Annotated in this window: 53 protein-coding genes, 1 pseudogene and 1 riboswitch (1 of these 55 only partly in view); of the genes and pseudogenes, 32 read left to right on the top strand and 22 right to left on the bottom strand. The window is 35.2% G+C overall.

What is annotated here, in order from left to right:
- The 10 genes from dnaB to manA all read left to right on the top strand — a co-directional run.
- A protein-coding gene (dnaB, locus tag D2K60_RS00300; RefSeq protein ID WP_117168008.1) for a replicative DNA helicase crosses the window boundary here: on the top strand, positions 1 to 1,037 show its 3' portion. Its footprint begins 331 nt before the window's first position; the window shows 1,037 of its 1,368 coding nt (coding positions 332-1,368); its start codon lies beyond the left edge, outside the window; it ends in the stop codon at positions 1,035 to 1,037.
- 246 nt (positions 1,038 to 1,283) lie between these two features.
- The gene (locus D2K60_RS00305; protein ID WP_117168009.1) at positions 1,284 to 2,570 is read left to right on the top strand and encodes an adenylosuccinate synthase; all 1,287 of its coding nucleotides are present in this window, start codon (positions 1,284 to 1,286) and stop codon (positions 2,568 to 2,570) included.
- Positions 2,571 to 2,896: 326 nt separating this feature from the next.
- Positions 2,897 to 4,330, top strand: a complete 1,434-nt coding sequence (locus D2K60_RS00310) for a peptidoglycan DD-metalloendopeptidase family protein (protein ID WP_240335199.1) — start codon at positions 2,897 to 2,899, stop codon at positions 4,328 to 4,330.
- A 156-nt stretch (positions 4,331 to 4,486) separates the two neighbouring features.
- On the top strand, positions 4,487 to 5,188 hold the full coding sequence (yycF, locus tag D2K60_RS00315) for a response regulator YycF (protein WP_117168010.1): 702 nt from the start codon (positions 4,487 to 4,489) through the stop codon (positions 5,186 to 5,188).
- Positions 5,189 to 5,193: 5 nt separating this feature from the next.
- Positions 5,194 to 7,020 (top strand): cell wall metabolism sensor histidine kinase WalK, encoded by a 1,827-nt coding sequence (gene walK / locus D2K60_RS00320; protein ID WP_117168011.1) that lies wholly within the window; start codon positions 5,194 to 5,196, stop codon positions 7,018 to 7,020.
- Positions 7,017 to 8,360: a YycH family regulatory protein gene (locus D2K60_RS00325; RefSeq protein ID WP_117168012.1), complete on the top strand. Its 1,344-nt coding sequence runs from the start codon at positions 7,017 to 7,019 to the stop codon at positions 8,358 to 8,360. The genes walK and D2K60_RS00325 overlap by 4 nt, the downstream gene beginning before the upstream one ends.
- On the top strand, positions 8,341 to 9,285 hold the full coding sequence (locus D2K60_RS00330) for a two-component system regulatory protein YycI (RefSeq protein ID WP_162880651.1): 945 nt from the start codon (positions 8,341 to 8,343) through the stop codon (positions 9,283 to 9,285). Before D2K60_RS00325 ends, D2K60_RS00330 begins: the two co-directional genes overlap by 20 nt.
- Positions 9,282 to 10,079 carry an MBL fold metallo-hydrolase gene (locus D2K60_RS00335; protein ID WP_117168014.1) on the top strand — a complete coding sequence of 266 codons (798 nt, stop codon included), beginning with the start codon at positions 9,282 to 9,284 and terminating at the stop codon, positions 10,077 to 10,079. Before D2K60_RS00330 ends, D2K60_RS00335 begins: the two co-directional genes overlap by 4 nt.
- A 60-nt stretch (positions 10,080 to 10,139) precedes the next feature.
- Entirely contained in the window at positions 10,140 to 11,384 is a 1,245-nt protein-coding gene (locus D2K60_RS00340; protein ID WP_117168015.1) for a S1C family serine protease, read from the top strand.
- A gap of 409 nt (positions 11,385 to 11,793) precedes the next feature.
- Complete coding sequence (manA, locus tag D2K60_RS00345) at positions 11,794 to 12,753, top strand: mannose-6-phosphate isomerase, class I (protein WP_117169055.1); 960 nt, start codon at positions 11,794 to 11,796, stop codon at positions 12,751 to 12,753.
- Positions 12,754 to 12,849: 96 nt separating this feature from the next.
- On the opposite strand, the gene D2K60_RS00350 is transcribed toward manA, so the two are convergent.
- The 5 genes from D2K60_RS00350 to D2K60_RS00365 all read right to left on the bottom strand — a co-directional run bounded on the left by D2K60_RS00350 (position 12,850) and on the right by D2K60_RS00365 (position 16,193).
- A complete protein-coding gene (locus tag D2K60_RS00350) occupies positions 12,850 to 13,386 on the bottom strand; it encodes a GNAT family N-acetyltransferase (RefSeq protein ID WP_117168016.1) in 537 nt (178 codons plus the stop codon).
- Positions 13,387 to 13,486: 100 nt separating this feature from the next.
- Positions 13,487 to 13,636 carry a hypothetical protein gene (locus tag D2K60_RS20525; RefSeq protein ID WP_162880652.1) on the bottom strand — a complete coding sequence of 50 codons (150 nt, stop codon included), beginning with the start codon at positions 13,634 to 13,636 and terminating at the stop codon, positions 13,487 to 13,489.
- 455 nt (positions 13,637 to 14,091) lie between these two features.
- Entirely contained in the window at positions 14,092 to 15,084 is a 993-nt protein-coding gene (gene mgrA, locus D2K60_RS00355) for an L-glyceraldehyde 3-phosphate reductase (protein WP_117168017.1), read from the bottom strand.
- 25 nt (positions 15,085 to 15,109) lie between these two features.
- Entirely contained in the window at positions 15,110 to 15,469 is a 360-nt protein-coding gene (locus D2K60_RS00360; protein WP_117168018.1) for a Lin0512 family protein, read from the bottom strand.
- 172 nt (positions 15,470 to 15,641) lie between these two features.
- Positions 15,642 to 16,193 (bottom strand): GNAT family N-acetyltransferase, encoded by a 552-nt coding sequence (locus tag D2K60_RS00365; protein WP_117168019.1) that lies wholly within the window; start codon positions 16,191 to 16,193, stop codon positions 15,642 to 15,644.
- Positions 16,194 to 16,337: 144 nt separating this feature from the next.
- Here D2K60_RS00365 and D2K60_RS00370 point away from each other — a divergent pair, with 144 nt between their 5' ends.
- Complete coding sequence (locus tag D2K60_RS00370; RefSeq protein WP_117168020.1) at positions 16,338 to 16,964, top strand: flavodoxin family protein; 627 nt, start codon at positions 16,338 to 16,340, stop codon at positions 16,962 to 16,964.
- 176 nt (positions 16,965 to 17,140) lie between these two features.
- On the top strand, positions 17,141 to 17,809 hold the full coding sequence (locus tag D2K60_RS00375; RefSeq protein WP_117168021.1) for a potassium channel family protein: 669 nt from the start codon (positions 17,141 to 17,143) through the stop codon (positions 17,807 to 17,809).
- Positions 17,810 to 17,823: 14 nt separating this feature from the next.
- Here the strand turns inward: D2K60_RS00375 and D2K60_RS00380 are convergent, their stop codons facing one another.
- The 3 genes from D2K60_RS00380 to D2K60_RS00390 all read right to left on the bottom strand — a co-directional run bounded on the left by D2K60_RS00380 (position 17,824) and on the right by D2K60_RS00390 (position 19,528).
- The gene (locus D2K60_RS00380) at positions 17,824 to 18,423 is read right to left on the bottom strand and encodes a DJ-1/PfpI family protein (protein ID WP_117168022.1); all 600 of its coding nucleotides are present in this window, start codon (positions 18,421 to 18,423) and stop codon (positions 17,824 to 17,826) included.
- Between the two features lie 84 nt (positions 18,424 to 18,507).
- On the bottom strand, positions 18,508 to 18,927 hold the full coding sequence (locus D2K60_RS00385) for a nucleotidyltransferase domain-containing protein (protein ID WP_117168023.1): 420 nt from the start codon (positions 18,925 to 18,927) through the stop codon (positions 18,508 to 18,510).
- Between the two features lie 325 nt (positions 18,928 to 19,252).
- A complete protein-coding gene (locus tag D2K60_RS00390) occupies positions 19,253 to 19,528 on the bottom strand; it encodes a hypothetical protein (RefSeq protein WP_117168024.1) in 276 nt (91 codons plus the stop codon).
- Positions 19,529 to 19,985: 457 nt separating this feature from the next.
- On the opposite strand from D2K60_RS00390, the gene D2K60_RS00395 reads away from it, so the two are divergent.
- The 5 genes from D2K60_RS00395 (at position 19,986) to D2K60_RS00415 (ending at position 25,416) form a co-directional block, all read left to right on the top strand.
- Positions 19,986 to 20,996: a substrate-binding domain-containing protein gene (locus tag D2K60_RS00395; RefSeq protein WP_205418565.1), complete on the top strand. Its 1,011-nt coding sequence runs from the start codon at positions 19,986 to 19,988 to the stop codon at positions 20,994 to 20,996.
- A 74-nt stretch (positions 20,997 to 21,070) separates the two neighbouring features.
- Positions 21,071 to 22,630 (top strand): sugar ABC transporter ATP-binding protein, encoded by a 1,560-nt coding sequence (locus tag D2K60_RS00400; RefSeq protein ID WP_117168025.1) that lies wholly within the window; start codon positions 21,071 to 21,073, stop codon positions 22,628 to 22,630.
- Positions 22,627 to 23,598: an ABC transporter permease gene (locus D2K60_RS00405; protein ID WP_117168026.1), complete on the top strand. Its 972-nt coding sequence runs from the start codon at positions 22,627 to 22,629 to the stop codon at positions 23,596 to 23,598. Before D2K60_RS00400 ends, D2K60_RS00405 begins: the two co-directional genes overlap by 4 nt.
- Before the next feature lie 187 nt (positions 23,599 to 23,785).
- Positions 23,786 to 24,685 (top strand): HAMP domain-containing protein, encoded by a 900-nt coding sequence (locus D2K60_RS00410; protein WP_117168027.1) that lies wholly within the window; start codon positions 23,786 to 23,788, stop codon positions 24,683 to 24,685.
- 80 nt (positions 24,686 to 24,765) lie between these two features.
- Positions 24,766 to 25,416 (top strand): methyl-accepting chemotaxis protein, encoded by a 651-nt coding sequence (locus D2K60_RS00415; RefSeq protein ID WP_162880653.1) that lies wholly within the window; start codon positions 24,766 to 24,768, stop codon positions 25,414 to 25,416.
- Between the two features lie 445 nt (positions 25,417 to 25,861).
- On the opposite strand, the gene D2K60_RS00420 is transcribed toward D2K60_RS00415, so the two are convergent.
- From D2K60_RS00420 to D2K60_RS00435, 4 genes are all read right to left on the bottom strand, one after another.
- Complete coding sequence (locus D2K60_RS00420; protein ID WP_117168029.1) at positions 25,862 to 26,137, bottom strand: hypothetical protein; 276 nt, start codon at positions 26,135 to 26,137, stop codon at positions 25,862 to 25,864.
- Positions 26,138 to 26,210: 73 nt separating this feature from the next.
- Positions 26,211 to 26,654: an ASCH domain-containing protein gene (locus tag D2K60_RS00425; RefSeq protein WP_117168030.1), complete on the bottom strand. Its 444-nt coding sequence runs from the start codon at positions 26,652 to 26,654 to the stop codon at positions 26,211 to 26,213.
- Positions 26,654 to 27,079, bottom strand: coding sequence for a GNAT family N-acetyltransferase (locus D2K60_RS00430; protein ID WP_117168031.1), 426 nt, complete (start codon positions 27,077 to 27,079; stop codon positions 26,654 to 26,656). The genes D2K60_RS00425 and D2K60_RS00430 overlap by 1 nt, the downstream gene beginning before the upstream one ends.
- A gap of 109 nt (positions 27,080 to 27,188) precedes the next feature.
- Positions 27,189 to 27,611: an organic hydroperoxide resistance protein gene (locus tag D2K60_RS00435; RefSeq protein ID WP_117168032.1), complete on the bottom strand. Its 423-nt coding sequence runs from the start codon at positions 27,609 to 27,611 to the stop codon at positions 27,189 to 27,191.
- A gap of 144 nt (positions 27,612 to 27,755) precedes the next feature.
- Here D2K60_RS00435 and D2K60_RS00440 point away from each other — a divergent pair, with 144 nt between their 5' ends.
- The 4 genes from D2K60_RS00440 to D2K60_RS00455 all read left to right on the top strand — a co-directional run bounded on the left by D2K60_RS00440 (position 27,756) and on the right by D2K60_RS00455 (position 31,834).
- A complete protein-coding gene (locus D2K60_RS00440; protein ID WP_117168033.1) occupies positions 27,756 to 28,205 on the top strand; it encodes a MarR family winged helix-turn-helix transcriptional regulator in 450 nt (149 codons plus the stop codon).
- A 23-nt stretch (positions 28,206 to 28,228) separates the two neighbouring features.
- Positions 28,229 to 28,708, top strand: coding sequence for a 23S rRNA (pseudouridine(1915)-N(3))-methyltransferase RlmH (gene rlmH / locus D2K60_RS00445; RefSeq protein WP_117168034.1), 480 nt, complete (start codon positions 28,229 to 28,231; stop codon positions 28,706 to 28,708).
- 417 nt (positions 28,709 to 29,125) lie between these two features.
- Positions 29,126 to 30,154, top strand: a complete 1,029-nt coding sequence (locus D2K60_RS00450) for a dsDNA nuclease domain-containing protein (RefSeq protein ID WP_117168035.1) — start codon at positions 29,126 to 29,128, stop codon at positions 30,152 to 30,154.
- Positions 30,155 to 31,834 carry a hypothetical protein gene (locus tag D2K60_RS00455; RefSeq protein WP_117168036.1) on the top strand — a complete coding sequence of 560 codons (1,680 nt, stop codon included), beginning with the start codon at positions 30,155 to 30,157 and terminating at the stop codon, positions 31,832 to 31,834.
- A 174-nt stretch (positions 31,835 to 32,008) separates the two neighbouring features.
- Here the strand turns inward: D2K60_RS00455 and D2K60_RS20800 are convergent.
- A pseudogene (locus D2K60_RS20800) lies at positions 32,009 to 32,267 on the bottom strand (ATP-binding protein); the annotation flags it as partial.
- Between the two features lie 462 nt (positions 32,268 to 32,729).
- On the opposite strand from D2K60_RS20800, the gene D2K60_RS00465 reads away from it, so the two are divergent.
- The 5 genes from D2K60_RS00465 (at position 32,730) to D2K60_RS00485 (ending at position 42,078) form a co-directional block, all read left to right on the top strand.
- Complete coding sequence (locus tag D2K60_RS00465; protein WP_117168037.1) at positions 32,730 to 34,325, top strand: type I restriction-modification system subunit M; 1,596 nt, start codon at positions 32,730 to 32,732, stop codon at positions 34,323 to 34,325.
- Positions 34,315 to 35,499, top strand: coding sequence for a restriction endonuclease subunit S (locus tag D2K60_RS00470; protein ID WP_117168038.1), 1,185 nt, complete (start codon positions 34,315 to 34,317; stop codon positions 35,497 to 35,499). The genes D2K60_RS00465 and D2K60_RS00470 overlap by 11 nt, the downstream gene beginning before the upstream one ends.
- Positions 35,500 to 35,512: 13 nt before the next feature.
- A complete protein-coding gene (locus D2K60_RS00475; protein ID WP_117168039.1) occupies positions 35,513 to 38,677 on the top strand; it encodes a type I restriction endonuclease subunit R in 3,165 nt (1,054 codons plus the stop codon).
- 384 nt (positions 38,678 to 39,061) lie between these two features.
- The gene (locus D2K60_RS00480) at positions 39,062 to 39,820 is read left to right on the top strand and encodes an SIR2 family NAD-dependent protein deacylase (protein ID WP_240335200.1); all 759 of its coding nucleotides are present in this window, start codon (positions 39,062 to 39,064) and stop codon (positions 39,818 to 39,820) included.
- Positions 39,821 to 40,299: 479 nt separating this feature from the next.
- The gene (locus D2K60_RS00485) at positions 40,300 to 42,078 is read left to right on the top strand and encodes an HNH endonuclease (RefSeq protein WP_162880654.1); all 1,779 of its coding nucleotides are present in this window, start codon (positions 40,300 to 40,302) and stop codon (positions 42,076 to 42,078) included.
- Between the two features lie 324 nt (positions 42,079 to 42,402).
- Here the strand turns inward: D2K60_RS00485 and D2K60_RS00490 are convergent, their stop codons facing one another.
- The 5 genes from D2K60_RS00490 to D2K60_RS00510 form a co-directional block, all read right to left on the bottom strand.
- Positions 42,403 to 43,593, bottom strand: a complete 1,191-nt coding sequence (locus D2K60_RS00490; RefSeq protein WP_117168041.1) for an MFS transporter — start codon at positions 43,591 to 43,593, stop codon at positions 42,403 to 42,405.
- Positions 43,594 to 43,670: 77 nt separating this feature from the next.
- Positions 43,671 to 43,768: riboswitch (purine riboswitch) on the bottom strand.
- Between the two features lie 188 nt (positions 43,769 to 43,956).
- Complete coding sequence (locus D2K60_RS00495) at positions 43,957 to 44,646, bottom strand: ABC transporter permease (RefSeq protein WP_117168042.1); 690 nt, start codon at positions 44,644 to 44,646, stop codon at positions 43,957 to 43,959.
- Entirely contained in the window at positions 44,639 to 45,565 is a 927-nt protein-coding gene (locus D2K60_RS00500; protein ID WP_117168043.1) for an ABC transporter ATP-binding protein, read from the bottom strand. The genes D2K60_RS00495 and D2K60_RS00500 overlap by 8 nt, the downstream gene beginning before the upstream one ends.
- A 93-nt stretch (positions 45,566 to 45,658) precedes the next feature.
- Positions 45,659 to 46,588 (bottom strand): sensor histidine kinase, encoded by a 930-nt coding sequence (locus tag D2K60_RS00505; RefSeq protein WP_117168044.1) that lies wholly within the window; start codon positions 46,586 to 46,588, stop codon positions 45,659 to 45,661.
- Complete coding sequence (locus tag D2K60_RS00510; RefSeq protein ID WP_117168045.1) at positions 46,585 to 47,286, bottom strand: response regulator transcription factor; 702 nt, start codon at positions 47,284 to 47,286, stop codon at positions 46,585 to 46,587. Before D2K60_RS00510 ends, D2K60_RS00505 begins: the two co-directional genes overlap by 4 nt.
- Positions 47,287 to 47,572: 286 nt before the next feature.
- Between D2K60_RS00510 and D2K60_RS00515 the strand changes: the two genes are divergently transcribed.
- On the top strand, positions 47,573 to 48,295 hold the full coding sequence (locus tag D2K60_RS00515) for a sulfite exporter TauE/SafE family protein (RefSeq protein WP_117168046.1): 723 nt from the start codon (positions 47,573 to 47,575) through the stop codon (positions 48,293 to 48,295).
- Positions 48,296 to 48,405: 110 nt separating this feature from the next.
- Here the strand turns inward: D2K60_RS00515 and D2K60_RS00520 are convergent, their stop codons facing one another.
- Both D2K60_RS00520 and D2K60_RS00525 read right to left on the bottom strand, forming a co-directional pair.
- A complete protein-coding gene (locus tag D2K60_RS00520; RefSeq protein WP_117168047.1) occupies positions 48,406 to 49,152 on the bottom strand; it encodes an SDR family NAD(P)-dependent oxidoreductase in 747 nt (248 codons plus the stop codon).
- 327 nt (positions 49,153 to 49,479) lie between these two features.
- Entirely contained in the window at positions 49,480 to 49,869 is a 390-nt protein-coding gene (locus D2K60_RS00525) for a hypothetical protein (protein WP_240335201.1), read from the bottom strand.
- A 403-nt stretch (positions 49,870 to 50,272) separates the two neighbouring features.
- On the opposite strand from D2K60_RS00525, the gene D2K60_RS00530 reads away from it, so the two are divergent.
- The 5 genes from D2K60_RS00530 (at position 50,273) to D2K60_RS00550 (ending at position 55,136) form a co-directional block, all read left to right on the top strand.
- Entirely contained in the window at positions 50,273 to 50,644 is a 372-nt protein-coding gene (locus D2K60_RS00530) for a DUF956 family protein (RefSeq protein ID WP_117168049.1), read from the top strand.
- A 534-nt stretch (positions 50,645 to 51,178) separates the two neighbouring features.
- Positions 51,179 to 52,150, top strand: a complete 972-nt coding sequence (locus D2K60_RS00535) for a mannose/fructose/sorbose PTS transporter subunit IIA (RefSeq protein WP_117168050.1) — start codon at positions 51,179 to 51,181, stop codon at positions 52,148 to 52,150.
- Between the two features lie 36 nt (positions 52,151 to 52,186).
- Complete coding sequence (locus tag D2K60_RS00540; protein WP_338048352.1) at positions 52,187 to 52,987, top strand: PTS mannose/fructose/sorbose transporter subunit IIC; 801 nt, start codon at positions 52,187 to 52,189, stop codon at positions 52,985 to 52,987.
- 30 nt (positions 52,988 to 53,017) lie between these two features.
- On the top strand, positions 53,018 to 53,917 hold the full coding sequence (locus tag D2K60_RS00545) for a PTS system mannose/fructose/sorbose family transporter subunit IID (protein WP_420818805.1): 900 nt from the start codon (positions 53,018 to 53,020) through the stop codon (positions 53,915 to 53,917).
- 202 nt (positions 53,918 to 54,119) lie between these two features.
- Complete coding sequence (locus D2K60_RS00550; RefSeq protein ID WP_117168053.1) at positions 54,120 to 55,136, top strand: oxidoreductase; 1,017 nt, start codon at positions 54,120 to 54,122, stop codon at positions 55,134 to 55,136.
- Between the two features lie 216 nt (positions 55,137 to 55,352).
- Here D2K60_RS00550 and D2K60_RS00555 read toward each other — a convergent pair whose 3' ends face one another.
- Both D2K60_RS00555 and D2K60_RS00560 read right to left on the bottom strand, forming a co-directional pair.
- A complete protein-coding gene (locus D2K60_RS00555) occupies positions 55,353 to 56,576 on the bottom strand; it encodes an MFS transporter (protein ID WP_117168054.1) in 1,224 nt (407 codons plus the stop codon).
- Positions 56,577 to 56,588: 12 nt separating this feature from the next.
- On the bottom strand, positions 56,589 to 57,638 hold the full coding sequence (locus D2K60_RS00560) for an ArsR/SmtB family transcription factor (protein WP_117168055.1): 1,050 nt from the start codon (positions 57,636 to 57,638) through the stop codon (positions 56,589 to 56,591).
- Positions 57,639 to 57,671 lie beyond the last annotated feature (33 nt).

A 57,671-nucleotide genomic window follows, 5' to 3' on the forward strand; every position in this document is an offset into this window, starting at 1 on the left:
AAGAAAAGGCACTGTTACGTCGTTTAATTCGAACGGCAACCGATATTGTTACAGATGGTTTTTCAAAAGAAGATGAAGTAGATGAAGTATTAAGTGAGGCCGAAAAGAACATTTTGGAAGTCTCCAATCGAAAGAATGCAAGTGCATTTAAGAATATTAAAGATGTTTTAATAGATGTATATGACAATATTGAACAACTACATCATAACGATGCAGATGTAACAGGTGTACCAACTGGTTTTAGAGATTTAGATAAAATCACCTCTGGCTTCCAACGCAATGATTTAATTATTGTTGCGGCACGACCTTCTGTAGGTAAGACGGCATTCGCATTAAATATTGCGCAAAATGTAGCGATTAAAACGGATGAAAACGTGGCAATCTTTAGTTTAGAGATGGGTGCTGAACAGCTAGTAAACCGTATGCTTTGTGCAGAGGGTAATATCGATGCACAACGGCTTCGTACAGGAAGCTTAGAACCGGAAGACTGGGGTAAGTTAACGATGGCGATGGGTAGTCTGTCTAATGCTGGTATTTTTATTGATGACACACCAGGAATTCGTGTTAACGAAATTAGATCTAAATGTAGACGATTAAAGCAAGAACATGGTCTAGGTATGATTCTGATAGATTATATGCAGCTTATTCAAGGTAGTGCAAGCAACGCAAAAGAAAACCGTCAACAAGAGGTTTCAGAAATATCACGGTCATTAAAAGGTTTAGCACGTGAATTAAATGTACCGTTAGTCGCACTTTCGCAGCTTTCTCGTGGAGTAGAACAAAGACAAGATAAACGACCAATGATGTCAGACTTACGTGAATCAGGAAGTATTGAGCAGGATGCGGATATTGTTGGATTCCTATATCGTGATGATTATTATGATCAAGAATCAGAAAAACAAAACATCATTGAAATTATTATTTCTAAACAACGTAATGGTCCAGTCGGAACAGTAGAACTTGCATTTGTAAAAGAATATAATAAATTTGTTGACTTAGATCATCGATATGATGAATCAGATATACCTCCAGCCTGACAATAGAATAATTCATACAGAGACAAGCATGAAAGATGCTTGTCTCTTATTTTTTATTTCCCAGGAAATCTTTTTAAAAGTCGAACGAATTATTTGAAAAACACGAAAACGTTCGCCTAATTGATTGACACGAGCATATTAGATTGATAAACTAAGGCTAGCGTGTTTTTCTGAAAAAAGTTTTACGGGTCTATTGAATAAAAAGATAAGTAATTTGATAAAATACAACTGGCGGAGGTGCCTAATATGTCATCAGTAGTAGTAGTAGGAACGCAATGGGGAGACGAAGGTAAAGGTAAAATCACTGATTTCTTGTCTCAAAACGCAGAAGTAGTCGCACGATATCAAGGTGGAAATAACGCAGGACACACAATTAAGTTTGATGGTATAACGTACAAATTACATTTGATTCCTTCTGGAATATTTTTCAAAGAAAAAGTATGTGTACTTGGTAATGGTATGGTGATTGATCCAAAGGCAATAAAAGAAGAGTTAAAATATTTACATGATAAAGGTGTTAGCACAGATAACTTACGAATTAGTAATCGTGCACATGTTATTTTACCGTATCATTTAAGATTAGATGCGTTACAAGAAGAAGAAAAAGGTATTAATAAAATAGGTACAACAAAAAAAGGTATTGGTCCTGCTTATATGGATAAGGCAGCACGGGTAGGGATTCGTATCGTGGATCTATTGGATAAAGAAGCTTTCCGTGAAAAGTTAGAACAAAATTTAGCTGAAAAAAATCGCTTGTTTTCAAAAGTGTATGAAATAGAAGAAATGCGTGTAGAAGATATCTTGGAAGAATATTATCAATATGGACAAGAGATAGCTAAATACGTTGTCGACACATCTGTTGTTTTAAATGATGCACTTGATCAAGGACGTCGTGTTTTATTTGAAGGTGCACAAGGTGTTATGTTAGATATTGATCAGGGTACATACCCATTTGTAACATCTTCTAATCCTATCGCTGGTGGGGTAACAATTGGTTCTGGTGTAGGTCCGTCAAAAATTAATCATGTAGTTGGCGTATCAAAAGCGTATACGACAAGAGTCGGAGATGGTCCTTTCCCAACAGAGTTACATGATGAAACGGGAGATAGAATACGGGAAATTGGAAACGAATATGGTACGACAACTGGTCGACCACGTCGTGTCGGTTGGTTTGATAGTGTAGTTGTTCGACACGCTCGTCGTGTCAGTGGTATTACCGATTTATCACTAAACTCAATTGATGTACTAACAGGTATTGAAACGCTAAAAATTTGTACTGCATATCGCTATAAAGGAACTGTGATGGAAGAATTTCCAGCTAGTCTTAAAGTATTAGCAGATTGTGAACCAATTTATGAAGAAATGCCTGGTTGGAATGTGGATATCACAGGTGTGAAAAGTTTACATGAACTTCCAGAGAATGCACGTCATTATTTGGAACGTATTTCACAATTAACACAGATTCCATTGTCTATTTTCTCAGTTGGTCCTGACCGGATGCAAACGAATGAAGTAAGAAGTGTATATAGTTAAAAGTAGAACCTGCCAAGTAAATTTGGTAGGTTTTTTATTTTGTATATAGTAAAATGCGATAGAGTTAAAATAATAGGAGAATAAGCCTATAACACAATTGTAATAAAACAGACAATTTTTGTTAAAAAAAACGCTTTTTTTAATGAATTAACGTAAATTATTGTCTAAATTAACTGTTAATAGGGGGTAATTGGTTACAGTTATACAGTTTTATTACAATTGTTTAAAAAGGGTTTAAATATAGAATGCTTCTGTGGTAGCCTATAGGAGGTCTCAAATTAATAGATATGATAGAGAGATCAAGGAACCGTAGGAGGATTATGATAATGAGAAGATATATGAAATCTAGTAAACCTGGATTATTAAAAAAAACCGCATTACTAACTGTTTTGGGTATGGCTTTAACATATAACGTTGCGTACGCCGCTGATGAAGAACTTTCTACGGTCTACCATGTATATATGGATGGAGACCACATTGGTAAAATTGACAACAAAGAGGTTATTACTTCTTATATAGATGATTTAATTACTGCCCGTGAAGAGGCTAATGAGACATACGATTACGCTACGAAACAGGAAATCTCCTACGTTCCAGAACGCGTATTTAATCCAGACGCTTCTAATGAAAATGTATTAACGAAGATTGAAGAAGATATAGCAATCCAAGTGAATGCATATGCGCTTCAAATCGGTGATCAAGTAGCTGGTTATTTTAAAGATAAAGAAGATGCTGAGAAAGCTTTACAGCAATATAAAGAAAAATATGTAGATAGAGAAGTATTAGAAAAACTAGAGAATGCTGATACAGATTCAGATGATGAAACAACGTCAACATTGGCTGTTGGTAACTCTACTATCTTAGCCGTAGAATTATCAGAAGAAGTTACCTATCAAGAAGAAAAGGTTAATGAAGATGTAGTTTTAACGATTGATCAAGGTATTGAACTACTAGAAAAAGGTACATTATTAGATAAAGTACACACGGTAGAAGAAGGTGATGTACTAGGATCGATTGCAGATCAATATGATTTAGCTACAAAGAAATTACTAGATTTGAATGAAAGCTTGTCAGAAGATACGGTATTACAAATTGGACAAGAATTGAATGTAACAGAATATGCACCATTTGTTAATGTAGTGGTGACCAAAGAAGAATTAATAGAAGAAGAGATTGTGTACGAAAAAGAAGTACAACAATCCGATGATTTATATAAAGGTGAGGAAGAAATAAAGCAAGAAGGTCAAGATGGTAAAAAAGAAGTACAATATGCAATAGAGATTGTTAATGGAGATGTTGTTTCTAAAGAAGTTATTACGGAAAAAGTAACGCAAGAAGCAACGAAAGAAATTATAGTTGAAGGTACGAAAGTTGAATCTTCGAGAGGCTCAGGAAACTTTGTCTGGCCAGCAGTTGGTGGTTATATTTCTAGTCATATGGGAGAAAGATGGGGTTCCTACCATAAAGGCATGGATATCGCAGGTCCTAGTAATGGAGCAATATTAGCAGCTGATAATGGAAAAGTAGAATCAGCAGGCTGGGATAGCGGAGGCTATGGTAACAAAGTTGTGATTAATCATAATAATGGCTATAAAACAATTTATGCACACTTATCTTCTATTAGTGTAAGCTCAGGTGAAACAGTTACACAAGGGAGTCAAATTGGTGTGATGGGTACAACAGGTAACTCAACAGGCATTCATTTACACATTGAAGTATACAAAGATGGTAATCGAATTGATCCAGCAAGCGTATTTTAAAACATTATAAAATCTGTTTAATTAGAGCTAAAACCCTTGTCGCAAATTGCTACAAGGGTTTTAATTGTATTTCCCATGTTAAAGAAAAGACTTTTAAGCTAAAGTACGATAAAATGATAGTTGTGAGTAAGTTTGTAAAAGGAGGCTTTACCTAAAATGAGTCAAAAAATATTAGTTGTAGATGACGAGAAGCCAATTGCAGATATATTAAAATTCAATTTAGAAAAAGAAGGATATACCGTTATATGTGCATATGATGGTGATGAAGCAGTTCGATTAACAGATCAGGAAAATCCAGATCTTTTATTATTAGATATCATGTTACCTAATCGCGATGGTAATGAAGTGTGCCGTGAAATTCGGAAAAGACATAGTATGCCAGTTATCATGTTAACTGCTAAAGATTCTGAAATTGATAAGGTGTTAGGACTAGAGCTAGGTGCGGATGATTATGTGACGAAGCCATTTAGTAATAGAGAAGTAATTGCTAGGGTTAAAGCAAATTTAAGACGCCAGCAAGTGCCAGTTGATAACCAAAGAGTAAATAAAGATATTCAAATAGGGACACTAACTATCCATCCAGATGCCTATACTGTTACGAGAAATGGCACATACGTGGAGCTAACACATCGAGAGTTTGAATTGTTACACTACTTAGCCCGCCACATTGGTCAAGTGATGACACGTGAACATTTGTTAGAAACGGTTTGGGGATATGACTATTATGGTGATGTACGAACGGTCGATGTTACGGTTAGAAGATTACGTGAGAAGATTGAAGAGGCACCAAGCACACCAATTTGGATTGTAACTAGAAGAGGTGTTGGGTATTATTTACGAAACCCTGAGCAGGAGTAATTTTTATGAAAAAGGTTAATATCTTTCAATCGATGCAGTGGAAAATCATTATCATTATGATCCTTTTGCTATTACTGGCGATGCAAGTAGTAGGATCTTATTTTGCTCAGCGGTTAGAAACTGATTTAAGGAAAAGTTTTGAGGATAATATTGATGAACGATTAGGCGTCCTAAGTGTTAACTTGGTAACTGCTTTAATCGAAGAGAGACCAGAAGATGGAACTGGTCCAACACTTGAGGCCGACGTAAGGGAGATCGTTGAATTATACGGTAAAAGCGAGGAGTTTTCCCAGCTGCAAGTATTGGACAGGCAATACCGAATTATTGGTACAAATACACAAGAAGAAGATATTGGAAAATTGACAGGTAATAGCAGTGTTCGTCCTGCCATTCTCTATGATAATGCTACAATAGAAATGCAACGTGATCAACAGACAGGTGAACGTCGATTGATCCGTATTGTACCACTTTATGATGACAATGAACCGCTTGGTGCCATCTATTTAGAAGCTTCAATGGAAGAGGTATTCGATCAAGTCGACAATATTAATGGTATCTTTCTAAATGGAACATTAATTGCGATATTTGTATCAGCAATTGTAGGGATCTTAGTGGCGCGGGCGATTACGAAACCAATTACAGAAATGCGAAGGCAAGCAACTATTATGTCCCAAGGTGACTTTTCACAGAAAGTAAATGTATATGGTACGGATGAGATTGGGCAACTTGCAATAACATTTAATGATATGAATGAAAAAATAAGACTAGCAAATCACACAACGGAAGAAGAGCGCCAAAAATTAAGTTCCGTTCTTTCAAATATGTCTGATGGTGTGCTTGCTACGAATGAAAAAGGTAAAGTAACACTAATGAATGAACCGGCTTCCTTGTTACTTGCGAAAACGTTTAAAGAAATTAAAGGAGAATCAATTATTGATGTTCTCCAACTAGAGGACAAAACCGTCGATTTAATGGATTTTCAAGAAGCAGGTTCGATTACAATTGATTTTAGTGATGATGATCAACTGTTTTTAATTAAAGCTAACTTTTCTGTCGTGCAAGATGAAAATGAAAATTTCACTGGATTAATTACGGTTATTAGTGATGTAACCGAACAGGAAAAGGAAGAAAAAGAACGTCGTGAGTTTGTTTCTAACGTTTCACATGAATTGCGAACCCCACTTACAACGATGCGAAGTTATTTAGAAGCGTTGACTGATGGGGCTTGGGAAGATAAAGAAATAGCACCGCAATTTTTGAAGGTAACACAAAATGAAACGGAACGGATGATTCGATTAGTTAACGACTTATTGCAATTATCGAAAATGGACCATAAAGAACAGACGATGCATAAAGAACGTGTAAATGTTGTTCCGTTTTTCCACCATGTGCTCGATCGGTTTGAGATGAATAAGGAAGAGTCAGTTACGATTAATCGGTATATTCCGAAGGATAGTCTGTTTTTGTGGATGGATAAAGATAAACTTATCCAAGTTATCGATAATATTATTTCCAATGCAATTAAATACTCGGCAGCTGACGGGACCATAAATTTTCGAGTTGTTAAAGAAAAACAACGAATTAGGGTAAGTATTTCTGATCAAGGGCCTGGAATTGCACGTGAAAAACTGGATAAAATATTCGATCGTTTTTACCGTGCGGATAAAGGAAGATCTAGAGAGGTTGGTGGAACGGGACTTGGCCTTGCAATTGCGAAGGATATTATCGCCTCACACCATGGCCAAATTTGGGCTGAAAGTACGGAAGGAAAAGGTACAACGATTCTCTTTACTTTACCACTCATTACCCGAAAGCGTGGTGCTAAAAAATGAATCTAGAGCGTGTAAAATCTTTTATATTAATATTTCTCATTTTCTCCAGTTTATTATTAACGTTTGCAACATGGAATTATCAACCAAACATTGATGAGGGTGATTCCGAAGACGATGTAATTGAAGCACAATTAGATGGTAAACAATTAACTAAAAAAGATGTGGTACGCCCTTCACAAATTATCTATAAATTAGAAGGGCAAGCAGTAGGGCTAGCGGATAAAAATCATCAAAACGAACTTTATGATCAAATTTTAAATTTTTCATTATATGATTTTAATGTAATAACCAATCCTATGGATGAACTAGAAAGTAACCAAAATCAAGTAGAGATCATTTTCCCTACCGAATTACCTACAGCTGTTATTGTTGATTTATTTACGATTGACAGTGATAGGAACATTCCAGATAGTACGTTTGATCGTGTCTATATGACATTATCAAGTAATCAAGAGGAGAATCAAATTGTTTTTGTGAAAACGGCAACTGGAACAGCAATAGGTGCAAAAATCCAAAGTCCAAATCAAACGATGGAGCTTCTGACCGATTATGAAAAAAACAATGAAAGTATCAGTTATGAAACGATGGAAAATGCAAATGGACTCCCGATTTATTTACCAAGCGAGATTGCATTAACAATTGAGTACTTCCCATATAAAAACTTAGACAGTGAGGCTTTTCGTAATTTATTGTTTAATATACCATCATCAGTTAGAAGCTCTACTGCTGTAGGAGGAGAAGAGTTTTATACAGATGGTACGAGAGAAATGACGATAGAAGAAGGATACAGTGTCAATTTCTCAAATCCGATAAATGATGTACAAGCATTAGAAGAATCGGTTACCCAATATCAATTATTTGATCAAGTACACCAATTTATAAATAAGCACAATGGTTTTACATTTAATGAACCATTTCAATTTTTCTTATCAGAATTAGTAACATCAGCAAACACCAATTTAGTAGAATATAACTTGGCTTATCAAGGGTATCCAATTTATGAGTTGGAATCATTATCAACCATATCTGTCAATTGGCATAATCAAGATCCTTCCGTATACAGTCATCCGATTGTTCAATTAGTTAACAGAATTGGAACAGGGCAAGTGCCAGCAACGTTAGTAGATACGGATACGGTTCTCCGCATTTTAGATGGAAATACGTATAGTGATAAAACCGTTTATGACGTTACTGTAGGTTATGAAATTGAAAAAGAAGAAGATGATCAAGCGTATAAATTAATTCCAACATGGTATGTAGAAGGAATTAGTGGCTGGGAAGAATTGATTATACCTGGTGAAATGTTAGGAGGCGAAAATAGTGCAATGGGGACAAATTAAATCACTATTTATAGTCTGCTTTCTGGTTTTAGATATTTTTCTTATTAAACAGTTACTTGATAAGCAAGAGGACGTAGCCTTTATTTCTGAGTCTACAAAGGAAGAACAGTTGGCATTAAATATCGATGGCTTGAGTGATTTATCTGAAGAAACAGAAGAAGCGCCCTTGTTCTATGCAGTGAATCAATCGTTTTCAACCGAAGATAGTATAAGGCTTGAACAATACGCCAATCAAAAAAATGTGATAGTTGACGATATCTATCTATTTGGACAATTTGATGCGCCAATCCCTATTTCAGTAGATGATGCAGGAGTGAATATGGAATCTCTAAATAGTTTAATTTTAAATAGTGGAGAATATACGTATTGGGGTAAAGATGAAAAATCAAATAGCTTACTTTTCTTTCAGACAATGGAACAACCAATTTATTTTAACCAAAATGCATTATTGCTCATTCAATTAAATGATGATGATGAAATGATACAGTATGTACAAACAAAATTAGTACAAGAAGAAGAACAGGAAGAAGCCAGAGATTTAATTACGGAAATTGATGCTGTCTCAAGGTTATTTCATAATGCTGGCTCTCTAGAACAAGGAGATACCGTGACAGACGTGGCACTAGGTTATTATAACGTGACATCTTTACCAAATGGACTACAAATATTAAATCCAACTTGGAACGTGACAGTTGATGAAACAGATAACTATTTTGTGAACGCAATTGGGGGGCATGCCTATCCCCAAGATAATGAATTTATAAAAACAACGATTGAATCATATCAAGAGGTAATAAATAATGCTGGTATGAGTGAGTTTCAGTTTATTCAAACAGAAGAAGATGAAGAAGAAGAGCTAATTGAAAATATAGAGCAAAACTTAATCAAGATAGCTAATGCAAGTATTGGGGTGAAGGAAGAATGACATTACGATTTACGGTATTAGCCTCGGGTAGCTCAGGAAATGCCTTTTATATAGGGACAGATAAAGAAAATATTTTAGTTGATGCAGGGTTAAGTGGAAAACAAATCGAACGGTTATTTTTAGAGTCTTCAATTGATCCGAATAAACTAACAAAGATATTAGTGACACATGAGCATAGTGATCATATTAAAGGTTTAGGTATCATAGCGCGTAAATACAATTTGCCAATTTACGCAAATGAAAAGACGTGGAAGGCAATGGAAGGTTCGATAGGAAAAATTACACTCGATCAAAAATTTGTTTTTAATATGGAAGAAACAAAAACATTTGCAGATATCGATGTGGAATCATTTGGTGTCTCACATGATGCGGCTGAGCCGATGTTCTATACGTTTCATCATGAAGGAAAAAAAGTTTCTTTAGTTACAGACCTTGGTTATGTATCGGAACGAATTAAAAAAACTGTTGAAAATTCTGATGCACTTATATTTGAAGCGAATCATGATGTCTCAATGTTACAGATGGGACGTTATCCTTGGAGTGTGAAGCGTCGTATTTTAGGTGATACCGGGCACGTTTCAAATGAAGACTGTGCATTAGCGCTACAGGATATTATTGGGGATAATACGAAAAGAATATATTTGGCTCATTTAAGTAAAGATAACAATATGAAGGAATTAGCACGTATGTCAGTTGAAAATCAGTTGCGAGAAGCCGGATTCTCAATTGGGAATGGTATAGATATTTTTGATACAGATCCAACATCACCAACTTCTCTCTATAAGGTAGTTTAAAATACGGATAATCGAGACAAACTATCGGTAAGAAATGAAATCATAGAGAGGAAGGTCATGATGGTCTATTACCATGATGATGAGAAAGAGAAAAATGAACAGGATCAAAGAACAACTCGAGATAAACTTAAAAGCCGTAACAAATGGGTTTTACCTGGCGTAGTTGGTTTATTACTCGGGATGTTTTTGTTTGCAGTTGCGTTACCAAGTTTGATACGTTACGATATCTTACCTTATCAGATCGTTGTAAGCCAGGATCAACTAACTACCCAGAATGGTGAAACAGCTGATTTAAATGACAACCTTCAACGTTTAAGTCTAGATGTAACAACAGAAATCACGGATATTGTTGCAAACGTTAGTCCAGCAGTAGTTGGAATAGAAAATATTCAATCAGAAGCAACCTTTTGGGATCAGGAATCGAGTGATGCCGGGACTGGTTCAGGGGTCATCTATAAAAAAACAGATAATCGAGCGTTTGTTGTTACAAACCACCATGTAATTCAAGGTGCTGACCAAATTGAAGTTATTTTATCGGATGGCTCGCGTTTAGCTGCAGAGCTAAAAGGTACCGATCTGTTTACTGATCTAGCAGTGTTAGAGATGGATGGCGAGGCAGTTGAACATGTAATAGAGATTGGTAATTCAGATGAAGTGAAGGTTGGGGAACCTGCTATTGCAATTGGGAATCCACTAGGGTTAAATTTATCTGGTTCCGTAACACAGGGGGTTATTAGCGGAAAGCAACGTGCCATTCCACAGGATTTTGATGGAGATGGACGAGCTGATTGGCAAACAGAAGTTATCCAAACAGATGCAGCGATAAATCCTGGTAATAGTGGAGGAGCACTGCTTAACGTCAATGGGCATTTAATTGGGATTAATTCGATGAAAATAGCTCAATCGGAAGTAGAAGGAATTGGTTTTGCTATTCCAATTGACGCAGCGGTTCCAATTATAGAGGAATTAGAAACAGAAGGACAAATGAGGCGGGCATTTCTCGGTGTAGAAGCTTATTCATTAGAAGATGTGGCACAGGTTGAATGGCAACGTAGCTTAAATTTACCTAATAATGTTGAGAGTGGTATCTATTTGCAACGGATAGAAGTAAATTCACCTGCTACAGAGGCTGGTTTGGAACCGTACGATGTCATAACGTCTTTAGATGATCAAGAAATTAATAACATTATTGATTTGAGAAAGCATTTATACCAAGAAAAGGAACCAGGCGACGAAATGGTCGTTACGTATTATAGAGGGAAAGAACAAAACCAAGTGACTATAAAATTAACGGAACAAGAGTAGCATAAGCAAGAATGCTACTCTTGTTTCATACTTATACACAGACTTATAGGAGGAAAGACGGTATAAAATAAAGGTTCTAACAGTGTAAAAGAGGTAAAAAAATAGTTATGCACAGCCTGTGTATAAAGCTGAGGATAACTTTCTATATTTAGTAGCGAACATTTATTCTACTACCAAATAGATGAAGTGCAAAAAAGATATGTACAGATAAATCGGGGATAACCTGTGATTAACCTGTTAAGTGCTGTTGATAAGTGAATATATTAAATTTTGTGTATAAAATTGTGGATAACAGTAGAAAAAACAGTTTTTTTATTTTTTACGCAAATTGTGGATAATTTGTTATGATAGATACAGGAATAGTAGGAGGCTTTTTTAGTAACGGCCTATCAAAAGGAGTGCATAAATGATGTATAAAGAACCTATTTTTTTAACGCCTGTCTTTCAAGAAAGAATTTGGGGTGGACAAAAGTTACAAACCGAATTTAATTATGAGATTCCATTTGAGCATACAGGTGAAGCTTGGGTTATATCAGCTCATCCAAATGGTCCAAGCATAATAAAGAATGGGGCATTAAAAGGAAAGTCTTTAAAAGATGCGTGGGAACAACATGGCGATCTATTTAATAGAAAGACTACAAACGATGAGGCCTATCCATTATTAATTAAAATTCTCGATGCTAATAATGATTTGTCTGTCCAAGTACATCCAGATGACACGTATGCTAGAGAAGTAGAAAATCAACCATATGGTAAGACAGAATGTTGGTATGTGCTGTCTGCAGATGAGGATGCAGAAATTATATTTGGACATCATGCAAACACACGTGATGAATTGAAACAAATGGTTGCAGATGGAGAATGGGATAACTTATTACGAAGGGTGCCTGTGAAAGAAGGCGATTTTGTCTACGTTCCAAGTGGAACAATTCATGCAATAGGTAAAGGCATTGTTATATTAGAAACACAGCAAAGCTCTGACATTACATATCGTGTTTATGACTACAATCGTACAGATGCAGAAGGTAATACACGAGAGTTGCATTTAGATGCTGCAATAAATGTAACAACTGTTCCACATCAAACTCCAGATTACGACCAAACAGAAGAGATAAATGGAGGCTTAACTGCAAAACGTTTAGTAAAAGAAGAATATTTCACTGTCTACCATTGGAATTTAGATGGTGTAGTTGAGAAACAGCTAGATGTAGACTTTTTGCAAATAAGTGTTTTAAAAGGACAAGCGGAAATCACGGTTGAGGGAAAGGTTTTTGCAATTAAAAAAGGTGAAAATTTTGTTATTCCAGCAACAGTTGATCGTTATCAAGTAGAAGGACAAGCGGAATTTATTGTTTCGTATCCATCATAAGTATAGGTTAAAACACAAGGTATGCTCTACCTTGTGTTTTTTTGATTAAGCGGATAGATATACTACTTTCTTATTACGTGAATAAATACAAATGCATCATTTATTAACGTGCCATTCTTCTTCTAGTATACTCATCTCATAGATACTCCAGTATTGATCATTGATTTTTCGATAATCTCTAAGTAAGCCTTCAATTTGAAATCCAACTTTCTTATAACAGCTGATTGCACTTTTATTAAAATCAAATACACCTAAGCTAAGTCGATGTAGATGTAAGTCGCCAAAACCGACTTTGACAATTGCTTTGATCATCAATTCCCCTATACCTTTCCCGCGCATACTTGTATCACCAACTAGTACTTTACCAATTCGCGCACTTTTATTTGTATAATCAATCTTTCCTAAAGAAATGTGACCAATCGTTTTATCTGATTCCACATCTATTACTTTATAAATAAGATTCGTGGCGTCTTGCTGGTTACTATCTTCAAGATAAGAGACTAATTGTTTTTTTGTAAGCGGATATGTAAATGTAGGGCCAGCCCATTGCAGTAAAAAGGCGGATGATGTACCAGTATTCCATTCTATTAATTGTTCAAAATCCTCTGCTGTAAAATATTCTAATCGTATCATTCTTTGAACTCCCCTCAATTAATGTAAAAATGTAAAAAGCACTTTCGTATTATGGGATGTGTTAAGTTTAAATCAGATTTTATAATAAAACAAATGCTTATTAACTCAACTTTGTCACCCAGTAAACAAACCAGCTACGGAAGCAAATGGGCTCCCTTTCTGTGGGCACAGCCTCAGCTAACTTGGTAAAGAAAAACACTTTACCAAGTGGATCTTCGGCTTGTGCTATTCCCACTAGAGTGTCACCCATTTGCTTCCTCCGCTAGCGTGCATTTACGAGTAAATTGAATCTAACTGTTGGAGTTCGATGGTCGAATTATAATGGATATACTTGTCTTTCATTCATAAATATGATTTTTAACGCACGAAAAGTCCATTGCAACACTTTTCGTAATTACGAAAATAAAATTATTATCATACAAAGAATGCAGTCTATACTAGTGACGGAAATATACGTAGACTCCTGTGGGAACAGCACGGGCTGAAGATCCACTTAGTAAGCGATCTTTGCTTTACTAAGTTAGCTGAAGCCGTGCCCACGGAAAGCAGAGTATATTTCCAGAGCGGTATGTCGCGTTATCGTTATCTATCACGTTTGTAAAATAACGTTGAGTTATTAACTTTTGGATAGCTGTATTTTAAATTTATACCAAAAACAAAACACCGTCAGGGATGATAACCCTAGCGGTGTTTGTGTTTATTGCATCATTTTAAGATGTCATTAATTACTGTTAATTCATTTTTAGTAAAGGCGGCATAATCTAATGCTTTAACGTTCTCTTCAATTTGGCTGACACGACTTGCCCCAATTAAAGCAGAGACAACGGCTTTTTCTTGTAGCACCCATGCGAGAGCCATTTGTGCTAATGATTGCCCACGTTCTTTAGCAACATCATTTAATTGTCTCACTTTTTTTAATACGTCTTCTGAAACGTCCTTTTCATTTAAGAAAGGAATGTGCGATTTTGCTACGCGTGAATCATCAGGAATACCAGTTAGATATTTATTTGTTAATAATCCTTGGGCTAAAGGAACAAATGCAATACAACCAATACCTGCCTTTTCCAATACGTTTGTTAAGCCATCTTCGACAGAACGATTAAACATTGAATAAGCTGCTTGATGAATGATAAAAGGTGTTCCTTGTTCTTGTAGAATCTTCACTGCTTTTTCAGTTTGGTCTGCTGAATAATTTGAAATCCCAACATAAAGTGCTTTCCCTTGGCGAACAATTAAATCAAGGGCAGCCATTGTTTCTTCTAAAGGGGTTTCTGGATCTGGACGGTGATGATAAAAAATATCCACATAATCTAACTGTAAACGTTTTAAACTTTGGTCTAAACTAGAGACAAGATATTTTTTTGATCCCCAATCTCCATAAGGTCCATCCCACATTTTAAAACCTGCTTTAGTAGAGATAATCAGTTCATCTCGATAATCTTTAAAGTCTTTATTGAAAATGGTTCCAAAATTCTCTTCTGCTGATCCTGGAGGTGGGCCATAATTATTTGCTAAATCAAAATGTGTAATGCCTAAATCAAAAGCACGTTGCAACATCTTGCGTTGATTTTCAACTGCATCTTCACCACCAAAGTTGTTCCATAAGCCAAGCGATATAGCAGGTAGTTTCAAACCGGAATTTCCCACGCGATGGTACGTCATGTTTTCATATCGATCACTTGCAGGTATATAAGTCATCGTGAATCCTCCTGTTTTGTTTCTTTTAATAGCCTACTTCTACGGCTGCAATAACAATATACATTAAATCATTCTTATCATCTTGTTCTTCTAACACAATGCCACTAGATGTAGCCATTCCACCATCAATGATTTCAACAGTAACAGATCCATATGGAATTTCTGCAATAATCTTTTCCATATCAACAAGGTGCGCGTCTGCGGGCACAGCTAATTTAACATTCACCACCATGTTATCTAATGATTGATCAGGTAAGTAATTTTTTATCCCGGGCATGGAATTATAATGAATGGCATTTTGTACTGCTCTTATTGAAGCTTTCGTGACATCTTGTCCATGGGTATCCATGCCTGTTCCTGTTTCCACAAAAATAATACGTTCCATTTTAGTCATCCTCCTTATAATTCATTTATACTGGGTATACCTGATTCTGATAAAGTATAAACGTATAGGTCTCGTAAAAATAGCTATATGTAAATATTTCGACACTTCTCAATAAATAACCTTTTAAATCGCTCAATTATTACCGGGGAAATAATTTGATTCCATACTTGAACTAGATTTCCTGCCACTCCTTACGTAAAATACCCATTTTTATTGCATCATAATAGGTATCATCTACGATTCGTGCATCTCTAATCCTAGCTTCTACTTGCATGCCAACCTTTTCTGCGACCTTCATCATCCTATCATTTCCAGACCAAGTAGACATTCCTAAACGATGTAAGTTTGTTGATTTAAAAAGAAAATCTATCCATAGCTTATACGCTTCATACCCATAACCACCATTCCAATAATTTTTGTCATAAATAACGATTCCAGTTTCCAACCAATTGGTGTTTCTATCAATCCAATAAGCGCCAACTGTACCAATTAGTTTATCGCCAACCAATATAACTAAGGTATCTGGAACGCCAGAGTATAGCGCGGTATTGTTTTTCCAACTGAGTTTGTAATCATTTTTTGTAAGAAAATTTTCTGGAATATAAGGGCCGTTCCATTTCTTCGCAGATTGTTCTTCTTCTTCGTAGCGCCAGTAATATAACGTATCAATATCTTCTTGTGATGCTTCTTTTAAAACAACCTTTTTACCAACAATATGTATCATGAAAGGTACTCCTTCTTATGCCTGAAGTGTGTGCGTTTACACTACTCAGTTTAGCATACCATCTATAAGTAGTTAAAAGTATTCAGATTTATCGGTTTAGATTTAGGGTATGTAATTATAAAAGTTTAGAAAGAAGGGGAAAGTATGGATAAGGTTAAAGTTCTATTTTTAAATGCATCCTTAAAAGGTAGAGAAGAAGTTTCTAATACAGAAGCGCTCTATCAACAGGTCGACACCATTTACCAAAAAGAGAATTGTGAAACGGAAAATCTTCGTTTAGCTGATTATCATATTCCATTTGGTATGAGTGAAGACATGGGTGATGGAGATGAATGGCCACTAGTTCTGGAAAAAGTAAAAGCTGCAGATATTGTCCTTATTGGAACACCTATTTGGTTAGGTGAAAAAAGTAGCTTAGCGACACTTACGATGGAACGATTATATGCAAGTAGTAGTGTCACAAATGATAAAGGACAAGCTATTTATTATAATAAGGTTGGCGGTGTAGTCATAACCGGAAATGAAGATGGTGCCAAAACCGCTGCTTCCTCCGTCTTATATGGGTTATCACATATCGGTTTTGTGATACCGCCGAACGTTGATACCTACTGGGTAGGAGAAGCGGGACCAGGTCCTTCGTTTATCGATGCTGGAGGAAAAGATAGTGATTTCGTGAAAAGTCATGTTAGTATGCTAGCATATAATACGATGTATTTCGCTAAGCTACTTAGAGAACATCCAATCCCGGCAAAAGGGAACGTAATGGAGTAAAAGTGGTAGAAAGGGACGGTTGCTTTGTAAATGGTAATCGTCCTTTTCTATGTCTCTGATTAAAGACTTTCTTTACCTTTCTTTTAGTCATATGGTAAGCTAGTAACAATTTGAATGATTGAAAAAGCATTTATTAAAGCATATTAAAAATAACTATAGTATTGAAGGGAATTCAGATGGTAAAAGTTGAGAAAAAAGAGTTTGTTGTCATGGGTTTAGGTAGATTTGGTGGCAGTATGTGTAAAGAGTTGATTAAAGAAGGCGTTAACGTCTTGGCAGTCGATAAGAATCGAGAACGAGTACAGAACTATGAAGACATTGCTAGTCAAGCCGTTGTACTTGATGCGATGGATAAGCAAGCATTGAATGCAGTTGGTATAAGTAACTTTGATTGTGCCATTATTAGTTTCGGTGATGATATGGAATCAAGCATATTAGTAACCCTTTTATTAAAGGAAATGGGAATGAAACAAGTATGGGTGAAAGCACGTAATGAATACCACCAAAAAATATTAGAGAAAATTGGTGCGGATAAAATTATTCATCCTGAACGTGATATGGCTAGAAGAATTGCACATCACATTACCTCAGATCGCGTAGTTGATTATATTGAAATAAGTAATAAACACAGTATTATTGAGATAGTAGCGAGTAGCCAAATTATAGGTAAAACAGTAGCTAACTTAAAAATAAAGGAAAAATATAAATGTGAGATTATTGCTATTAAAAAGACTGAAGAAAGTGTGGTCATGATGCCAGCTGCTGATAAAGAGATTGAAACGGGCGACATTTTAATTGTAATGGGTGATAACCGTAAACTTAATCGCTTAAAAGAAGGGGTTTAAGATATAGCTAAGAATTAAATCTTAGTTATATCATATTCCATTCGTTTTACGGTTTGTAAGGCGATTTCTTCACTTAATAAACGCCGTACTAGATGCAGACTCATCTGTATGCCAGCTGAGATCCCGGCTGAAGTAACAATGTGCCCTTCATCTACGTATTTTATGTTAGATAGTACAGTAACTTTTGGGAACTTTCTTTGTAAAATCTCGATATCCATCCAGTGTGTGGTAGCCCTTTTATCATCTAACAACCCTGCTTTGGCAAGTAGAAAAGCACCAGTGCAAACACTAGCAAGTATTTCTGAATGCATGCTTTGAGCTTGAATCCAGTTAATTACGACTGGATTGTTAATCTCAATATGATCGGCTCCATATCCTCCAGGAATAATCACGATATCAAATATTGGAGCTGTTTCAAAGCTATAATCAGGTTGTACTTTTAAACCATTGCGCGCTTTAATTTGTCTTCCATCTTCTGAGACAGTCATAACTTGAAACGGTTTGTCTTTTGTCTCGGGATCCTCTGTAATAGATAACACTTCAAATGGACCAGCAAAATCCAATACCTCAACTTCATTAAATAAAAATAAGCCAACCAACCACTGTTTTTTCATTTCATTCTGCTCCCTTACTAACATAGACGGTAACCTAAGTTAAAAAGTTTCAACTTTAAGTCGGTTCTGCTTGCTTAAATATGGCTATAATTTATTTAAAAACATTCTTACACTATTGAAGATGTTTTCTTTTTCAGTTATGACCTTAAAGCCATTTTTAACAACATTCTTTGTGCCTTCATCCAATGGTTCATTTACCCATTGGTCTGTTACTACCCCATATTCTACCTCTAATCCATTATCGTATAATATTCTTAGGGACGTCAAAATCCCCCATTCTTCAACTGTAAAACTTTCAATATCGCCGAAATTAAAATCATTTTTAATAATCTCTAAAGTAAGGTCTTTATTTGTAGAAATAATAGTTAAATCCACATCAGAATTTGAATGGAAATCACCTCTTGCAAATGAACCTACAACAGCCACCCCTTTTATATAACTTTCTTGTTTTGACCATTCTTTAAAATCTTCCAGTAATAATTTTACCTTTTTATTAATTTCCAAAGTTTCCCCACCTTAGAATCAATTATGAAAACATTTATTCAACAGTCCTGCATTAGTTTGTACAAAATTATTCACAAACGCTACATATATTTTAACATAAAGTTACAATTCCCTACTTAGTTTATCAAAATTAACATAGTAATTAGCACGTTTATAATAGCTATTATCATTATGTTATTTGGGTTGAGATTTCGTAGGCTAATTCAAGTGTTTATATCCAATAGATAGTAATATATAAGGAAAAAAAACAAACCAATTCATTTGTGAATTGGTTTGTTTTTTAATATGCTATTTCGTAGTTTCTCCACCGATACGGAACTATTTACTATAAAACATCACTGTTATTTTGTTGTGCTTCTTGGACTTGTTGCCGGATACCGTGGAGCTCTTCAGCTGCTTGTTGGAATTGTGGGTTCTCTGTTGACTCAGTCCCGGCTTGTTCACGCGTACTTTGTAAGGTATCTTCCGCTAGTTGTAGCTGTTCCTTTGCTTGTTGCAGTAATTGAGGATCTTTCCCTTGTGCCTGCATCACATCATGTTGCGCAGCTTGAATCTTTTTGCTAATGTTCTGTAATTGAAAATGTAAGTTCTCTTCTGCCATATAGATGTCCTCCATGATCGCCAACTTTAGGAAGCGGCTCCTTCTCAACTTGATAAAAGATATGAGCGGAGCATGTTGCTATTTTTATTTTATAGCCTTTTTAAACACATAACTAACACGATCATAGTCCACTTTATTTTCACAAAAACATTAATGATTAGTGTTGTTATATCGGTAGTGTAAGCGTTATTTTATTTAATTGGGATATCTTATTGACTTTTACATTAATTAGAAGTAAAATCATAAACAAGCAAAATCAGTCATAATTGATCAAAAACAATCATAGAATAGACAACCACAGAATATACGTAAAATAGCAATTGAATGAATAATACTTAATTGTTTTTGCATGATTGAAAGATTGAGAGGGGGTGTTATTTCCTTAAATGAAAGCGTTTTATTAAATGTTTGTAAGCGTTATCTTTAAATTAATTTAAAAAACAGGGGGAAAAGGGATATGAATATTAAATTTAAAAGCATGGGTTTTATTATGATTGGAATTCTATTAATCTTATTAGCAGCATGTGGTGGAACTGATGAATCGACTAGTCAAACAGAGGATTCTAACAGCACGGAAGAAACTAATCAGTCAGAAGAAGGTACCAGTGAAGAAGCAGAAGCTATTAAAATAGGTTTAACGTTAAATAATTTGGCGAATCCATTCTTTGTGGCAATGAGTGATGCTGCGACAGAGTATGCAGAAGAGTTAGGTGCAGAAATAATAGTGCAAGCTGCAGATGCAGACTTAGCAAAACAAACAGCTCAAATTGAGAACTTTATTACACAGGGTGTAGACATGATTTTACTGAATGCCGTTGATTCAGAAGGTATAGCAGCAGCTGTATCTCAGGCGGATGCTGCAGGAATTCCTGTTGTCTCTGTTGATGTTGGTGCAGATGGTGGAATAGAAGCAACTGTTACATCTGATAACTATCAAGCTGGAGTACTAGCAGCGGAGTACATGATTGAAACGCTTGACGGAAAAGGGAATATTGTTGTTATTGATGGACCACCAGTTACAGCCGTGAAAGATAGAATTGCTGGATTTGAAGATACAATTGAAGGAACAGAATTAGTAGTTGTAGCAAAACAAAATGGTGAAGGTAGCCGTGAAAAAGGATTACTAGTTATGGAAAGTATTCTACAAGCAAATGAAGCAGGAACTATAGACGCAGTATTTGCAAATAATGATCCAGTAGCAATAGGAGCAGAAATTGCACAACAACAAGCAGGTCGCGAAACTGAATTTTTCATTGTAGGTGTGGATGGATCACCTGACGTAATAGAGGTAATGAAAAAAGAAGGAAGTTCTATTGCTGGTACATCAGCTCAGCACCCAGACAACATGATTAAAAAAGCAATCGACGTAGGTATACAAGTATTAAATGGTGAATCTGTGGAAGATATTATTAAAATTCCAGTTGATTTAGTTACACAAGATAATATCGAGTCTTATACTGGTTGGTAAGAATTAGACATATAAAGTTGCAGTCCTTGTTTTATAAAGGGCCGCAACTTTCATTTAGAAAGGGGTGAAAGCTAATGCACACCAAGGAAAGAGTGGACTCAAATAGCGAATTAAACAAGCTTATTCTAAGGATGGATGGTATTAGTAAAACTTTTTCAGGTGTAAAGGTATTAAGTAATGTTAATATAGAAATTTATACTGGAGAGGTACACGCTTTAATGGGAGAAAATGGAGCAGGTAAATCCACATTAATGAAGATACTGTCAGGCATATACACACCAGATCAAGACAGTGGTGAAATTACTTATAAAGGTGAACAGGTTGACTGGAAAAACCCCTTAGTAGCAAGAAATATGGGGGTCGGAGTAGTTCATCAAGAACTTAACTTGTCTCCGAATCTAACAATTGCAGAAAATATCTTAATGGGTACTGATTATCCCAAAAATAAATTTGGTATGGTTAATTGGGAACAAGTAAATAGTCGTGCTGAAGAAGTGCTAAACTCAATAGGTTCAGAACTTAAAGCAGAAAACCTTGTTTCCACTTTAAGTGTAGCGCAACAACAAATGGTTGAAATTGCAAGAGCACTCTCGTATAATGCCGAAGTTCTAATAATGGATGAACCAACAGCTTCTTTAACAGACAAAGAAATAGATAGACTATTTAAAATAATAGATGACTTGAAAAAACAAGGAGTGGCTATTGTTTACATTTCCCACCGAATGGAAGAAATTTTTAAAATTTCTAATCGGTATACTGTTTTACGAGATGGCGAATGGATTCAAAGTGGACCGATAAATGAAACCAACCCAGATCATTTAGTGAGTTTAATGGTTGGCCGTGATTTGAAAGACTTGTTTCAGAGGTCATCAAATAATTATGTGGAAACAGAAGTACCAGATCAACCTGCCTTAGAGGTAAAAAACTTAAGTGATAAAAAATTTGTAAAGGATTTATCTTTTAAAATTTACCCGGGAGAAATTGTGGGATTTGCAGGATTGGTCGGCGCAGGACGAACGGAACTTGTACGAGCTATTTTTGGTGTATCTGAAATTTCTGAAGGAGAAATTTGGATTGAAGGGAAGAAGGTACAAATAAAGTCACCTATCGATGCAATTAAACACGGTATTGCACTTGTTCCAGAGAACCGAAAAGAACAGGGGTTATTCCTTGATATGTCAGTAAAAGAGAATATCTCATTGGCTGAACTAAAACAGTTTGTGAAAAATATGAAACTGAATTGGAAAGCTTTAGATAAATCAGCAGCTAATTATTTTAAGGACTTAGATATTAAAGCAGCTTCTCTTGAACAAACTATCGCAGGGTTAAGTGGTGGTAACCAACAAAAGGCAGTTATTGCTAGGTGGCTATCAACCAAGCCAAAAGTTCTACTATTAGATGAACCTACACGTGGAGTTGATATTGGAGCTAAAACAGAAATTCACAAAATTGTTGCTGAGCTGGCTGACACAGGTCTTGCTGTATTAATGATCTCCTCAGAACTTCCTGAAGTAATGGGAATCAGTGACAGAATCTTTGTTATGCACGAAGGTCAAATAACTGCGGAACTTCAAAAAGATGAAGCAACACAAGAAAAAATTATGCATTATGCAACTGGAGGTAAAAGTAGATGAATCTTAAAACATCAACAAATACACAACCCGGATTTAACTTAGGTAAAAGTCTATTAGGAACATGGAATCGCCTTGGGATGGTCATTATATTAATCGTGTTGTGTATCGTTATGTCAATAATGGCACCAAACTTTTTAGATACAACAAATGTTACAAATATATTGAAACAGGTATCCATTACAGCTATTTTGGCAGCAGGTATGACTATTGTTATTCTAACTGGGGGTATAGATTTATCGGTTGGTTCTATTGTAGCGCTATCAGGAGTAGTTTCGGTAATGGCATCCCAAGCGGGAGTTAATCCATTACTAGCAATGCTCATTGGTGCGGGTGCTGGCTATATTATTGGTCTTATTAATGGACTGTTTACAGCTATGGCAGGTATTCCAGCCTTTATTGTAACATTGGGAAGTATGACATATGTTAGAGGGCTAGCGTATGTCATAAGTGGAGGATATCCAGTAGTACTTGAGTCAAACTTTTTCAGGTTCTTTGGTGCAGGTAGCATTCTTTCAATTCCCACACCCATTTACATTATGTTATTTGTTTATTTAATTATGTTTTTTGTTTTAAAGTACACCATGTTTGGCCGTCATATCTATGCTATTGGTGGAAATGAAGAAGCCGCAAGACTAACTGGGATTAAAGTAAAAAAGACATTAGTAAATGTTTATTCTATCAGTGGGTTACTTGCTGGTTTAGGCGGTGTAGTATTAGCGGGTCGACTTTATTCAGGTCAACCAACTGCAGGTAATATGTATGAATTAGATGCAATTGCAGCGGTTATATTAGGTGGTACAAGTTTTACTGGTGGAATAGGAAAAGTACAAGGTACAATTATTGGTGTTCTTATTATGGGTGTTATAACAAACGGACTTACTTTAATGGATGTAAGTTATTATTGGCAACTTGTAGTCAAGGGTGGAGTTATTATATCTGCTGTATTGCTAGATCGGTTACGTTCTTAATTTATTTGTATGATAGGAATAATAGGATAGATTTATATACATCGTTAGAGAGTTAGTCTTTATAATATTTAAAAATGTGAGGTTATAAAATGAAAAAATCACTAAATATCAAAAAAAAGAGAAGCAAAAAAGACTTTTCAATTTTAAGCAATTAAGGACTAAGTTACTGCTTGGATTCTCTGTGATAATGTTGTTAACGGTCTCGTTTGGTGTTTATAACGCATTTGTTTTACACCAAATAGACAAGAAGGCAACGAGTACTGCAGAAAAAAGTCTTCCTTTATTCCTAACATATGAAAAACTAAGAACAAATATATCAGAACAAGTTAGTTTAACAAGAGCTTATGCTCTATTTGGTTATCAAATTTATATTAAGGATTTTAATAAACTTACTGAAGAAAGTAATCAATTGATAGAACAAGAATTAAGTGACTTTAATTCGGAAGAGTTTAAACAACTAGACCAACAAAGTGAAGCGCTCACAACAAATATTCGTGAGAATGTATTTGATGTGTACAATGCAGGTAATACAGGAATGGCTATACAGAATTTGTACTCGGTTAATAGTCAAGCAGATAATATAGTAGCAGGATATAGCGAATTATTAAAAGCTGAAGAGTTATCAATGATTGAAGAGAGTAGGCAGTTTGTTAGCCTGTCTAAGTCATCTTTTACCATTGGGATTATTATCTCCATAGTTGTAACTGTGTTAGGAGTTAGCATAGCTTTGCTTGTAACAAATATAATAACGAAGCCTATTAAAAAGGTTTCAGAACGAATGAATTTAATTGCCGCAGGGGAATTAAGCAAAGAACCGTTGTCTGTCAATTCAAAAGATGAGGTAGGGCAATTAATTTATTCTACTAATAAAATGAATGAACATCTAAAAAACTTGCTGTTTGAAATTAGTACAGTTTCCAAATCCGTGTCTGGTCAGAGTGAGGAGCTCACACAAGCAGCAAATGAGGTTAAATTTGGTAGTCAACAAGCTAGTGCTACTATGCAGGAGTTGACTACTGGGGCAGAAACACAAGCAAATATAACAAGTGAACTAGCGACTTCTATGATCGATTTTTCAAAAAAATAGCGGATGCTAATGAAAGAGGAGAAACTGTCTATACAACGACACAAGAAACACTAGGTTTGACAAAAGAAGGTAGCGAATTAATGCATGCATCTATTCAACAAATGACTGCGATAGATCATATTGTAAAAGATGCGGTTTCTAAAATGAAGGGTTTGAATATACAATCTCAAAAAATAACAAAATTAGTAGGTGTTATTAAAGGAATTGCTGATCAGACCAATTTACTATCTTTGAACGCAGCTATTGAAGCAGCTCGTGCTGGGGAACATGGAAAAGGTTTTGCGGTTGTTGCTGATGAAGTTAGAAAGTTAGCAGAGCAAGTATCTCTATCTGTCACGGATATTACCCAAATTGTGTCCAGTATTCAAAATGAAACAAATGCAGTTACTACTTCCTTACAAGAAGGGTACAAAGAGGTTGAAGATGGAATGAATCGAGTAAATTCAACGGGCGAAAAGTTTGAGATAATTAACCAATCCTTAACTACTATGGCTAGTAACGTAAAACTAACTTCAGGTAGTCTATTAAATATTGTGGAAAGCAATAAGTCAATGAGTAATTCAATAGATGATATAGCAGCTGTTTCACAAGAATCTGCCGCAGGAATTCATCAAACAGCAACATCTATTCAACAAACAAGTAGTTCAATGGAGGAAGTTTCTGGAAACTCCAATCAACTTGCTAAACTAGCTGAGAAATTAAATAGTCTAATTGCACGCTTTAAACTATAATTCTATGATAATAAAAGTGTAATAGTAGTGCAGCATTCTGCCAACATGATTAAAAGACAATCGATGTTGGTAGTATATATAAAGTTGCGGTCCTTGTTTTTATCAAGGACCGCAACTTTATAATTTTGAGTAAGAGATAAAGTGAAATTCCAAAAAGAGGGTTTGAGTAACGAGATGCGGTTGCCTCCTTCCCTACTAATGGCAGTTCCAAGAGCTATTTCTAAGGGGCTCAAAAATGGACCATCTCCACTACGTATTTGTAATTGATACAAATGATCAAACATATCAAGAAGGGTAATTTGGTTTGAATGTGTGGGATTCAACGACTGTATTTAATAAAGTAAAAAGTAAGATAAACAAAAGTAAAGTAACTCACTTGAAAAGTTTCAACTTTAAGTCGGTTTATTTTTTCAAAAGAAAAAGAAAACCTCTATATAGAGGTCTCCTATAAAACATCACTGTTATTTTGTTGTGCTTCTTGGACTTGTTGCCGGATATCGTGGAGCTCTTCAGCAGCTTGTTGGAATTGTGGATTCTCTGTTGCCTCCGTGCCAGCTTGTTCACGCGTACTTTGCAAGGCATCTTCAGCTAGTTGTAACAGTTCCTTTGCTTGTTGCAGTAATTGAGGGTCTTTTCCTTGCGCCTGCATCACATCATGTTGCGCTGCTTGAATTTGTCTACTAACTTCTTGTAATTGAAAATGTAAGTTCTCTTCTGCCATATAGATGTCCTCCAATTATTTAGAAAGTACATCTAATAGCATTCCTTGAAAAGTTATAGATATGTATGAGCCACTAAATTAATACCTCAAAGCGTTCACAAACCAGTAGCATATCTTCTTTAAATACCATATTTAATGTTCGAAGTTCCTCTGTAAAAAACGTCTCATGTGCATGCCACCAATAAGAATAAGTTCTGTCGCCTTCTCCTTCGGCAATAGCAAATTCTTCTGGTACTTGATTCATAGGTGCAAGGGTTACATCTGTCGTTTTAATAATTACAACGGGATCATCCAGACTATTTAGGACAACACTATAGTCGCCAACTTTAGGAAGCGGCTCCTTCTCAACTTGATAAAAGATATGGGCAGAGCATGTTGCTGTTTTTATTTTATCGGAAACAAGTTTGGCTAATGTATCAGGATCAGTGCCGAATTGCCAAGCCGTATAAGTAGCGGGTGCTTGCACATCTTTGTCTTTCCAATAATCATTCCAAAAATCTACTACTTTCTGCTTCATTAGTTAATCGCCTTTTTAAACACATAACTAGCACGATCATAGTCCATTTTCTTTTCATAAAATCGGTGTGCGTCTGTTCGCTGTAAACCAGATGATAGTGCAACGGATTCATAAGAATTTTGCTTCGCCCACTCTTCGACATACGTTAATAACTTTTCACCATATCCATTCGAACGTTTATCTGTCGCCGTTACTAAATCGCAAACCCAGACAAAACGGCCATAATAGAGTGTGATCATCGGTTTGAAACCAACGACTGCAACGATTTCATTCGCATCATATAAAGCAGCCATTTGGTATTGATCTACTTCTTGCGCTTCTTTAACCAAAGCGAGATACGTTGTTTGATCAAGATGTGTTCGCAACTGTTTCATAACTGGAAATGCTGCAAGTACTTCATCTTCTGTATGTAATGCTTGTATCATAATCTGTGACCACCTTTACAAAGTTTTCTGTTAATTTAAGTATGGTCTACATCCTACAATTTGTAAACAAAAAAAGCAGAAGACCGATTGGAGTCTTCTGCTCTTTACCTTATAAAGCTTTTGCGCTTACTTCAACATCAATGTTTCCACGTGTAGCACGTGAATACGGACAAACTTGGTGAGCAGCTTTTACTAATTCTACAGCTTCATCTTGCGATACACCGTCAATAGCAGCATGTAATTTAACGGATAAACCAAAACCGCCTTCTTCTGCACCAATACTTACTTCAGCAGTTACAGTCGATTTGATTTTTTTCTTTGCTTGGCCTGCCACCATTTGAATTGCGCTATCAAAACAAGCAGCATACCCTGCAGAGAAAAGTTGTTCAGGATTTGTTGTTCCTGCTTTTTCTGATCCTCCAAGACCTTTTGGCATGGAAAGTGTAAGATCTAACGTTCCATCTGATGATTTCACCGTACCTTGACGTCCACCTTCGGCAGTTGATTTTGCAGTATAAAGAGCGTTTGACATGTTTATCGACTCCGTTTCTATGGTATAATTATATTATCTACAATTTAATTGTACACAATCTAAATAAAAAAAGCAACATAAAGTCTTTTACCGTTCAAGTGTTCAAATAAATCTTTTGTTATAATAGAAATAGGAGTGATGAAAATGTCGGATGAAATTTTAAAATTAGAAGATCAATTATGCTTTTCTCTATATGCAACGACACGTGAAATGACGAAGCGCTATCGCCCGCTTCTAGAAGACTTACAAATAACATATCCACAATACCTGGCCTTACTTGTATTATGGGAAAAGGATGCCATCTCTGTAAAAGAGCTCGGACATCGCCTGTATTTAGACTCAGGTACATTGACGCCAATGCTGAAGCGGATGGAAGAACATGATTGGATCAAGCGGGAGCGATCAGATCAGGATGAACGTAAAGTGATCGTAACCTTAACAGAAAAGGGACGAGCAGCACATGAGAAAGCAGCCTGTATCCCTACAAAGCTACTTGAAAATGTAGATGTGGACCCGGAAGAATTTGAACAACTAAAACGAACATTAATGAAAATGTTAAACAGTCTGCATGAACAAAATACAAAGGGACTATGAATGGCTAGCTTGGAGGGCAATCGATGAACATTACAATTATTAGTGTCGGCAAGTTAAAAGAAAAATACCTAAAGGAAGGCATCGAGGAATATGTAAAACGCCTAGGTGCCTATGCAACAATCAATCTTATCGAAGTTGCTGACGAGAAAGCACCAGAAAATTTGAGTCAAGCCCAAATGCTTGAAGTCATCAATAAAGAAGGAGAACGGATACTCTCCAAAATTCACCCAGACACACACGTATTCACATTAGAAATCAAAGGCAAACAACTCACCTCCGAACAACTAGCCAGACAACTAGATGACCTAGCAACACACGGAAAAAGCAAAATTGCCTTTGTGATCGGTGGGTCGCTTGGGTTAAGTGAAGCAGTAAGAAGTCGCAGTGACTTTGCTTTGTCCTTTTCAAAAATGACACTACCACATCAACTGATGCGTTTGGTGTTGGTGGAACAGGTTTATCGGGCTTATCGGATTAATCGTGGGGAACCGTACCATAAGTAAATGAGGTTTTTATAGTTTAAATAAGGGGACCCGTATTGCGTAGTGCGGGAATAAACGCTTCTTACTCTTCGGAAATAAATAAAGTAGTCATAATTTCTAAATACATAGATTGGTAAAATAAATTTGGAGACGGATGAGTAGAGACAGTCTTAAAATAGTTGCTAATGATATTCTTGATAAAAGTCTATATGAATAGAGTAAAGACAAAGGAAGGCACCTTTTCTGGTATTGGGTTAGGGTCAACATTTTACAAGAAAAGGTCTTTTATTACTCAAACCTCCTTAAGAAGAGGAAATTTTATGAAATTTAATATTTAGAGCAAACAACAAAAAAGAAATATCTATTTGTTTTTGTTGTTTGCTGTATAATAGTGGAATAATTAGCAAAGCTTTATGCGTGAGCATTAGGAGGTATGGAATGATCTTAAACTCAGTAACAAAACAATTATTAGCTATAGTAGATGAAGAAAAGGGTGGAGAAAATGCATTAGACGGTTTTGAATTCCAGATCTCATCAGCGATATATTTAATATTTAATGAATTAAAAGATAAAAAAGATTTCGCATTAATATATGAGAAAATTGAAGACTTTATAATAGTAAGCGATAAAATTCATTTATATCAGGCCAAAAGTGTTAGCAATAATATAACTCCAAAACTATTATATAAGCCTTCTAGAATTACAAAGAATGATAGTACGGGTCTATCAATTATAGAAAAAATGTACATAAATTATAATAAGGTAAAGAAAGAAATTGGAGAAAGTAAGGTAGAGTGCCATTTACTCGTTTGTGAAACAAATGAGTTTTCTAAAAAGTTATCTAAGGACTTAAAGGACATTAAAAATTTAAAACTATTATGTTTTCAAGAATTAAGCGAGGGAGTTAAACAAGAAATAATTAATGCAACAGTATTTGATAACTATGAGTGGGCTAGAATATATGCAGCAAGATTAATACCAAAATCTAGACATGAAGAAGTTACTAGAATATTTATAGAAGATACGATAAATGAAATTTTTGGGGATAATAAAATTAATAGTACTGCGCTTTATAATGCACTCACTTATGAAATAAGAAGAATTAGGAAAAACAAGTCTGAATTGACGAATACCTTTTTAACCCAGGAGATTCATAAATATACTAGTTTAGAAAATGATGTTAGCTTTAGTGACTGTGCACATTTGTTAAATGACAAAGACAGAAGAAGTATTCAAATAAGTCTCATGTTTTCTGAGATAAACAGTTTCCTACAAATTACTAATCATCCTCTTCTAAAAGACTATCAAAAGATAAGTGAATATTTTAATTTAAAAAGTATGGATGATTTATACGAAATTTTCGATAAAATAAAAAATAATGATTATTTTAAGGATATTTGTATAAGATTAAATGATCACGAAATAAAAGTATTGATATTATTGTTTGTCGTAAAGGAGATTGTTTAAGTGAATTTTTTTATTAATAAGTTCTCAATTATTTCTCCAATAAATAAGAAAGCCTTCAGTCAGGAGTTCACTTCCAATATTAATCTAATTGTAGGAGAAAAAGATACTGGGAAGTCTACTTTATCAAGAGCTATATTGTTCACTATGGGGTGTGATGTAAGAAGTTTCGATTTATTGAAAAAATATCCAGACAACATCTATATCCTTGAATTCTCTATTAAAAGCGATGATTTTCTTCTCATAAGAAGAAGATTAAAAGATGGAAAGGGAAAAAACTATTTTAAAATAGTGAAAAATAGGCATGATAATAATATCTACTACGATACAACAAGTTTCAAAGATAAGTTAAATGAGATATTAGGTATAAGATTAGTTACCATTGGTAAAGAAAACGTAGAAACCAAGCTATTTCCTAACCATATTTTTCTGCCATTTTATACAGATCAAGATTATAGCTGGCAGAGCTATTTAGCTGCTACATTTAACGGAGTAAACTTTATACCAAATATTAAAAAAATTCTTTTAGAGTATTTCAGTGGAGCTAGAAGTAACGATTACTACACTCTTCAATTAGAAAAAAATAAGGTGAAAGCTGATTTTCATAAAGTTGATTCTCTTATTAGAGGTAAAGAGCTAATAATTCAAGAGAACATAAGGAATATAAAAATTATTGAAAGCATTGATGTTGAGGACTTTAAAGAAAATTACAAAATGGTCCTAAATTTATATAATAATATTATTGAAACAGAGCACAAAATAAAAGAAGAACTTAATGAGAGTATATACAGTAAAAATTCTTTATTAGAAATGCATTCCAAATTAGATGTGTCGATAGAAACTATTATAAATAAAGAAATAGAAAAAGAGTGCCCAACTTGTAATCAAAGAGTTGACAATAATATGGAACATAATTATAGGCTGTTACTCACAAGAGAAAACTTAATAAATGAAAGAGAAAAGATTAAGATGCACTTAAATGAGGCGGAAAAGTCTATAAATGAATCAATGGAACAAGTTAAAACATTAAAGGTTGATCAAAACAACCTTGAAGAAAAACTAAATGCTAATACTACTGTAGTGTCATTAATAGAAAGAGCGGATAGTTATGCTTTATCTCGCATTAATATTAAGCTAAAAGAAGAAATAATAACATTAGAAATACAAAGAAAAGAATACGAATTTAAACTAGAAGAAGTTGAAGAGAGGCTAAAAAAATTAAATGAAAGAAACGTCTCACTAGAGTATAAGAAATTAATGATTCAAGCATTTAATGATTTAAATATTCAGTTCTCTTATAAAAACTATTATACATCAAATTTGGAATCAGTAGAGATTGGACTATCGGGAGCATCCAAGGTGCAGGCATTTATAGCTCAATATTTAACCATTTATGAAATGTCGCTTAAAAATAAAGACATTATTGACATACCAATGTTCATTGATACTTTTCTAAAAGACGATTTTAATAATGATGAAATTGTGAAAACTGCTCAATTTATTTTTAGTAAATTAGAAAACACCTTTCAATCTTTTATATTCATTTCAAATAATGAGCAGACTTTAAATATAATTAAAGATTATAATTTTAACAGAATTAATTTAACAGAACCTTATAATTTTTTTAATAGTAACTATGAAGAAACTTATGAGGAGTACTTTAAGGAATTAGAGGGTGAATAAACCCTATTATTTGAGGAAATTCTTATTTAGATTGATCATAATCACTAGATTTTACCACCCTCGCCAAGGAATGTACGATACTACGCCAATTGCATTTACCATATAAGAAAAGCCCTGCAGATTATCATTTAATTGCTGTAGGGCTTTCCATTTAACACTTACGAATTATTTTTATTAAATTTTTTGACCTATTCCATGACGTTCACGCATAGAAACGTTACCATATATAAGAATATGATAAGACTCATGGATAATTCTGCTCTAAAATAGCCTCTGCTATTGTTTCATTCCCTCATTTCAAATGTCATCCACTAGGATCGACTTTGGAACAATATATTGTTGAAGCTACCTTGTGGCGAGCTTCTGTTATTTCTAGTAGAATTGCTGCTTCATCTGTTGATAAATCTGTTAGTGGCCATTCATTTAGAATTAGTTACGAACATTGTCTGGTACTTTTCGTAAAAAAAGTGTTTAGAGCTAATATAAAAATTAAGTAAGAGTGGTGTTCATAAAACCCATTAACTTCAACCACACCTGTTTCACAAAGTTTTAGTTTAGGCAGAGTAATAGAGCATTACCAGACTGAAATAATAGTATATAACTATAACTATAATTCCTATGACTGAGCAATTATTTTAAGAACCGTGGAGATTATAACAAATGATCAGGAAATTGAAAGTGGACAAAAACCAAAGTTAATTAGTGCAAGAATAATATGTTATATTACTAATAAGGTGTAAAAAAGAAAAGTGATAGGATCCTTAAATAAAAAATATCGGAAAAGCTAGGCTTCTCTTTGCGATATAGAAAATTAAACGCACTATAAGTTGATAAGATTAACAGAGTTAAAAAATGATTTTCACCACAAACTTTAGTAAAAGAGAGGCGTTAAATTATGGGAGCAGAATTAAATCAAAAATTATTTAGTGCGGCGGATAATCTTCGCAGTAAAATGGACGCATCAGAGTACAAAAATTATCTACTAGGATTGATCTTCTATAAATATCTATCGGACAAGCTATTGATCCAAGTGGTTGAGCTGGCAGATGAATCACTTGATACATATGCGACTCCGGATCAGCAAACGGAATTATATCAAGAGCTACTAGCTGATGAGGATACCAAAGAAGATTTAATTGCAACGATTATCGATACGTTAGGTTATGATATTGAACCAGCGTATTTGTTTAATGTCTTAGCGAATCAAGCAAAACAAAACCTTTTCCAATTAAATGAATTAAATAAAGCGTTTATCCAGTTGTCAACGAAATATGACTTGTTTAATGGCCTGTTTGAAGATGTTGATTTACAGTCGAGAAAACTAGGTTCAGATGATCAGCAACGTAATGTGACCATCACCGAAGTGTTGAAAAAATTAAATGATGTTGATGTCATCAAACATGAAGGTGACGTTATCGGCGATGCGTATGAATTTCTTATCGGTCAGTTCGCCTCAGAGGCCGGAAAAAAAGCCGGGGAATTCTATACCCCTCATATGGTCTCAGATATGATGGCACAAATCGTGGCCATTAATCAAGAAGACAAAAAGCTGTTCAGCGTCTTTGATCCGACCATGGGATCGGGTTCGTTAATGCTAAATGTTCAAAATTATCTCAATCACCCGGAAAAAGTAAAATATCATGGACAAGAGTTAAATACGACAACCTTTAACTTGGCCAAGATGAATTTAATCCTACACGGGGTGGAAGCCGAAGACATGCGTGTCCGTAATGGTGATACCTTGAATAAAGATTGGCCAACGGATGAACCGTATACCTTTGATTCCGTCATTATGAATCCACCGTATTCAGCGAAATGGTCAGCCGATGAAACATTCTTAGATGATTCACGCTTTAATCGATATGGAAAATTAGCGCCTAAATCAAAAGCAGACTTTGCTTTTGTCTTACACGGCTATTATCACTTAAAAGAGACCGGTACGATGGCCATCGTATTACCACACGGTGTCCTATTTCGTGGCGGCGCAGAAGGTGTGATTCGTCAGAAATTATTAGAAGACGGTAGTGTTTATGCCGTTATTGGTATGCCAGCCAATTTATTCTTTGGTACATCGATTCCAACCACCGTGATTGTCTTAAAGAAAAACCGTAGTGCACGTGATGTGTTATTCATTGATGCTAGTCATGAATTTATAAAGGGAAAGAACCAAAATAAACTGTCTAAAGAAAATATTGATAAGGTTGTTGAGACCTATAAAAAACGAGAAAGCATTGATAAATACGCGTATATTGCAAGCTTTGAAGAAGTCAAAGCGAATGACTATAACTTAAATATCCCACGCTATGTCGACACCTTTGAAGAAGAACTATCGGTGGATATGAAGGTTGTCGGTGACGAGATCAAAGGAATCCGTGAAAGTAAACAAGCGTTAGAAAAAAGTCTTTTTGAAAGTATCTCATCCTTACAATATAGTGAAGAAGATGCTGAATGGATAAAAGGGGCATTAGAGGTGTTTAACCATGAAGAGTAATGTGCAACCAGAGGTTAGGTTTGCCGAGTTTACAGATGATTGGGAACAACGTAAGTTGGGGGAAGTCGCAGACTTTTTTGATGAAAAACGAATACCTATAGATTCTGGGAAACGCCGAAGTGGAAGGTATCCTTATTATGGGGCTTCTGGAGTTATAGATTATGTTGAAGGATATATTTTTGATGGAGAGTATGTACTATTGGCAGAAGATGGAGCTAACATCACTATTAGAAATAGCCCAATTGCGTATATAACTGAAGGGAAGTTTTGGTTGAACAACCATGCACATATTATGAAAATAAAATATGGGTCCAATAGGTTTTTGCTTCAACTTCTTGAGAAACAAAATTATGAAAAATATAACAGTGGAACAGCACAACCTAAACTAAATGGTCAGGTTGTAAAAAAAATAACATTAGGTTTTCCAAATGAAGATGAACAACAAAAAATCGGCACATTCTTCAAACAACTCGACGACGCCATCGCCCTACAGCAACGCCAACTAGAACGCTTAAAAGATAGCAAGAAGGGATTTTTGCGAAAAATGTTCCCGAAGGATGGGGAGCGTGTTCCGGAGGTTAGGTTTTCTGGTTTTGTGGGAGATTGGAAAAACAGTAAATTGGAAGATGAATTGACTTTACTTAAAGATGGGACACACGGCACTCATAAAAATGCAGAGAGTGGACCATATCTTTTAAGTGCGAAAAATATAAAGAATGGAAAGGTTAAAATAACGGAAGGTGATAGAAAGATATCTCAAGAAGAATATGAAAAAATTCACAAAAATTTCAAGTTAATGTCGGGAGATATTCTTTTAACAATTGTTGGTTCTATCGGAGAAGTCGCAATTCTGAATGATCCAACAAATATTACTTTTCAAAGAAGTGTTGCTTATTTGAGACCGTCAGATATAAGAACTCGCTTTTTATATACGCTAGCTATAGGCTCTGGTTTTCAAAAAGAGCTTAAAAATAGACAAGTTGTATCTGCCCAACCAGGAATTTATTTAGGGGATTTGAAAAAAATCACATTAGTATATCCAAGTGATGTTGAAGAACAACAAAAAATCGGCACCTTTTTCAAACAACTTGATGACACAATAGTTCTTCATGAGAAAGAACTAGAACTATTAAAAGAAACCAAAAAAGGATTTCTACAAAAAATGTTCGTCTAAGGTGGTGACATATATGACTAATTTAACACATCGTATAGAAGCAGAAGTCGAATCACATTTGATTGATGTCTTAGGTGAAGGACACAATCAGTGGACATATCGATCAGACTTAAAATCAGAAGCCGATCTATGGCAAAACTTACGTAAAAAAATCATACAAAATAACTTATCTGAATTAGGAGAGCACCCTTTAACGGATAAAGAGTTCGATTCCATCAAAACGGAACTTTTGCTACGGACACAAACGCCTTTTGACGCTGCGAAATGGTTGAAAGGGGAAAACGGGATTGCTCGGATTACGATTGAACGAGAAGATACCAGTCTAGGTACATTGTCTGTCGTTCTCTATTCGAATCAAGATATTGGAGGCGGCATGTCGAGTTATGAAGTCGTCAATCAAATTGCGAAACAAAGCAATCGAGAAGATGGACGAGACCGCCGGTTTGATGTGACGTTATTGATCAACGGGCTACCAATCGTTCAGATTGAACTTAAACAAGTCACCGCAAAAGATGGAGTGTACCAGGCGTTTAATCAAATTAAGAAATACGCAGAAGAAGGTATGTTCAGAAATAACATTTTTTCAACCCTGCAGTTATTTGTTGTTTCAAATGAACAAACAACCCGTTATTTTGCCAATGCAATGCCAAAAGACATGCACCGCAAGTTCTTATTTAGCTGGCGGACAAAAGATAATAAGAAAGTTGAAAACGTTTATGAATTTTGTAAACAAGTCTTAAATATTCCCGACGCCCATCGTTTGATTGCAAATTACACGATTGTCAGTGAAGACCAAGATAATAGAACCTTAATGGTTTTACATCCGTATCAAGTCCATGCGATTGAAGCACTCTTTACCGCTGCTAATAAGCATCAGTCTGGCTATGTCTGGCATGCGACAGGTTCAGGTAAAACCTTGACCAGTTTTGTAGCGACGAAACTTTTGGCGAAAAAGTCAGGGATTGATCGAACGGTTATGTTGGTCGACCGGAAAGACTTGGATAACCAAACCACCAGTGAATTTACCAAGTTCGCATCAGAGTTCAATACCGGGATCTCATCAGGCAACATGCGTGCAAACAGTTTGATTGTAGGGACAGGAAGTTCTAAAGAATTGAGCGATACCCTATTAGCTGATGCCAATTCCAATGTCGTGATTGTGACCACCCGTCAAAAGCTTGATGCAGCGTTGAAATATGCCAAAAAACAAGAAGAACAAAAAGGTAATAATCGTTACCAGAAACTGATGGGCCAGCACATTGTCTTTATTGTCGATGAATGTCACCGTGCCTTAAGTGCTGAGAATATGGAAGAAACCAAAGCATTCTTTCCAAATTCAACTTGGTTTGGTTTTACCGGGACACCGATTTTTGAAGAAAATAAAAAACAAGCCAAAGGACAACTGGCAAGGACAACGTATGACCAGTACGGGGAAGTCTTACATACGTATACAATTAAAAATGCCTTAGAAGACGGTTCCGTTTTAGGATTTCAAGTCGAACATGAAAACACGATTGAACCGATATCTTTAGATAATACGATTCTTAAACAGCTCCGCGTGAGTGATAAGCATGCATCCGCAACAGAAGAGGACATTAATCAGGTGATTGACCAAATGGACGGGATTGAAAAAGAAACCTATATCGACAACAGCACCTATGAACAAGATGACCATGTTGAAAAGGTGATTCGTAAGATTTTAAGACCGGATAATGCCTATACAAAGTTTGATTTTAGAAATGGCCAGCCAACAAAGTCAGCCATCTTAACAACCAGCTCGATTGCGATGGCAAAGAAATACTACCATGCGATTAAGGCGATGACACAAGATGCGGACTGGATGAAGCAAACGTTTTACGACCACCCAATTCGTGAAGGACGAACGATGGACGATCCCGATTTTCCTCGGATTGCGATTACGTATTCACTCGATGAGAACGCCGACAATGCCGACACGAAACAACTGGAAATGCAAGAGATTATTCAAGACTACAATGACTACTATCACACGGCATGGACACTCGCAGACATTGAACGCTATAACGGGGATATTAATAACCGCTTAGCTAGAAAGCGTGCGGAGTTCAAACAGATTGGGCGTCAAGTTGACCTTGTCATTGTTGTGGACCGGTTATTAACAGGGTTTGATGCCCCCACTATTCAAACGCTATTTGTTGATCGAAATTTAGAATATGCGGGATTGATTCAAGCTTTCTCAAGAACCAATCGAACCTATCCAGAAAAGACGAAAGGGCTTATTGTGACCTTCCGTAAACCAGATAAGATGGAACAGAACGTCGAGAAAGCCACGAAACTCTATTCTGAAGTGAAAGATGAATCAGGTTTAATTTACCCTACTTATAAAGAATCTAAGAAACGATTCAAAAAGAGTTATCGAAAATTAAAAGAATTCACGCTTGTGCCCGGTGATGTTGATGATCAGAGTCCCTTAGAGACACGTGTCGAGTATGTGAAAGCTTTCCAAGAATTAAATAATGCTTATGAAGCTTTGGTGACTTACGATAACTATAACAATGACATGGAACAATCAGATACCCTGCAAGAACAAGTACTTGTCTTGAAAGAACAAGCGGGTATTTATCAAACAGTAAAAGGTTCACTTGTTGACATAGACCCTGCGGATGAGGATGCTGATTCAGCAGATTTCTCTGAAATTTCCTTCTACAGCGACCATTCCATTAAACTATATGATATTGACGCTGCATATATTGATCAACTATTAGGCACGTATGCCGCCAATAGTCCGGATGTCCGTGAAGAAATAGAAAAGGCCTTAAACAAATTAAATAAGACAGAAGGCGTAAAAGATGTTTATAGAAGTATTCTAAATGCGATTGATCAAGAAGGCATTGATGAAACGGAAGATATCTTTGCTGTTAAGCGACGATTCTTTACGGAGAAGAAAAACCTAACGATTAAAGCGTTTAGTGAATCGTGGTGTGTATCTAGTAACGAATTACATTCCTCAGCAATACAGTATATCTTTGGTATGGATGCCATTCCGAATATGAAAAGTGTTATTGAGAGTAAAGATTATGATGCGTATAAAGTACTTCATCCAGAAGTCAAACCATTTAAATATCCACAAATGATGAAACGTACATGGCGGAAAGTTTTAGATGAAGAAATTGTACCGCTAGATGATGAATTACGGTAAAGAAGTATTAAGTCAAGAAGAATAGAAAAAAACTTAGTAATAACTAGATAGATTTAACTCCCATACGCATATTGTATGGGAGTTAAAATTCTAAGTCGCGATTTGTGTCACAGGTACTGTCACCACCCGTAAAATCTGTTATTTTGTCGATTAAATAATAACTGTCATTGGTTCTAAACATTACTGAGAAGGCCACGTATAATGAAAAAGTATAACAGATATTAAGAAAGATTAAGGGTTAGTTCGATAGATTAGCTACATAACTTATGATGATGGAGTTAGAGTGACAAAGAATTAATAGGCTATCCGATTTAATGGACATAAAGAAGCACTTCTAAAAAGTATTCATCAGTTGGTAAAAAAACATTTGAGGGGCATAACAAATTGGATGAGGTTATTTCTAGAGAAACAGTTTACGAAAGTCTATTTAATTCATTTAACTATGGTAACTTGGGAATGTTTATTGGTGCTGGTTTTTCTAAAGCTGTGATAGGAGATGACTCTCCTCAAGCCTTAGGTTGGTTAGCTTTAATAAAAGAAGTTAGTGAAAAGCTTGAAGTTGAATTTCCTAGTAATGAGGAATTAATTGGCGTTTCTTTCCCAGAGTTAGCAACATTAATTTGCAAGAGATTAGCATTAAACATTTGTAAGGATTATGAAGAGGCAAAACGCTTATTTAAAAAAGAAATTTGCAATTTGTCAAATTGGCTACCAAGTGAACAAAAGACAGCAGAGTATAGGGGAATCTTTGATATCCTTAATCCTGCATGGATTGTAACTACTAATTATGATTTTGTACTAGAAACTATCCTAACAGGTAAGTGTAAGAGCCTTAGTCCAATGAATTATTTATCTGCTCCTAAAAATATAGTTCCTATTTATCATCTTCACGGTACTCGATTAGATTATGAAACAATTATAGTTACTCAAGATGATTATATAAAATTATTTAGACCTAATGAGTATAGGCAGTCTAAGCTAGCCATGACAATAAGAGAGTCAACAACGCTAATATTAGGCTATGCATTAGGGGATATGAATGTTCTGACATCAGTCGACTGGTCTAAAAATATATATACTGAGAAAAATGAATATCCTTATGAGACGATTATGGTGCATTTGAAATGTACGATAAATATTTAAATATTATAATGGATATTTTAGTTCAATATGAATACCTAAAGATGGCTCCAAGGTTATTTCAATTAACTGTAAATTCATTAAGTAGAGTTTTGAATTTTGTTAGTAGTAGAAATGAAAGGGTTAGAGGGAATAGTTATTCGGCCACTAAAACTTGGCATGAAAGAAAAAGTGAAATACCGAATGATATGTTAATTCAAATTTATCACTATTCAAAGCAGAATGACCTTATTAATTTAGAAAGAAAAATAGAAGACTTGGTATAAAATGAATAATCTAAAATTCACTTAAACTTTTACGTTATTAAAAATCATGATGGAAGAAGCACATGAAATATTAGAGCGAGACTTTAATATACCTCATGATTGTGAAGAAAGCCCGAATAATTATCTGGTAATGTTAGAGACAGATTTTGATCCAATGCTCGTTAAAAAAATGGGCTGGTAGGCTATTCATAATTGCATGGAGAGGAGAGTTAAATAGTGGCTTTAAAAGATCAACCAGACGTTCGATATGCCCTATGGCAAGCTTATCAAAGAAGATGTGCTATTTGTCACGAAGATTTATTCAATTATTCTGAATTGGAAATAGATCATATAATTGCTGAATCAGAAGGAAAAGATGATAAAAAGTTCAAAGAACTATCAAATACATATGAATTACCAGCGGACTTTAATATAAATGGTTTAGAAAATTTAAGGCCAGCTCATAGAAAATGCAATAATAAGAAGAGGAATAATCAGGCGCCTAGGGAAATAACTGCACAATTATTAAGAATAGCAAAAAATAAATTAAGAGATGTAAAGAAACAGATTAAAAGGTTTGAAGAGGAATCTAAATATGCACTTAATATTGAAGCGGTAAGGAGCTATTTGAAAGATGGAGATATAAATTTAGAACAGTATGTTGATAGAATTAATAATTATATAGCCGATTTCGGGGTACAAGAATTCAAAAGTCAAACAGAAATTAGTAGTTATGTGCAATATAAAAATAAAACAGTAATGCTGGAAGGGCACTTACCTAAAGTGAAAGAGCCCAGGGGAAGTTGTTTATTAACATTTAATAGTTTTTATATTAGGGGAACTACAATTAGTTTAGGACATAAAGAAATATTAAAAAATTTATATCCTGGAAGTCAGACTCCGATTGAATTTGAAATGAGGAGTTACATAATAGCTAAAATAAACGACGACAGTTATATAGTACAAATAGGGAATTCTAGGTTTACGCTGAATATAGAAGAGTTGGAGAACTTATGTTACGTTATTGATAAATTTATAATAGAATATATAACAGCTCTAGAAAATATAGAAAGTTATCTACAAGCAAATGAATTTATTCCTCATAAATATGACTTAACTAAGTACCAATTAGTAAAGATCCAAAAAGACTTATGGACTTCTATGCTTGAGTTTTCAAGAAGAAATGATTATGAATTGGGGAATACTAAATGGAATATTTTTGATGCCTCAGGTAATAACATGCTGAAAGTTTATATTAAAGAAAAAACTAATAAGTACGATGAAGGGCATAAATGTATTATACATAGTTTTATTGAAGATAGTTATAGTTGGGAACCATCTAATTATGTATGGTTAGTGTGGTGGGATATAAATCATAGTAACAAATATAAATTAAGAAAATATTGGAATGTACAACAAACGTATGATTGGTTAACAGAAGAGTTTTTACCATATGTGATTTATAATCGAAATAAGCCTTTTAAAAAAACGAAGTTATTTTTTAAAAGGAAATTGTCATATGATGAGTTTAAGGAATCAATTAATATTAAGGAATATTACTCCACTGGAGAATCAAGATATTATTCAATTGAACAAATTGGTGATTCAAATAAATTAATTGACTTGGTTAGTAAACTTAACTTATTTTATTCAGTTACAAATAATGTATGTCTTCGGAGAAAAGATATTAGGGGTCTTTATGATTCAATATTACTTAGTTTAAAAGAATGTGATCATCCAGATTATCATTATATATGTTCAAAACTTGGTTTAACTAAAACAACGAAGAAGGAAGAGATTAAAGAAGCAATATTAGAGGAAATAAGTTCTCTAAGTTTAAATGATACGTTAAAAATATCAGGAAATAAACTAGATATATTATTAAGAGTGTTATATTCAAATTTAAAATGTATGTCCTCAAAACTCCAAATTGATGAAATAAAAAGTTATTTAATATTTATTGAACCATTTATTAAAGATTATAATAGATTTAAAGTAGTAGAATGCTATAGTTAAGAAACAAATCTATTTGCGATGGAATTGAAGGTTAGAGATCGTTGATTATCACTACCCTTTTTCTCAGTTATTTTACCCTGAAAACTGGTACAGTTAACCGTATCACAAGTAAATGAGCTTTTAGAAATTGAAATAGCACCATTCTAAAATGGTGCTATTTTTGACTAGAGAGTTCAACTTGTGAATTCTCAATTCTCTTCCTAAGGCAGAACCTGTTAACGTAATTTCCTAATATTTTAGTTTTGTTAATAAAAACTATTTTAATCTAAATCAAACAATGAGAATTCTAATTACCGTATAAAGTATTCTATAAACTTAAGCTAATCAAGTCTGACTTTGTACAGCCAAGGTCACTTTTGTATTTTCTCTTACTTTCGTTTTTCTTGTTAAAGATAAGACTGCGCATACTAAGGAGATCATGACAAGGATGCCACCGAACCAAGCTGTGTGCGTGACAGTTCCGGTTTGACTTAACACGATACCGCCAAATGCTGATCCAAGAGAAATACCTATTTGTAACGCTGAATTATTAAAGCTTTGTTGAATATCAGATGTAGCAGGATCTGTTTGAATCAAATAGCTTTGTTGTGGTGGAGCTAGGCTCCAGCTTAATGCAGCCCAGACCATCATAATCGGTATAAATACAATAAGTGAAAAAGTTGTAAAGGGTAATATAAATAGCACAACAGCAAATGAAATAATTACTACAATGATGCTCTTCCCGGCGCCAATTGAATCTGAAAGAATTCCTCCGAATGCGCCGCCGCTTACCGCTGCAATCCCAAAGAGTAGATAACAAATGCTGATCCAACTGGAATTCAGATGAAGTTCCGTTTCTAAAAATGGAGTAAAGTACGCATAAATCGTATAATGTCCTGCCAGCATAAACATGGTTGCAAGGTGTGCACTACCAATTTTTATACTACTCACTGCCTTTAATTGTTTTGAAAGTGGAATAGAATTTTCTCCAGGAATCCTCTCCAAAAAGATAGAAATAAGCACAAAAGATCCGATCGATAAAATAGCAATCCCTAGAAAAATAATGCGCCAGCCAAATTCTTCAGAAATCAGAATTCCCAACGGCACTCCCATGACAAGTGATGAACTAATGCCCATATAAATTAAACCCAAAGCCTTTGCGCGATGTGCTGGTGAAACAACTTTTGAAGCTATGGTTAAGGATAGTACTACGATAAGTGCTGTACTCATTGCGGTTAAGACCCTTGCAATCATCATAAAGGTGAAATCTGGACTGAAATATGTCATGATATTACCGATGAAGAATACAGACAAGGATATCAGATATAATTTTTTTCGTTCCATTTTGCTAGTTATGACTAGTAAGACAGGACCGAAAATAGCATAAATAAGTGCGAAAACCGTGATTAGTTGTCCAGCGGAACTTAGTGAGATGTTTAAATCGTTTGCGATAGTTGGAAGTATGCCACCAATGACTAATTCAACCATCCCAACCGCTACAGTTGATAGTGCTAGTATAAAGACTTTTATATTCATATTCTGTTTTACGTCCTTTCGAATGAAAAAATAATAAAGATATTTTTCAGAAATAAAAAAAATCCTGATTACAAAAAATGAAATAATTCATTTTCTGTAATCAGGATTTTAAGGTTCCTGGTAGAGACCCTCATCCATATTCTGAGGTTATACAGGTAGATTAATATATAAATGAGCACTTTGAACAGTTTACTAGCTATCATCTGATTTTTCAAGTGTTAATTTTTAAATGTGATACTACCAACTTGGGATTTATTTTGTTATTGGGCCAAATTATTGCTTGTGAATCTATTGATAGCTATCCATATGTGCAAATCAATATAAAATACAATCAAGGGGAGATCGAGCATCTCCCCTTGATTTTTAAAAGTCGGCTTTAACTGCTTTCTTAATTACGAGATAGGCAATCAAAAATCCAGCGATTCCTAGTGAAATCGGGATAGCAATAAATGAAAAAAGGTTGGTATTACTGTTTGTCGAGGAAAAGATGACCGCAATAATCAGAATAGAGGAGGTAATCGTTGCTGGTACAGAGTATTTTCTCATCCCAAAGAATAACGGTATTAAAGACATTCCAGCAGAACTTAGTGCAATCAAAACCGTGCGAGCGGCTCTTTCAGTTAACATATCTTGTGTGATGGGTCCGCTGATGTAGTGAAAAGTTGAATTTAAAAAGGTAAAACTACCAAATACAATGATATTCGAGAGAATGACAAAGACAAAGGTTACCATACTTATGATAAGGACTTTTGCTACTAAAAGTTTTTTACGGTCAATCGGATACATAAACAAGACAGAGATTGTTTTATCCCTAAATTCTTCTATTATCATATGAGAGAGAAGAACGGAGGCATAAATAACAAAAGCAGCCACGATAAATATTTCCATTAACATAAATACACTTTCATAGCTCGTTAAAAATTCTGCAGTAGCGTCTTCATCTAATCCGAGCAATAAAAGTAAACCGATAATTCCTGCATTAATATAAAGGAAAGTTAATACCATACTTCCAATATTCATCTTACGCATTTCCAATTTTATCAGGCTATGCATCTTTATTACCTCCTTCAATTAACTGTAAAAAATAATCTTCTAGCGATTTACTTTTTTTAGTAATCGATCCAACTTCAATCTGGTGTGTAACCATCGCATGAATAATATCATTTTGCGAAATGTTACTATCATAGATATGAATCAAACCATCGCTTTCTTTTATTCTAAAATTAGCGATATTCAGTTCATTTTCTAGAACAAATGCAGCTTTTGCTTGCTCTTTCACGATTAACTCCACATGTTCTACATGTTTACTTCGTATCAGATCCATTGTGGCCTCTTCTAGTAATTTCCCTTCTCGTATCACACCGATCGTATCTGCAATCTGCTCGATCTCACCGAGAATGTGGCTAGATATCAATAAAGTCATGCCGTACTCTCTGCTAAGGTTTAAAAACAAGTCACGTAATTCGCGAATTCCTAAGGGATCTAGTCCATTTAAAGGCTCATCTAGTATTAGTAGATCTGGTTTTGTGATAACCGCTCTTGCAATGGCTAACCTTTGTTTCATTCCAAGCGAAAATTCCTTGACGATTTTTTTTTCAATGTTAACTAAATTTACTAGCTTTAGTGCCTCAGAAATGGCGCCTTTATTGTAATAGCCCATGTATTCGCAATGGAGTTCGAGGTTCTTTCTGGCGGATAACTTTTCGTAAAAAACAGGATATTCAATGATACTACCGATTCTTTTTAACACCTCAAACGAAGATGGACTTAATTTATCACCTAAGACTTCAATTTCTCCACCAGTTGGTGTTACAAGGTTCGTTATCATCTTCATGAGAGTCGTTTTCCCTGAGCCGTTAGGACCCAGAAATCCATAAATCTCCCCTTTTTTCACCTTCATATTTACTTCTGATACCACTTCTATTCCTTTGTAAGCTTTTGTTAAGTTGTGTGTCCGAATAATATAGGTCATCTTCTTGCCTCCCTTTCGATCTAACTTAACTATAGCAAAGGAAAATGTCTTTTTTATTACCAATTCCTTAAGTAAATCTTACGTTTTCAAAAATCAAGCTTTTTTGAATGACAGGACAAAAGTTGTCCGAGTAGAAGGAATACTAGTAAATGCTATCTTTCCTTGCATCTGTTCTGTTAATCGTTTGCTAATTGTTAAGCCTAAGCCACTTCCTTGTGTAAATTCACTTTTCGAATCTTTAACTGTATAGAGACGCTCAAAAATGCGGTCCTGATCAGAATGTAAGATGCCTTTTCCTTTATCTGTGACTTCAATCGTTACAAGTTTGTTATCTTCATGTAGCTTTAAGCTGACGAAATTGCCGTCTTTTCCGTAGCGAAGCGCATTTGATAATAAGTTATTTAAGATGCGGATCAAGGCATCTTCATCACCGTAAAGATAGAGGGGTTCTTTGGGAATATCTATTTCTACGTCAAAACCTTTATGGATTAACGTATCGTGATATCCAACTATGACTTTTCGACACACTTCATTGATGTGGATGCGCTTGGCGTCTAGTTGCCAATCACCGGACTCAAGCTTTGCCAAATCAAAGAATGTATTAATAAGACTTGCTACATCGATCACTTTTGCAGATACCTTGGCTAACATAGCATCACGTTCTTTGGGTGTATAATTCTTATCGTATTGTAGGTTTTCTAAATAGCCTAAAACTACGGTTAAAGGCGTTTTTAGGTCATGTGAAATATTGGTTAGCATACGATTCATAGACATGCGCATCCGAGCATTGTCAGCTACGTATTCTTGATGATAATCAAGTAATTGATTGACTTCAATTAACAGTTCGCGTAATGCTTTGTGCTCTGTCATTAATAAAATACGGTCTGATGAATCGTTGGAGATTAGATGGTTGACCTTGTTGGATATGTAGCGCAGATTGCTGTCTAACTTTCTCTTAGAAAGATAGTTTTGAAAGAGTAATAGAAGCAGAATAAGTATAATAATAGATAAGATAATGTTCATTTATTTAGCTCCATTTTATAGCCAATTCCCCAAATAGTTTTTATATACGTTGGTTTGGAAGGATCATCTTCAATTTTACTCCTCAGTCTTCTAATATGAACATTTATAACATTGTCGTCCCCGTAATAATTGTCTTTCCAAACACTTTCAAAAAGTTGACCTTTGGTAAATACCTGGTTGGGATGTGTTGCAAGTAAACGTAATATTTGAAATTCCTTTGCCGTTAAGCTGATTTCATTTCCATTTTTTAAGACTGTGAAGTTATCCAAATCAATGATAAGGTTCATTACGGCTACTTTATTGCTCTGATTAACGGAAGGGCTCTGTGTGTACTGGTTTGATCGTCGTAATGCGGCATTTATTCTTGCGGTCATTTCAATTAAGGAAAATGGTTTTCCGATATAGTCATCTGCTCCAAACCCGAGTCCTAGAGCCTTGTCAACATCACTATCTTTTGCGGACATGATTAAAATCGGTAGTAAACTTTCTTCCCGGATTTCCTTTACAATATCGATCCCGTTCTTAGATGGGAGCATTAAATCAAGCAGTATTAAATCAATATTTTCCTGAGAAAAAAGCGTTATTGCTTCATCTCCATCAAATGCAGAGACAACCCTGTATCCTTCTTTCTTAAGATGATTAGCAACCATTTCATGAATCTGTTCATCATCTTCTACTAATAAAATCAATTCGTTCAATTTGTTTCACCCTTTCCTTAAAAAAGCGAGGTTAAGCATTGTCATATAATGCTTCATTTCTTCCATGTGTGATACTATTTCTCTATTATAGCAGTGAATTTAATCCATAGAATGAAAATTTCATCTAACATTTCTGACCTCATTTACACCACAACGGTGAATTGCATCACAAATAGTGGTAAAACAGATAGTCGGACAATTAATGGAATGTTACTATAATAGTTGTAGGGAAAATACTGTTTATTAACGGTATTTTAATTTTTTGTTATATGAAAGTGGGAGTTTTATGGAGATAACGGCATTTATTATAATCATTTTAGTCGCTTCTGTACTTCAAACGAGTACAGGATTCGGATTTTCAATTTTGGCTACTCCATTTCTTTTTTTACTATTTGAACCAATTGAGGCAATTCAAATAAACTTAATTTTGTCTTTAGTTATTTCTAGTGCTTTAATTATGAAAATTAGAAAGGATATTGATTTTGACATCCTTCGAAGATTTGTTGTAGGAAGTGTTACGGGTCTGCCGATTGGAATTGTGATCTTCTTGTTAGTTGATATAAATAGATTAAAGTTGGGTGTGAGCCTTATTATCTTAGCATTAACAATAATGCTCATTCTAACGTTTCGAATAAACCAAAGTAAAAAGAGAGATTTAATTGTTGGTGGACTATCAGGCTTATTCACAACAAGTATCGGTATGCCCGGACCACCATTATTATTATATTTTTCAGGAACAGATACTAAAAAAGAGAAATTAAGAGGTACTACATTAGCCTTTTATTTATTTATATATTTTGTTAGTTTAATCATCCAAGTGATTTTTGCTGGAACAAATAAGACGATCTGGGTTTCAAGTTTGTGGGCCTTACCTTTGGTATTTGTAGGATTGTATTTGGGACAACTATTATTTAAAAAGATTAATCAGAATGTTTTTCGAATATTTACATATATAATCTTATTGTTTACAGGGATTTACTTGCTGATGGAGAGTTTGGGTTTATTATAATCAATTAGGTAGCAATATAAAATAAAGAAAGCACATTTCTTATCTAGAAAGTGCTTTTTTTGAGTATTATAATGTTCAACTAGAGTTAATTAAAGCGGACTATTCATACCTTATTCATCTGAAGTATCCAGTGTCATTCCACCGTCTACCACAATTTCTGTACCCGTACAATACGAGCTTTCATCAGATGCAAGGAACGCTACAGCTCGAGCAATTTCAATTGGTTGTCCGATACGTCCTAAAGGTACGGAATCGTAATAAACAGGAACATGTTTACCTTGTGTAGCCATTGTTGTTTCGACTCCACCTGGATGGACCATATTTACTCGAATTCCTTTTGGTCCTAGTTCAATAGCTGCAGCTTTGGACATGGCAACTACAGATGCTTTTGTCGCAGCGTAAACAGAGGACTGGCTAATTGGAGCAAACGCAGAAATCGATACATTATGTACAATCGATCCTTTTTGCTGCTTTTCCATTTGTGGAATAACTGCTTGCATCCCCATAAAAACGCCAAGTTGATTGGTATTAATCAGCCGTTGATAATCATCCAGTGTTGTCTCTGTAAATGGCTTGCGTATTAGAGCACCAGCATTATTCACTAAAACATCAAGCCTACCATATTTATTTATGACCGCCTCTACCGCTGATTTCCATTCTAATTCTTTTGTTACATCTAATTGAACTGGGTAAGCGTGATTCTCTCCAATCATCTTAGCGACTACCTCAGCCTCATTATAGTTTCGGGCACCAATCGCTACAATAGCCCCCAATGTGGCAAGGTGCTGTGCAATAGCCTTTCCTTGTCCTCGATTAGCCCCGGTGACAAGAATGACATGGTTATTTAAACGTGACATATACGCACTCCTTTTTTAATTGTCATAAAGCATTATTTCCAACTAAACATGAAATGATATAGATAGCAGCTTATCAAATTCCCTTCATAGTTGATGATAAGTGTAATCGTTCTGGTTGAATCTAGCAATTATTGTTTGCAACCTTAAAAGGTATCAGATGTTTTATGTAAGATGGTGAACTGGTCATAAATAGTCATAAGCAAGAAGTATCATTTGATTCAGAGGAGAATCTATGTGGTAAATGCAAATGAATACCACAGGTGCATCCAGCGCTATTGGTAAGTCATCGTGGGCAGGTCCTGAATTCGGAAATCGCCGTGTTTTCGGTTAATCCGCTTTGGGCTGTTTGAATACTTCGTCCTGCCACAGTTGATAAAGATAAATGATAATTGCAAAACCAACCATCATAGCAACAACCGCTATTGTTGGCACGGTCGATTCACTCGAAACAAGCCCTATTCGTTGCCATATCGGATAAACGAGGTACATAAATAACCCGTCCAAAAGTATATTGACAGTCAAATACAACCAAAATTTCTCGAACGTAAAACGGAACATCCAGATAACGATAACTAAATATGCTCCATATACCCAAGGAACCGGAACGACTTTATCCCACCCGAACAGACTGGAACCTGTCTCTTTCCACCAGCCGTAATGGTAAGCGGCTTGATATGCCAAGGTATGAATAACGGTCATAAATAGAGCGACCGGCATGTATCTGCGTATAGTATTCATTTTTAACAAAAACAAGGACGCCCATGGCACTATCAAGAGCGACCAGAGAATAATCTGATTCATTTGATTCATCCACCCACATTAGTTTTACGTGTAGTGTTACCCTTGGTTTATATACTTATTCTATTTATCCGATGAAAGTAACTGAAACACCGATTTGGTTAAGAAGAGAATACTCTAATTGTGGCTAATGTTTGCGGTTGTCTAGGATTGAGTAAATTTTATCTCATTTTTTTATTTATTAATTTGAAACGGAAAACGTGCACGATCAACAACCTTCTTTTTAAATAAACGCCACGAAGTTATCACAACTGTTTTTTTGCTGAAAGTTATAAAACGTGTATAATAATGATTAGCAAAAGAATGAAATGGGGTAATCAAAGTGGTCCAATCAATTAATACAAAAGTCGATTTAGTTATTAATGCAACCTCACATATGGGAGTTTCGGATTATGGTGAAATTATGATTGGAGATAAGGGATTTGAATTTTTTAATAAGCGAGATGCGCGTAAATTTATTCAAGTTCCTTGGGAAGAAGTTGATTATGTAGTCGCTTCCGTCATGTTTAAAGGCAAATGGATTCCACGTTATGCAATCAAAACGAAGAGCAGTGGAACGTATACATTTTCTTCTAAAGATCCAAAAAAAGTTTTTCGAGCAATTCGTGAATATGTTGAACCGAATCGTATGGTCAAATCATTGGGGTTCTTAGGAGCTATTAAACGTAGTTTGAAAGGTAAATCTAAAAAGTAATCGTTTCACTACATAAGATAGATGGGAATTTGCTTTGTTAGTTATCTTTTAAATAGATCCAGAATTGTTAACTGACATAAGATTACAAAGTTAAATTATTTTTATTTGTACAACATTTGTGCGAACCTTCTACGTTTTTCACGTTTAAAAGAGTGGTCACTGATGAAAAAAAGAGAAACCCAAAGAACTTATTCTTGAAAGGCAAAAAGTGGTGTGCTATAATTTCATTGTAAACTTATTAAAGTAGCTCATATGCAATTTCTTAACACTATAGTGATAGCATGTGAGAAAAATTAAATAACCATCGCAATTATTTTTTGCGTGTTACTGATTCGATCAGGCATGAGTAAAAAGTATTGATTAAAGCGAAGAATCTAGGGACCTAATATACCTATGCCTTCATTTAATTTACTTTTTACTTTTTTATTTTTTTTAGTTGTGTTGGAAATGTAATCGATTCCAACATTCTAAAAGTTACTACTTTAGGGGTTTACTAGTTCTAAGCTTTAACAATAAATAAGAGGAGGTAAAGAGATGGTAGGAATTGTAATTGCTAGTCACGGTGAATTTGCCGATGGTATCTTGCAATCTGGAGCAATGATCTTTGGAGAACAAGAAAATGTAAAAGCTGTTACATTGATGCCTAGTGAAGGACCTGATGATATAAAGGCAAAAATGCAAGAAGCAATCGCCTCTTTCGACAACCAAGATGAAGTTTTATTCTTAGTTGATCTATGGGGTGGGACTCCTTTCAACCAAGCCAATAGCTTAATGGAAGAACACAAAGACAGGTGGGCCATCGTTGCTGGGGTGAACTTAGCAATGGTAATCGAATCTTACGCTTCACGCTTATCTATGAACACTGCGCATGAAGTTGCTGCACATATTTTAGGTACGGCTAGAGAGGCGGTTCGAGTACAACCTGAAGAATTAGAGCCAGCAGCTTCTGCTGAAACTGCTACCGGACCATCAACTAATGGTGCTCCTGGTAAATTTGAATACGTGTTAGCGCGTATCGATTCTCGTTTGCTTCATGGACAGGTGGCGACTGCGTGGACAAGAAATACATTGCCCACACGTATTATCATTGTATCTGATACCGTGGCTAAGGATGAACTTCGTAAGAAATTGATCCAACAGGCTGCTCCTTCAGGCGTAAAGGCTCACGTTGTTCCTATTGCCAAAATGATCGAGCTTGCTAAAGATGATCAACATTTTGGTGGACAGCGCGCATTACTTCTTTTCGAAAACCCACAAGATGTACTTAGATCAGTTGAAGGTGGCGTTCCATTAGATACGATTAATGTTGGCTCAATGTCACACTCAATTGGTAAAGTTCAACCGAATAAGGTATTGGCCTTTAGTCAAGATGATGTCGATACTTTTGCTAAATTAAAAGAATTTGGTGTGGAATTCGATGTGCGCAAAGTACCGAATGATTCGCAAGCAAGAATGGATGACATTCTTAAAAGAGCGCAAGCAGAGTTAAACAAACAGCAATCTTAATTATTAGATAAAAAAGGAGGAAAAATAATCATGGATTTGACGATGATTCAAATAATATTAGTTGTTATCGTAGCATTTGTGGCTGGTATTGAAGGGATTTTAGATGAATTCCACTTCCACCAACCAATCATTGCTTGTACATTAATCGGCCTAGTGACAGGAACCTTAGTCCCATGCCTTATCTTAGGTGGTACGTTGCAATTGATTGCTCTAGGTTGGGCAAATATTGGAGCGGCTGTGGCACCTGATGCTGCGTTGGCATCCGTTGCGTCTGCAATTATTTTAGTTTTAAGTGGTCGAGGTGAAGCGGGTGTTGATTCAGCAATTGCGATTGCGATTCCACTTGCAGTTGCAGGTTTACTATTAACAATTTTTGTTCGTACAATTGCAACAGCATTAGTACATTTCATGGATGCAGCAGCTAAAGAAGGCGATTTCAGGAAAATAGAATTCTGGCATATGGTTGCTATCTGCCTACAAGGGTTACGTATTGCAATCCCAGCGGCATTAATCATTGCGATTGGTGCAGAGCCTGTTAGAAATTTACTTGAAGCGATGCCAGATTGGTTAACAGGCGGTATGGCAGTAGGTGGAGGAATGGTCGTAGCAGTTGGTTTTGCTATGGTTATCAACATGATGGCAACAAAAGAAGTATGGCCTTTCTTTGCAATTGGTTTCGTATTAGCAACGGTTTCTTCTATTACACTAGTAGGACTTGGTGGTATCGGTGTAGCACTTGCACTTATTTATATAACACTTACGAAACAAGGTGGATCAGGTAATGGTGGAAACGGAAACACTGGTGATCCATTAGGCAATATCATTGAAGACTATTAAAAAGGAGGAGGACATAAATTGGCACAAGAAATGAAATTAACTAAAAGAGATCGCATCGCTATTTGGTGGCGTTCAACTTTCATTCAAGGTTCTTGGAACTATGAACGTATGCAAAACGGTGGTTGGGCATTTGCAATGATTCCCGCAATCAAACGATTATATCAAACAAAAGAAGATCGTGCTGCTGCACTAGAACGTCATTTAGAGTTTTTTAATACGCATCCATATGTAGCATCACCTATTCTTGGTGTGACTTTAGCACTTGAAGAAGAACGTTCAAATGGTGCACCAGTTGACGACAAAGCAATCCAAGGGGTTAAAGTCGGTATGATGGGTCCATTGGCTGGTATTGGAGATCCAGTTTTCTGGTTCACGATTAAACCAATTATCGGTGCATTAGCGGCTTCTCTAGCGTTGACCGGTAATATACTTGGCCCAATTCTTTACTTCGTTTTATGGAATCTTCTTCGTATGGGATTCATGTGGTACTCACAAGAACTTGGTTACAAAGCTGGTTCTAAAATTACGGAAGATCTATCTGGTGGAATACTCCAAGATATAACGAAAGGCGCCTCGATACTGGGTATGTTCATTCTTGGTGCCTTAGTTAACCGCTGGGTAGCTGTATCATTTGCACCAACTGTATCTAGCGTTCCATTGGATGAAGGTGCCTATATTGATTGGGCAAACTTACCTTCTGGTGCGGAAGGAATTAGGACTGCATTGGAACAGCAAGCTGCTGGTCTGTCGTTAAGCCAAGATAAAGTAACGACTTTACAAGATAACTTAGACAGTTTAATTCCAGGTTTATCTGGTTTGTTGCTTACCATTCTTTGCATGTGGCTACTTAGAAAGAAAATTTCTCCAATAACAATGATTCTTGGATTGTTCGTTGTTGGTATTATTTTCCACGTAATCGGCTTAATGTAATAGGGTAGACGCTTACTTAGTTGTATTCAATGAATGAGTGTTAGCTATATAAATTGAGAAGTACCTCCTAACATGATAAATTAGTCATTAGGAGGTGCTTTTTCATATGGCTGAATGGAAGCAAATAATGAAAACCTTTCAGTTATGGTAAAAGCAGAGCTTAAGTTTTAACAGTATTAATTACATATATCAGGAGGGTATTATGCTAACTATTGGTTATATTGGAAATGGGAAAAGCACGAACAGATATCATCTACCGTTCGTACTGCAACGAGACAATATCAAGGTGAAAACAATTTATCGGAGAAATCCTGCTCATGATGATTGGGATAAAATTGCAGGAGTAAATTATACTTCTGACTTAGATGAGTTATTAAATGACAAGGACATTCAACTTATTGTAGTTTGCACCAGACATGACAGCCATTATGAATATGCAAAACAAGTATTAGAACATAATAAAAACTGTTTGGTTGAAAAGCCTTTTATGGAAACCTCAGAACAGGCAAAAGAAATATTTGCATTGGCAAAAGAGAAAAGTCTAATTGTTCAATCCTATCAAAATAGACGTTTTGATAGTGATTTTCTAACTGTGCAAAAAGTCATTGAAGAAGGAAAGATCGGGGACTTGCTTGAAGTAGAAATGCATTATGACTATTATCGCCCGTACGTACCCGAATCTGTTCATTCGTTTATTCCAGCTTTTTCATTTTTATATGAACATGGCTGTCATACACTAGATCAAGTCGTCAGCTATTTTGGCAAGCCAGATTCTACACATTACGATGTCAAACAACTATTAGGACCGGGAAGAATGAATGATTATTTTGATCTAGATTTATATTATGGCAGGTTAAAAGTATCTGTGAAATCCAGTTATTTTAGATTAAAAGAAAGACCTAGCTTTGTTGTTTATGGCACCAAGGGTTGTTTTGTGAAAGAAACGAAAGATCGTCAAGAAGAACATTTAAAGTTATTTTACATGCCTGATAACAAGGATTTTGGCGTAGATAGACTAGAACATTATGGTGTACTGACATATATTGATGAAGAAGGTACCACCCATGAAGAAAAAGTGAAATCGGTAAATGGTGATTATGGGATAGTGTATGATGATTTATATGAAGCCATTATAAATGGTAAAGATAAAATGATTACGGATGAACAGACACTATTGCAAATGGAGATATTAGAGACTGGTGTTAAAGACTTAAAGTAAAGGTGAACGATGATTCTGTTGTAGTGGGAAGAATAGGGTTTAATGGCTTACTTATATAGTAAGCCTTTTTATTTTCTGTAATAACTTTTGACCTTAGGATAGCTATAAGATGTAACGTTTTGAAGAAAAAAATACATCAAAGTCATTCTTGGCAAAGGGATGGTGTTATGTGCGAGAGATGATGAAGAATTTGCGAAGCTAACTCTAACATAATTTTTAATTATATTTCAGTGAACGATGTAGATAGAATACAGAAGCGAAAGTTGATACAGTACCTCCTAATATTATTGTGAAATTGGTTCCAAATTCATTTGCTAACAGACCAGCTAGAAACGCTGCTAAAGGCATAAGAATCCATGTCATAAAACGACTCGTAGCTTGTACACGTCCTAATAAATGATCAGGAGTTAATGTCTGCCTTATTGTAACAATACAAGGATTCATCAATGAGGCAGCAAACGTTCCTAAAGCATTAAATATAATTAACAAAAAATATGTAGATGCTATGCCAAATAAAACGATCGAAACTCCACCAATAAAAGAAGATACAAATAAGATACGACGGTATGAGTACCTTTTACTTAACGAATTTGTAACTAATGCGCCGGCTATTGCTCCAATTCCACCAATCGATATCAGTATACCGGTCTGTTCTACTGTTAAATTAATCGTATCGGTTAAATGAAATATAATCATGGTTAAAAACAAGGTTGTACCAAAGATTGAAGCTAACATTGCTACATTTGTAAAAAGTATTGGCTTTGTTTGAATAACAAATTGGAAACCTTCTTTAATATCTATCCAAAATGACCTTTTCTTATTAAGCTTTTGAGGTTCTTGTTTTAAATTGATGCTTAAAATCGCAAAAAATGCTACTAGAAAACTAAAGCTATTAAGTAATAGCGCATAGCCTGGATTATAAAAACTAATAATCAAGCCACCTAGCCCTGGTGCGACTAATACAGCAGTATTGAATAAACCTGTGTTTATAGAATTTACTGCTTGCAAGTCACCTTTACGTACCAATCTTGGAATGGAAGCAAACTGAGCAGTGTTATACACTTGACTTAATAGCCCTATAATAAAAGCGCCACTATATAAGAACCAAATTTCTAATAAGTCAAAAATAAATAATACCCCAATTAGACCAACAATAATAGATCTTGCCATATCACATAGTAATAATAAATATTTTCTATTATAACGATCTGCTAATATCCCAGTAAGTGGTTGAAATAAAATTGGTAAACGCTCAAGTGCTGCAACCAGTCCCATACTCAATGGAGAACCTGTTATAGCCAAGACCATAAGGGGAATAGCAATCAAATAAATTTGGTCACCGCAAAAAGATATGACATTTCCACTAATAAAACGGAAAACAGAATAATTGTGCTTGAATTCAGGTACTTCATGGACACTTCTTTTTAATGGCTCTACCATCACCTGCTCTCCTTATCTTGGACCTAAATATTGTTCCATTTCTTTTGGCAATGACTTTATTGCATTTTGCTTCAAACAATATTTTGCATTTACTATCTCTACTAACCTAGCGGACCTTAGGATTTTAAGGTGATGATGAACCGTAGATTTCGCCATTTCTAGTTCATCTGTAATTTCTTGTAATGTTAAATCATTTTTATATAATAATTTGACCATGCGGAGTCTAACCTCATCGCCCAGAGCTTTATAGCTTAGAACTAGAAAGTTGTTAGGAATATGCGAATTATTCGGGAAAATACTTTCATTTGCTATTGGATAGTAGAAAACTTTGGTGCCTTCTATATCAGCTTCAATATTCCATGGCCTATATACATATTGAGGGATTAGCAAGACTCTACCGATACTAGGCTCTGGTAAATAGATAATCCCACCAGTTGCCCATTCTATCAACTCCTCGGGAGACATTCCTTTAGACTTTTGAATTTTAGATTCATAATCCATCTTTAAATATGTAGTAATCTCTTCTGGATTTTCATTATTTATAACTTCATCGAACCAGCCTTCCATAACAGCGATTAGATGCTTCTTTAAATAGGTTGCATTCACATCACAAATAAATTTGATGTAAGTTGGAAAAAACGGATTGTCCTTTGTTAATGTCATTAATTCGGTTACTGCAGCGCATTGTCCGATTGATGCCTTTTTCCTTGTTTTCTCATACTTCTGGCCAATGAAAGGTAGACAAATGTACTTTAAATCTGTTTCAGATAGCTCTTTAATATATAAAACGAAATGCTTTATTTCAGTAAATTTTTCCTGATGAAGCAACTGTAATAAAGACTTCCAAGTGTTTTTCTCTTCCACGATGTTTAGTTGAGTTAATAATTCTTCCGTAATATTGCTCTTAACTTGTTTCCAATATTCTGCTGGCTTCTCTAAAGTTTTAATTAAAGGACTGTTTGTAACAGCAGCAATCCCCAATGCACATTCCCAAAGTAGCGAATATTCTAAATGCACTTCATAGGTCTCTCTTTTTCTACTTGTAGTATTTAAAACATCCATTTAAGCACCTCTTTTCTAATATAAAGTTATTCT

It is taken from the genome of Paraliobacillus sediminis (assembly GCF_003426055.1).

Bases quoted from the DNA above. Each gene is read 5' to 3' on its own strand.
- D2K60_RS00305 (WP_117168009.1), top strand. From the start codon at position 1,284: ATGTCATCAGTAGTAGTAGTAGGAACGCAATGGGGAGACGAAGGTAAA.
- D2K60_RS00310 (WP_240335199.1), top strand. From the start codon at position 2,897: ATGAGAAGATATATGAAATCTAGTAAACCTGGATTATTAAAAAAAACC.
- yycF (WP_117168010.1), top strand. From the start codon at position 4,487: ATGAGTCAAAAAATATTAGTTGTAGATGACGAGAAGCCAATTGCAGAT.
- walK (WP_117168011.1), top strand. From the start codon at position 5,194: ATGAAAAAGGTTAATATCTTTCAATCGATGCAGTGGAAAATCATTATC.
- D2K60_RS00325 (WP_117168012.1), top strand. From the start codon at position 7,017: ATGAATCTAGAGCGTGTAAAATCTTTTATATTAATATTTCTCATTTTC.
- D2K60_RS00335 (WP_117168014.1), top strand. From the start codon at position 9,282: ATGACATTACGATTTACGGTATTAGCCTCGGGTAGCTCAGGAAATGCC.
- D2K60_RS00340 (WP_117168015.1), top strand. From the start codon at position 10,140: ATGGTCTATTACCATGATGATGAGAAAGAGAAAAATGAACAGGATCAA.
- manA (WP_117169055.1), top strand. From the start codon at position 11,794: ATGTATAAAGAACCTATTTTTTTAACGCCTGTCTTTCAAGAAAGAATT.
- D2K60_RS00350 (WP_117168016.1), bottom strand. From the start codon at position 13,386: ATGATACGATTAGAATATTTTACAGCAGAGGATTTTGAACAATTAATA.
- D2K60_RS20525 (WP_162880652.1), bottom strand. From the start codon at position 13,636: ATGGGTGACACTCTAGTGGGAATAGCACAAGCCGAAGATCCACTTGGT.
- mgrA (WP_117168017.1), bottom strand. From the start codon at position 15,084: ATGACTTATATACCTGCAAGTGATCGATATGAAAACATGACGTACCAT.
- D2K60_RS00360 (WP_117168018.1), bottom strand. From the start codon at position 15,469: ATGGAACGTATTATTTTTGTGGAAACAGGAACAGGCATGGATACCCAT.
- D2K60_RS00365 (WP_117168019.1), bottom strand. From the start codon at position 16,193: ATGATACATATTGTTGGTAAAAAGGTTGTTTTAAAAGAAGCATCACAA.
- D2K60_RS00370 (WP_117168020.1), top strand. From the start codon at position 16,338: ATGGATAAGGTTAAAGTTCTATTTTTAAATGCATCCTTAAAAGGTAGA.
- D2K60_RS00375 (WP_117168021.1), top strand. From the start codon at position 17,141: ATGGTAAAAGTTGAGAAAAAAGAGTTTGTTGTCATGGGTTTAGGTAGA.
- D2K60_RS00380 (WP_117168022.1), bottom strand. From the start codon at position 18,423: ATGAAAAAACAGTGGTTGGTTGGCTTATTTTTATTTAATGAAGTTGAG.
- D2K60_RS00390 (WP_117168024.1), bottom strand. From the start codon at position 19,528: ATGGCAGAAGAGAACTTACATTTTCAATTACAGAACATTAGCAAAAAG.
- D2K60_RS00395 (WP_205418565.1), top strand. From the start codon at position 19,986: ATGAATATTAAATTTAAAAGCATGGGTTTTATTATGATTGGAATTCTA.
- D2K60_RS00400 (WP_117168025.1), top strand. From the start codon at position 21,071: ATGCACACCAAGGAAAGAGTGGACTCAAATAGCGAATTAAACAAGCTT.
- D2K60_RS00405 (WP_117168026.1), top strand. From the start codon at position 22,627: ATGAATCTTAAAACATCAACAAATACACAACCCGGATTTAACTTAGGT.
- D2K60_RS00410 (WP_117168027.1), top strand. From the start codon at position 23,786: ATGTTGTTAACGGTCTCGTTTGGTGTTTATAACGCATTTGTTTTACAC.
- D2K60_RS00415 (WP_162880653.1), top strand. From the start codon at position 24,766: ATGCATGCATCTATTCAACAAATGACTGCGATAGATCATATTGTAAAA.
- D2K60_RS00420 (WP_117168029.1), bottom strand. From the start codon at position 26,137: ATGGCAGAAGAGAACTTACATTTTCAATTACAAGAAGTTAGTAGACAA.
- D2K60_RS00425 (WP_117168030.1), bottom strand. From the start codon at position 26,654: ATGAAGCAGAAAGTAGTAGATTTTTGGAATGATTATTGGAAAGACAAA.
- D2K60_RS00430 (WP_117168031.1), bottom strand. From the start codon at position 27,079: ATGATACAAGCATTACATACAGAAGATGAAGTACTTGCAGCATTTCCA.
- D2K60_RS00435 (WP_117168032.1), bottom strand. From the start codon at position 27,611: ATGTCAAACGCTCTTTATACTGCAAAATCAACTGCCGAAGGTGGACGT.
- D2K60_RS00440 (WP_117168033.1), top strand. From the start codon at position 27,756: ATGTCGGATGAAATTTTAAAATTAGAAGATCAATTATGCTTTTCTCTA.
- rlmH (WP_117168034.1), top strand. From the start codon at position 28,229: ATGAACATTACAATTATTAGTGTCGGCAAGTTAAAAGAAAAATACCTA.
- D2K60_RS00450 (WP_117168035.1), top strand. From the start codon at position 29,126: ATGATCTTAAACTCAGTAACAAAACAATTATTAGCTATAGTAGATGAA.
- D2K60_RS00465 (WP_117168037.1), top strand. From the start codon at position 32,730: ATGGGAGCAGAATTAAATCAAAAATTATTTAGTGCGGCGGATAATCTT.
- D2K60_RS00470 (WP_117168038.1), top strand. From the start codon at position 34,315: ATGAAGAGTAATGTGCAACCAGAGGTTAGGTTTGCCGAGTTTACAGAT.
- D2K60_RS00475 (WP_117168039.1), top strand. From the start codon at position 35,513: ATGACTAATTTAACACATCGTATAGAAGCAGAAGTCGAATCACATTTG.
- D2K60_RS00490 (WP_117168041.1), bottom strand. From the start codon at position 43,593: ATGAATATAAAAGTCTTTATACTAGCACTATCAACTGTAGCGGTTGGG.
- D2K60_RS00495 (WP_117168042.1), bottom strand. From the start codon at position 44,646: ATGCATAGCCTGATAAAATTGGAAATGCGTAAGATGAATATTGGAAGT.
- D2K60_RS00500 (WP_117168043.1), bottom strand. From the start codon at position 45,565: ATGACCTATATTATTCGGACACACAACTTAACAAAAGCTTACAAAGGA.
- D2K60_RS00505 (WP_117168044.1), bottom strand. From the start codon at position 46,588: ATGAACATTATCTTATCTATTATTATACTTATTCTGCTTCTATTACTC.
- D2K60_RS00515 (WP_117168046.1), top strand. From the start codon at position 47,573: ATGGAGATAACGGCATTTATTATAATCATTTTAGTCGCTTCTGTACTT.
- D2K60_RS00520 (WP_117168047.1), bottom strand. From the start codon at position 49,152: ATGTCACGTTTAAATAACCATGTCATTCTTGTCACCGGGGCTAATCGA.
- D2K60_RS00525 (WP_240335201.1), bottom strand. From the start codon at position 49,869: ATGCCGGTCGCTCTATTTATGACCGTTATTCATACCTTGGCATATCAA.
- D2K60_RS00535 (WP_117168050.1), top strand. From the start codon at position 51,179: ATGGTAGGAATTGTAATTGCTAGTCACGGTGAATTTGCCGATGGTATC.
- D2K60_RS00545 (WP_420818805.1), top strand. From the start codon at position 53,018: ATGAAATTAACTAAAAGAGATCGCATCGCTATTTGGTGGCGTTCAACT.
- D2K60_RS00550 (WP_117168053.1), top strand. From the start codon at position 54,120: ATGCTAACTATTGGTTATATTGGAAATGGGAAAAGCACGAACAGATAT.
- D2K60_RS00555 (WP_117168054.1), bottom strand. From the start codon at position 56,576: ATGGTAGAGCCATTAAAAAGAAGTGTCCATGAAGTACCTGAATTCAAG.
- D2K60_RS00560 (WP_117168055.1), bottom strand. From the start codon at position 57,638: ATGGATGTTTTAAATACTACAAGTAGAAAAAGAGAGACCTATGAAGTG.